The organism is Achromobacter sp. GbtcB20, assembly GCF_019091095.1.
GTDB classification, from domain to species: domain Bacteria; phylum Pseudomonadota; class Gammaproteobacteria; order Burkholderiales; family Burkholderiaceae_B; genus Achromobacter; species Achromobacter mucicolens.
The window spans coordinates 284,876-342,189 of the sequence record NZ_JAGXJZ010000002.1; the positions used below are offsets into that span (position 1 = coordinate 284,876).

The 57,314-nt window shown below is 66.1% G+C and carries 51 protein-coding genes (2 of these 51 running past the window's edge); 27 read left to right on the top strand and 24 right to left on the bottom strand.

From position 1 onward, the window contains the following. From KVT32_RS04095 to argE, 6 genes are all read right to left on the bottom strand, one after another. A protein-coding gene (locus KVT32_RS04095) for a tripartite tricarboxylate transporter substrate binding protein (protein ID WP_056321868.1) crosses the window boundary here: on the bottom strand, positions 1-348 show its 5' portion. It extends 660 nt beyond the left edge of the window; the window shows 348 of its 1,008 coding nt (coding positions 1-348); it begins with the start codon at positions 346-348; its stop codon lies off the left edge, out of view. A 304-nt stretch (positions 349-652) separates the two neighbouring features. After that, positions 653-1,201: an acyloxyacyl hydrolase gene (locus tag KVT32_RS04100; RefSeq protein ID WP_152383690.1), complete on the bottom strand. Its 549-nt coding sequence runs from the start codon at positions 1,199-1,201 to the stop codon at positions 653-655. 284 nt (positions 1,202-1,485) lie between these two features. Then, positions 1,486-2,361: an acetyl-CoA carboxylase, carboxyltransferase subunit beta gene (gene accD / locus KVT32_RS04105; RefSeq protein WP_056321862.1), complete on the bottom strand. Its 876-nt coding sequence runs from the start codon at positions 2,359-2,361 to the stop codon at positions 1,486-1,488. A 37-nt stretch (positions 2,362-2,398) separates the two neighbouring features. Then, on the bottom strand, positions 2,399-3,262 hold the full coding sequence (gene trpA / locus KVT32_RS04110) for a tryptophan synthase subunit alpha (protein WP_217617733.1): 864 nt from the start codon (positions 3,260-3,262) through the stop codon (positions 2,399-2,401). Between the two features lie 2 nt (positions 3,263-3,264). Next, entirely contained in the window at positions 3,265-4,464 is a 1,200-nt protein-coding gene (gene trpB / locus KVT32_RS04115; RefSeq protein ID WP_056322725.1) for a tryptophan synthase subunit beta, read from the bottom strand. Positions 4,465-4,584: 120 nt separating this feature from the next. Further along, positions 4,585-5,736: an acetylornithine deacetylase gene (gene argE / locus KVT32_RS04120; protein ID WP_062840548.1), complete on the bottom strand. Its 1,152-nt coding sequence runs from the start codon at positions 5,734-5,736 to the stop codon at positions 4,585-4,587. Positions 5,737-5,879: 143 nt separating this feature from the next. Between argE and KVT32_RS04125 the strand changes: the two genes are divergently transcribed. Next, entirely contained in the window at positions 5,880-7,193 is a 1,314-nt protein-coding gene (locus KVT32_RS04125) for an MFS transporter (protein WP_056321854.1), read from the top strand. 77 nt (positions 7,194-7,270) lie between these two features. On the opposite strand, the gene KVT32_RS04130 is transcribed toward KVT32_RS04125, so the two are convergent. Then, positions 7,271-9,550 (bottom strand): bifunctional (p)ppGpp synthetase/guanosine-3',5'-bis(diphosphate) 3'-pyrophosphohydrolase, encoded by a 2,280-nt coding sequence (locus KVT32_RS04130; RefSeq protein WP_217617734.1) that lies wholly within the window; start codon positions 9,548-9,550, stop codon positions 7,271-7,273. Between the two features lie 107 nt (positions 9,551-9,657). Between KVT32_RS04130 and KVT32_RS04135 the strand changes: the two genes are divergently transcribed. Together KVT32_RS04135 and KVT32_RS04140 are read left to right on the top strand one after the other, a co-directional pair. Further along, a complete protein-coding gene (locus tag KVT32_RS04135) occupies positions 9,658-10,491 on the top strand; it encodes a zinc-dependent peptidase (protein WP_217617735.1) in 834 nt (277 codons plus the stop codon). Next, positions 10,488-10,997 carry a flavodoxin family protein gene (locus KVT32_RS04140; protein WP_152383687.1) on the top strand — a complete coding sequence of 170 codons (510 nt, stop codon included), beginning with the start codon at positions 10,488-10,490 and terminating at the stop codon, positions 10,995-10,997. Before KVT32_RS04135 ends, KVT32_RS04140 begins: the two co-directional genes overlap by 4 nt. A 101-nt stretch (positions 10,998-11,098) precedes the next feature. On the opposite strand, the gene KVT32_RS04145 is transcribed toward KVT32_RS04140, so the two are convergent. Both KVT32_RS04145 and pncB read right to left on the bottom strand, forming a co-directional pair. Further along, positions 11,099-11,449: a RidA family protein gene (locus KVT32_RS04145; protein ID WP_056321843.1), complete on the bottom strand. Its 351-nt coding sequence runs from the start codon at positions 11,447-11,449 to the stop codon at positions 11,099-11,101. 72 nt (positions 11,450-11,521) lie between these two features. Continuing rightward, positions 11,522-12,697, bottom strand: a complete 1,176-nt coding sequence (pncB, locus tag KVT32_RS04150; protein ID WP_062840544.1) for a nicotinate phosphoribosyltransferase — start codon at positions 12,695-12,697, stop codon at positions 11,522-11,524. A gap of 157 nt (positions 12,698-12,854) precedes the next feature. Here pncB and fdxA point away from each other — a divergent pair, with 157 nt between their 5' ends. From fdxA to KVT32_RS04215, 13 genes are all read left to right on the top strand, one after another. Beyond that, a complete protein-coding gene (gene fdxA / locus KVT32_RS04155) occupies positions 12,855-13,178 on the top strand; it encodes a ferredoxin FdxA (RefSeq protein ID WP_006389264.1) in 324 nt (107 codons plus the stop codon). 51 nt (positions 13,179-13,229) lie between these two features. Then, positions 13,230-14,030: a ferredoxin--NADP reductase gene (locus KVT32_RS04160; protein WP_142050327.1), complete on the top strand. Its 801-nt coding sequence runs from the start codon at positions 13,230-13,232 to the stop codon at positions 14,028-14,030. A 212-nt stretch (positions 14,031-14,242) separates the two neighbouring features. Further along, positions 14,243-15,469 (top strand): polyhydroxyalkanoate depolymerase, encoded by a 1,227-nt coding sequence (locus KVT32_RS04165; protein WP_152383686.1) that lies wholly within the window; start codon positions 14,243-14,245, stop codon positions 15,467-15,469. A gap of 111 nt (positions 15,470-15,580) precedes the next feature. Continuing rightward, positions 15,581-16,225, top strand: coding sequence for an electron transport complex subunit RsxB (gene rsxB / locus KVT32_RS04170; RefSeq protein WP_152383685.1), 645 nt, complete (start codon positions 15,581-15,583; stop codon positions 16,223-16,225). After that, entirely contained in the window at positions 16,222-16,857 is a 636-nt protein-coding gene (gene nth, locus KVT32_RS04175) for an endonuclease III (RefSeq protein WP_152383684.1), read from the top strand. The genes rsxB and nth overlap by 4 nt, the downstream gene beginning before the upstream one ends. A 350-nt stretch (positions 16,858-17,207) precedes the next feature. Then, complete coding sequence (locus tag KVT32_RS04180; protein ID WP_062840539.1) at positions 17,208-17,981, top strand: ABC transporter ATP-binding protein; 774 nt, start codon at positions 17,208-17,210, stop codon at positions 17,979-17,981. Then, positions 17,978-18,688, top strand: a complete 711-nt coding sequence (locus KVT32_RS04185) for an ABC transporter ATP-binding protein (RefSeq protein WP_062840538.1) — start codon at positions 17,978-17,980, stop codon at positions 18,686-18,688. Before KVT32_RS04180 ends, KVT32_RS04185 begins: the two co-directional genes overlap by 4 nt. Positions 18,689-18,752: 64 nt before the next feature. Then, positions 18,753-19,967 (top strand): ABC transporter substrate-binding protein, encoded by a 1,215-nt coding sequence (locus KVT32_RS04190; RefSeq protein ID WP_062840537.1) that lies wholly within the window; start codon positions 18,753-18,755, stop codon positions 19,965-19,967. A 99-nt stretch (positions 19,968-20,066) separates the two neighbouring features. Next, on the top strand, positions 20,067-20,954 hold the full coding sequence (locus KVT32_RS04195) for a branched-chain amino acid ABC transporter permease (RefSeq protein ID WP_217617736.1): 888 nt from the start codon (positions 20,067-20,069) through the stop codon (positions 20,952-20,954). Continuing rightward, a complete protein-coding gene (locus KVT32_RS04200) occupies positions 20,951-21,934 on the top strand; it encodes a branched-chain amino acid ABC transporter permease (RefSeq protein ID WP_056321818.1) in 984 nt (327 codons plus the stop codon). The genes KVT32_RS04195 and KVT32_RS04200 overlap by 4 nt, the downstream gene beginning before the upstream one ends. A gap of 111 nt (positions 21,935-22,045) precedes the next feature. Further along, the gene (locus KVT32_RS04205) at positions 22,046-23,068 is read left to right on the top strand and encodes an ABC transporter substrate-binding protein (RefSeq protein ID WP_152383683.1); all 1,023 of its coding nucleotides are present in this window, start codon (positions 22,046-22,048) and stop codon (positions 23,066-23,068) included. 88 nt (positions 23,069-23,156) lie between these two features. Further along, positions 23,157-23,999: a branched-chain amino acid aminotransferase gene (locus tag KVT32_RS04210; RefSeq protein WP_152383682.1), complete on the top strand. Its 843-nt coding sequence runs from the start codon at positions 23,157-23,159 to the stop codon at positions 23,997-23,999. Between the two features lie 97 nt (positions 24,000-24,096). Further along, positions 24,097-26,238: a phosphocholine-specific phospholipase C gene (locus KVT32_RS04215; RefSeq protein ID WP_217617737.1), complete on the top strand. Its 2,142-nt coding sequence runs from the start codon at positions 24,097-24,099 to the stop codon at positions 26,236-26,238. Between the two features lie 109 nt (positions 26,239-26,347). Here KVT32_RS04215 and KVT32_RS04220 read toward each other — a convergent pair whose 3' ends face one another. From KVT32_RS04220 to KVT32_RS04250, 7 genes are all read right to left on the bottom strand, one after another. After that, a complete protein-coding gene (locus KVT32_RS04220; protein WP_056321805.1) occupies positions 26,348-27,109 on the bottom strand; it encodes an ABC transporter ATP-binding protein in 762 nt (253 codons plus the stop codon). Next, positions 27,109-28,944: an ATP-binding cassette domain-containing protein gene (locus KVT32_RS04225; RefSeq protein ID WP_175156298.1), complete on the bottom strand. Its 1,836-nt coding sequence runs from the start codon at positions 28,942-28,944 to the stop codon at positions 27,109-27,111. Before KVT32_RS04225 ends, KVT32_RS04220 begins: the two co-directional genes overlap by 1 nt. A 3-nt stretch (positions 28,945-28,947) precedes the next feature. Continuing rightward, the gene (locus KVT32_RS04230; protein ID WP_056321800.1) at positions 28,948-29,985 is read right to left on the bottom strand and encodes a branched-chain amino acid ABC transporter permease; all 1,038 of its coding nucleotides are present in this window, start codon (positions 29,983-29,985) and stop codon (positions 28,948-28,950) included. Between the two features lie 175 nt (positions 29,986-30,160). Next, on the bottom strand, positions 30,161-31,324 hold the full coding sequence (locus tag KVT32_RS04235) for an ABC transporter substrate-binding protein (protein WP_056321798.1): 1,164 nt from the start codon (positions 31,322-31,324) through the stop codon (positions 30,161-30,163). 253 nt (positions 31,325-31,577) lie between these two features. Further along, positions 31,578-32,135 (bottom strand): biotin transporter BioY, encoded by a 558-nt coding sequence (locus tag KVT32_RS04240; protein ID WP_142050341.1) that lies wholly within the window; start codon positions 32,133-32,135, stop codon positions 31,578-31,580. 37 nt (positions 32,136-32,172) lie between these two features. Continuing rightward, a complete protein-coding gene (locus tag KVT32_RS04245) occupies positions 32,173-32,769 on the bottom strand; it encodes an energy-coupling factor transporter transmembrane protein EcfT (RefSeq protein ID WP_217617738.1) in 597 nt (198 codons plus the stop codon). After that, complete coding sequence (locus KVT32_RS04250) at positions 32,766-33,443, bottom strand: energy-coupling factor ABC transporter ATP-binding protein (protein ID WP_217617739.1); 678 nt, start codon at positions 33,441-33,443, stop codon at positions 32,766-32,768. The genes KVT32_RS04245 and KVT32_RS04250 overlap by 4 nt, the downstream gene beginning before the upstream one ends. Before the next feature lie 52 nt (positions 33,444-33,495). Between KVT32_RS04250 and msrB the strand changes: the two genes are divergently transcribed. Genes msrB through KVT32_RS04270 form a run of 4 tightly spaced genes read left to right on the top strand, consistent with a single transcriptional unit; the run spans position 33,496 to position 35,549 of the window. Next, positions 33,496-33,894, top strand: a complete 399-nt coding sequence (msrB, locus tag KVT32_RS04255; RefSeq protein ID WP_056321785.1) for a peptide-methionine (R)-S-oxide reductase MsrB — start codon at positions 33,496-33,498, stop codon at positions 33,892-33,894. Then, positions 33,894-34,478 (top strand): septation protein A, encoded by a 585-nt coding sequence (locus KVT32_RS04260; RefSeq protein ID WP_056321782.1) that lies wholly within the window; start codon positions 33,894-33,896, stop codon positions 34,476-34,478. Before msrB ends, KVT32_RS04260 begins: the two co-directional genes overlap by 1 nt. Before the next feature lie 7 nt (positions 34,479-34,485). Next, entirely contained in the window at positions 34,486-34,755 is a 270-nt protein-coding gene (locus KVT32_RS04265) for a BolA family transcriptional regulator (protein WP_062840527.1), read from the top strand. A 17-nt stretch (positions 34,756-34,772) separates the two neighbouring features. Next, on the top strand, positions 34,773-35,549 hold the full coding sequence (locus tag KVT32_RS04270; protein WP_056321777.1) for a peptidylprolyl isomerase: 777 nt from the start codon (positions 34,773-34,775) through the stop codon (positions 35,547-35,549). Positions 35,550-35,850: 301 nt separating this feature from the next. Here KVT32_RS04270 and ligA read toward each other — a convergent pair whose 3' ends face one another. Genes ligA through smc form a run of 3 tightly spaced genes read right to left on the bottom strand, consistent with a single transcriptional unit; the run spans position 35,851 to position 42,597 of the window. Next, complete coding sequence (ligA, locus tag KVT32_RS04275) at positions 35,851-37,950, bottom strand: NAD-dependent DNA ligase LigA (RefSeq protein ID WP_217617740.1); 2,100 nt, start codon at positions 37,948-37,950, stop codon at positions 35,851-35,853. Beyond that, on the bottom strand, positions 37,950-39,017 hold the full coding sequence (locus KVT32_RS04280; RefSeq protein ID WP_217617741.1) for a cell division protein ZipA C-terminal FtsZ-binding domain-containing protein: 1,068 nt from the start codon (positions 39,015-39,017) through the stop codon (positions 37,950-37,952). Before KVT32_RS04280 ends, ligA begins: the two co-directional genes overlap by 1 nt. A gap of 46 nt (positions 39,018-39,063) precedes the next feature. Further along, positions 39,064-42,597, bottom strand: coding sequence for a chromosome segregation protein SMC (gene smc / locus KVT32_RS04285; protein WP_056321768.1), 3,534 nt, complete (start codon positions 42,595-42,597; stop codon positions 39,064-39,066). A gap of 264 nt (positions 42,598-42,861) precedes the next feature. Between smc and lplT the strand changes: the two genes are divergently transcribed. Beyond that, a complete protein-coding gene (gene lplT / locus KVT32_RS04290) occupies positions 42,862-44,175 on the top strand; it encodes a lysophospholipid transporter LplT (RefSeq protein WP_056321765.1) in 1,314 nt (437 codons plus the stop codon). A gap of 76 nt (positions 44,176-44,251) precedes the next feature. Here lplT and KVT32_RS04295 read toward each other — a convergent pair whose 3' ends face one another. Together KVT32_RS04295 and tsaB are read right to left on the bottom strand one after the other, a co-directional pair. Beyond that, complete coding sequence (locus KVT32_RS04295; RefSeq protein WP_152383676.1) at positions 44,252-45,277, bottom strand: uracil-DNA glycosylase; 1,026 nt, start codon at positions 45,275-45,277, stop codon at positions 44,252-44,254. Continuing rightward, positions 45,274-46,530: a tRNA (adenosine(37)-N6)-threonylcarbamoyltransferase complex dimerization subunit type 1 TsaB gene (tsaB, locus tag KVT32_RS04300; protein ID WP_175156305.1), complete on the bottom strand. Its 1,257-nt coding sequence runs from the start codon at positions 46,528-46,530 to the stop codon at positions 45,274-45,276. Before tsaB ends, KVT32_RS04295 begins: the two co-directional genes overlap by 4 nt. Positions 46,531-46,661: 131 nt before the next feature. Between tsaB and ompR the strand changes: the two genes are divergently transcribed. The 4 genes from ompR to KVT32_RS04320 all read left to right on the top strand — a co-directional run bounded on the left by ompR (position 46,662) and on the right by KVT32_RS04320 (position 50,029). Next, positions 46,662-47,396: a two-component system response regulator OmpR gene (gene ompR / locus KVT32_RS04305; RefSeq protein WP_003813882.1), complete on the top strand. Its 735-nt coding sequence runs from the start codon at positions 46,662-46,664 to the stop codon at positions 47,394-47,396. A gap of 4 nt (positions 47,397-47,400) precedes the next feature. Continuing rightward, positions 47,401-48,828 (top strand): ATP-binding protein, encoded by a 1,428-nt coding sequence (locus tag KVT32_RS04310; RefSeq protein WP_108005088.1) that lies wholly within the window; start codon positions 47,401-47,403, stop codon positions 48,826-48,828. Between the two features lie 59 nt (positions 48,829-48,887). Beyond that, a complete protein-coding gene (locus KVT32_RS04315) occupies positions 48,888-49,436 on the top strand; it encodes a peroxiredoxin (protein WP_006217982.1) in 549 nt (182 codons plus the stop codon). Between the two features lie 74 nt (positions 49,437-49,510). Beyond that, the gene (locus tag KVT32_RS04320; RefSeq protein ID WP_042796792.1) at positions 49,511-50,029 is read left to right on the top strand and encodes a carboxymuconolactone decarboxylase family protein; all 519 of its coding nucleotides are present in this window, start codon (positions 49,511-49,513) and stop codon (positions 50,027-50,029) included. A gap of 75 nt (positions 50,030-50,104) precedes the next feature. Here the strand turns inward: KVT32_RS04320 and KVT32_RS04325 are convergent, their stop codons facing one another. The 3 genes from KVT32_RS04325 to ispD all read right to left on the bottom strand — a co-directional run bounded on the left by KVT32_RS04325 (position 50,105) and on the right by ispD (position 53,563). Continuing rightward, positions 50,105-52,216, bottom strand: coding sequence for a DUF4344 domain-containing metallopeptidase (locus KVT32_RS04325; protein ID WP_217617742.1), 2,112 nt, complete (start codon positions 52,214-52,216; stop codon positions 50,105-50,107). Positions 52,217-52,391: 175 nt separating this feature from the next. Continuing rightward, entirely contained in the window at positions 52,392-52,883 is a 492-nt protein-coding gene (gene ispF / locus KVT32_RS04330) for a 2-C-methyl-D-erythritol 2,4-cyclodiphosphate synthase (RefSeq protein ID WP_152383672.1), read from the bottom strand. Next, positions 52,880-53,563 (bottom strand): 2-C-methyl-D-erythritol 4-phosphate cytidylyltransferase, encoded by a 684-nt coding sequence (gene ispD, locus KVT32_RS04335; RefSeq protein ID WP_217617743.1) that lies wholly within the window; start codon positions 53,561-53,563, stop codon positions 52,880-52,882. The genes ispF and ispD overlap by 4 nt, the downstream gene beginning before the upstream one ends. A gap of 29 nt (positions 53,564-53,592) precedes the next feature. On the opposite strand from ispD, the gene mfd reads away from it, so the two are divergent. After that, entirely contained in the window at positions 53,593-57,075 is a 3,483-nt protein-coding gene (mfd, locus tag KVT32_RS04340; protein WP_217617744.1) for a transcription-repair coupling factor, read from the top strand. 24 nt (positions 57,076-57,099) lie between these two features. After that, positions 57,100-57,314, top strand: partial view of a phosphoserine phosphatase SerB gene (serB, locus tag KVT32_RS04345; protein ID WP_217617745.1) — the start only. 643 nt of this gene lie beyond the right edge of the window; 215 of the gene's 858 nt are visible here — the first part of the coding sequence; it begins with the start codon at positions 57,100-57,102; its stop codon lies off the right edge, out of view.

The following is a 57,314-nucleotide window of genomic DNA, read 5'->3' on the forward strand; positions in this document are numbered from 1 at the left end:
CGTGGGGAACAGGGACGGAGCCACGACCATGGTGGATTGCGATCCCAGGAACAGCGAGTAGCCATCGGCGGGCGAGCGGGCCACGTTGTCGGCCGCGATCGTGCCCGTGGCGCCGGCGCGGTTTTCCACCACCACCTGCTGACCCAGGCTGTCGGCCATCTTGGCGCCCACCAGCCGCGCCACGATATCCGCGCCGCCGCCCGGCGCGAAGCCCACGACCATGCGCAGGGGCTTGGCGGGAAATTCGTCGGCCAGCACGGCGCCCGGGGCGGCGGCCAGCGACAGGACAAGACCGGCGGCGCCGGCAATGCGCGCCAAGCGGCGCGCCTTCGTACAGGGGTATTTCATCTGCGTCTCCGTGTGCCGCCTGCCGGGCCCTGCCCCGATCACGCATGCGGCGGCGGATCGAAGCCTCCCACGACGGCTCGTTGTGGTTTTGGGTGTTGCCAGGGCATTCTGGCCATTGCACTCAACACCAACAAGTACGTGAACACACAGTCAAACGATAATTTTTTTGTGGTTTTAGCGGTGGCCCCGGGATGACCGGCGGCCCAGGCGACGCACAAAAAAAACCACCCGTGAACGGGTGGTTTTTAAGATCTGCGCCCGGAACGTTCCGGCAGGCGGGAACGCTCAGGACGTCACGATTCGATCAGAACTGGTACGTGTAGGTGAGTTGCACCACGTCCAGGCCCGGGTTCGGGCGCTTGATGCTGGCATTCGAGAAGTGCGAATAGCGCACGCCGATGCGGTTATTCGGCGTGAGCAGGAAGCCAACGCCGACGTGGTCGCCGAACTGGAAGGCCGTGCTGATATTTTCGTCGGCAAAGCGCGTGCTGGAGAACAGCGTGGCGCCGATACCCGCTTCGATGTAGAAGCGTTCGCCGGTCCACCAGCGGAACATCGGGATGGCGCTGAACTGCCACACATGGCCGGGCGAACGCGAACCGTCAGCCTGCCAGTACGAGGCGCCGAATTCCGGCGTCAGGTCCAGCCGGCCCCAGTTGCCGCCGAATTGATAGGTCCAGAGCGAAGCAGTTTCGTAGTTCAGGGTCAGGCGCTTGTAGTGATCGCCGATGCCGTAGTGCAGGCTGACGCCGCCCTGCGTGCCCTCGGACGACTGGGCGCTGGCAAAGGTGGCAACGCTTGCCAGGGCCAGGCCGGCAAGGCGCGTCAGCATTTTCTTCTTCGTCGACTGCATGGGATTAACTCCATCTATTTCTGGACTAACGGGGAACATTAGCAAAATCCGGACCAACCCGCCTTACGCATGTCGCAATATGGCAACAAACGGATATGAAAAAGACTGTTCCGGACCACGCGTAATTCAAGCTTGCGATTTTGCGCTAGGCCGCCTTAGCAAGTGGCGTGCCCAGGCTTTGACCCGGAACGCAAAAACAAAAATGCCGCCCGAAGCACGAAGCTGCTGGCGGCATTTTCCGAAGCCGGCGGCCGTCATGCGGCAGCCCGGCGCCGGCAGCATTGTCAGGCAGTCACCACGTCGGCCGGCTGATTGGTCAGCAGCGCCAGCAGGCGGGCGATTTCTTCGCGAAGCTGGCGGCGATCCACGACCATGTCGATGGCGCCCTTTTGCAGCAGGAATTCCGCGCGCTGGAAGCCTTCCGGCAGCTTTTCCCGCACGGTCTGTTCGATCACGCGCGGGCCGGCAAAGCCGATCAGGGCCTTGGGTTCGGCAATGACGACGTCACCCATGAACGCAAAGCTGGCCGACACACCGCCCATCGTGGGATCGGTCAGGACGCTGATGAACGGCAGGCCGGCGGCCGACAGACGGGTCAGCATGGCGTTCGTCTTGGCCATCTGCATGAGCGACAGCAGGCTTTCCTGCATGCGCGCGCCACCCGAAGCGGCCACGCAGATGAACGGCGTCTTGTTGTCCAGGGCTGCCTGCGCGCCGCGCGCAAAGCGCTCGCCCACCACCGAGCCCATCGAGCCGCCCATGAATTCGAATTCAAAGCAGGCCAGCGTGGCAGGCACGCCGCGGATCGAGCCGCTCATGACCACCAGCGCGTCGGATTCGCCCGTGGCCTTGACGGCCTCTTGCAGGCGCTCGGGATACTTGCGCGTGTCCTTGAACTTCAGGGTGTCGACCGAACGCGTGGTCTGGCCGATTTCGACGCGGCCTTCCATGTCGAGCAGCGAATCGATCCGGGCGCGAGCCCCGATCCGCATGTGGTGGTCGCACTTGGGGCAGACGTGAAGGTTGGCTGCCAGGTCTTCGCTATACAGCACCGATTCGCACGACGGGCATTTCACCCAAAGGCCTTCGGGAACGCGGCGGGCGCCGCTGTCGCTGGTTTTGTTGATGCGAGGCGGCAGGAGTTTATCGATCCAGCTCATTGAGTATTCATCCCGTTTGAGATCGCGACCCGGCCGCTCAGGCCGACGCGTTCTCTCGTTTTACTTGATCCAGCGCCTGCCGGATGGTGCGCAGCCAGCCGCTGGCGGCGGCGACTGCGGCGTCGGTTTGCTGGGCAGCCGGCGCGTTGGCGACCGCCTGCTCCATGGTTTCAATCAGTTTGCTGCCAATGACCACGGCATCCGCCGATCGGGCCACGCGCTGGGCGCTTTCGGCATCGCGGATGCCGAATCCCACGCCGACCGGAATGTCGCGCACGTGGCGGCGAATCAGGGCCACGCGGTCGGCGACGTCGTCGGTGTTCAGCGAACCCGCGCCCGTCACACCCTTGAGCGACACGTAATACACGTAGCCGCGCGCCACCGTGGCGACGGCCTTGATGCGTTCTTCGGTGGACGTGGGTGCCAAAAGGAAGATGGGCGCAATGCCGTGCTCACCCAGGGTGGCGGCGAACTCGATGACTTCCTCGGGCGGATAGTCCACGACCAGCACGCCGTCCACGCCGGCCTCGGCGGCGCGGCTGGCGAATTCTGCCTGCCCCATGCGTTCGATGGGATTGGCGTAGCCCATCAGCACCACCGGCGTCGCGGTGTCGCGCTGGCGGAAATCTGCCACCAGTTCGAGCACGCGGGCCAGGCCCACGCCCTGCGCGATGGCGCGGTCGGCGGCGCGTTGGATGACGGGGCCATCGGCCATGGGATCCGAGAACGGCACGCCCAGTTCGATGACGTCGGCGCCGGCATCCACCAGCGCGTGCATCAGCGGCACGGTGGCGCCGGGGGAAGGATCGCCGGCGGCGATGTAGGGAATCAGGGCCGCGGCGCGGCCGGACTCTGCGGTGCGCGCGAAAGCCGCGGCAATGCGATCAGTGCGGGTTGTCATGTTCAGAGCTCGATGCCGGCGCGTTCGGCGACGGTGTGCATGTCCTTGTCGCCGCGGCCCGACAGATTGACCAGGATCACGGCGTCGCGCGGCAGCGTGGCGGCCATTTTGACGGCCTGCGCGATGGCGTGCGAGGACTCCAGCGCGGGCATGATGCCTTCGATGCGGCAGCAATCGTGAAAAGCCTTCAGGGCTTCCTCGTCGGTGATGCCGACGTATTCGGCGCGGCCAGAATCCTTGAGCCACGCGTGTTCCGGGCCGACGCCCGGGTAGTCCAGGCCGGCGGAGACGGAATGCGTTTCCTGGACCTGGCCGTCCGCGTTCTGCATGACGTAGGTACGGTTGCCGTGCAGCACGCCCACCTGGCCCGCGGCCAGCGATGCGGCGTGCTTGCCGCTGTCCATGCCCTCGCCCGCCGCTTCGACGCCGATCAGGCGCACTTCTTCGTGGGGGATGTAGGGATGGAAGATGCCCATGGCGTTGGAGCCGCCGCCCACCGACGCCACGACGTAGTCGGGCTGGCGGCCGATGGCCTCGGGCATCTGCGTCAGGCATTCGTTGCCGATGACGGTCTGGAAATCGCGCACCATGCGGGGATAGGGGTCGGGACCCGCCACCGTGCCGATGATGTAGAACGTGTTTTCGATGTTGGTGACCCAGTCGCGCATGGCTTCGTTCAGCGCGTCCTTCAGGGTGCGCGAACCGGAAGTCACGGGCACCACGGTCGCGCCCAAGAGCTTCATGCGGTAGACGTTGGAGGCCTGGCGGCGGACGTCTTCGCTGCCCATGTACACCACGCATTCCATGCCGTAGCGGGCCGCGACGGTGGCGGTGGCCACGCCGTGCTGGCCCGCGCCGGTTTCGGCGATGACGCGCGGCTTGCCCATGCGCTTGGCCAGCAGGGCCTGGCCGATGCAGTTGTTGATCTTGTGCGCGCCGGTGTGGTTCAGGTCTTCGCGCTTGAACCAGATCTGGGCGCCGCCGACCAGCTCGGACCAGCGCCGGGCGTGGTAGACGGGGCTGGGCCGGCCCACGAAATGCTTGAGTTCGTAGTTGAACTCTTCCAGGAAGGCGGGATCGACCCGATAACGGTCATAGGACGCGCGCAGTTCATCGAGCGCGTGCATCAGCGTTTCCGCCACGAAAACACCGCCATAAGGCCCGAAATGGCCCTTGGCATCCGGAAAGTCGTAAGGTTTCACCAAAGCATCTCCCCCGGCATCGCGGCAGGCCACTGCCGGCCGCAAATCCGGTTTGCAACCCGTCATTTTACCTGACGCGGACGGCACCGGCGTGCCGCCCGCCCCCAGGAGGTCCGCTCGTCAGAGCGACTGCCCCATGCGGCGCAGGAAGGTTTCGCAGGCGGCAAGCTGGTCCAGCGCCACGTATTCGTTGGGCTTGTGGGCCTGTTCGATGTGGCCGGGGCCGCAGACCACCGTGGGAATGCCGATCCCCTGGAAAAGCCCCGCCTCGGTGCCGTAGGCCACCTTGCGCGTGGCGCGGTCTTCGGTCAGGGCGCGCACGAGCTGGGTGATGGCGGCTTCTTCCGAGGCTTCCAGGGCGGGCGCGGCGGCGCCGGTCTCGATTTCGATGCTGGCGCCGTCGAATTCGGCCTTCATCTTCGGCAGCAGCTCTTCGCGCACGTATTTTTCGACTTCGGCCTGGATGTCGTCGGGACGCATGCCCGGCAGATTGCGGAATTCGTAGGTGAATTCGCACAGTTCGGGAATGGTGTTGACCGCGATGCCGCCCCGGATCTGGTTGGTGGTCATAGTGGAGAACGGCACGTCGTAGAACTGATCGTAGGGGCCGTTGGCCTTGAAGCTGTCCGCGAGGTCGCGGATGCGGCAGATCAGGCGGGCGGCGTATTCGATGGCGTTGCAGCCGCGCGGCGTGAGCGAGGAATGCGCCGCCTTGCCGTGGACCTTGCAACGGAAGAGATTGATCCCCTTGTGGGCCACCACGACCTGCATGCCGGTGGGTTCGCCCACGACGCAGCCCTCGGGGCGGATGCCGCGTTCGTGCAGGTCGGCCAGCATGTACGGCGCGCCCGCGCAGCCGACTTCCTCGTCGTAGGAGAACGCCAGGTGGATGGGCTTCTTGCGCGGCATGGCCATGAATTCCGGCACGAGGGCCAGGGATCCGGCAATGAAGCCCTTCATGTCGCAGCTGCCGCGGCCATAGAGCAGACCGTCTTTTTCGACGAGTTTGAACGGGTCCGTGCTCCAGTCCTGGCCATCCACGGGCACCACGTCGGTGTGGCCCGACAGGACGATACCGCCCTGCTGGTTGCCGTCTTGCGCCGGCAGCGTGGCAAAGAGGTTGGCCTTGGTGCGCTCGGGGTTGTGCGCCAGCCATGCCTCGACGCCCTGGCCCTTGAGCCAGTCACGGACGGTTTCGATCAGGGCAAGATTGGAATTGCGGCTGGTGGTGTCAAAGCCAACCAGCGTTTCCAGCCAGGTGCGCGCGTTCATGTCACTACTCTCGTGGGGAAAAGACGCAGTGTAAAGCCAGGCAGCGGCCGCGTCTCGGCCCCCATCCGGACGATTGCCGGGACGGCCGGGGCGGCACCGCCTAGAATGTCGGCCGGATTTTAAAAAGCCCCCAAGGAGATCCCGTGCAGCACAAAGCAGTTCCCACACGCAACATCGTGGCAGCGGTAATCGGCAACGCCCTCGAATGGTATGACTTCCTGGTGTTCGCGTTCATGACGCCGATCATCGCCAAATTGTTCTTTCCCACGGACCCCAGCGTCCCCGGCAGCGAACTGAACGCCATCCTCATGACCACCGCCATCTTCGGCGTCGGGTTCTTCATGCGCCCGGTGGGCGGCATCATCCTGGGCCTGTATGGCGACCGCAAGGGCCGCAAGGCCGCCATGGTGCTGGTGACCTCGCTGATGGCCGTGTCCATCGCGCTGATCACGGTGGCGCCCACCTACCACGCGGCCGGCATCCTGGCGCCGATCTTCATCCTCATCGCTCGCCTGCTGCAAGGCTTCTCGGCCGGCGGCGAGTTCGGCACGTCGACGGCGCTGCTGATCGAAATGGCGCCCAACGGCAAGCGCGGCTTCTATGGCTCGTGGCAGATGGCGGGCCAGATGCTGGCGCTGCTGATTGGCGCGGCCTGCGGCACGCTGATCACCGAGTTCTTCACCGAGCAGCAGATCGCCGACTGGGCGTGGCGCCTGCCGTTCGCCTTCGGCCTGGTGATCGTGCCGATCGCCATCTATATCCGCCGCAACGTCGACGAAACGGACGCCTTCAAGCAGATGAAGGAAGCCGACCGCCAGGCCGCCGAGCGCGGCGAGGTCAAGCGTCTGTCGCTGGGTCAGATGCTGCGCACCCACACGCGCGAGACGCTGATCGGCGTGGGCCTGGTGGTGACGGCCACGGTGTCCATCTACATCACCTTCACGTATCTGGTCACCTATTCGACCAAGGTGCTGATGCTGCCGCTGAACCAGACCTTCCTGGTGCAGATGGCGGGCGCGGCGCTGATGGTGGTGCTGACCCCGTTCATGGGCGCCTGGTCCGACCGCATCGGCCGCCGTCCGCTCGTGATCGGCTCGCTGATCGGCTACCTGATCGTGCTGTACCCGCTGTACTTCTGGCTGTCGGACGCGCCGTCGATCGGCCGCCTGCTGACCGTGCAGGTCGTGGTCTGCATTTTCGTGTCGGCGTTCTTTGGCGTGTTCAGCACGGTGATGGCCGAGCTGTTCCCGGCGCGCGTGCGTTCGGTGGGCCTGTCGCTGGCCTATAACGTGGCCGTGATGATCTTTGGCGGGTTCGCGCAGTTCATCGTGACCTGGCTCATCAAGACCACCGGCTCGCCCATGGCGCCCGCCTACTACGTGATGTTTGGCGTGGCCCTGGGTCTGGTTGCCGCGTTCTACATGCGTGATCGCGCGCATGAAGACCTGGAGCACTGAGGCCTGAACCGCCCCCGCCCCGCGTTGTTCAGCGCGCGGGGCGATCTCCGGCAGCGGCGCCGCTGCCGGACACCCCGCTAGCGGCGCGTCGCCGACGACACGCCTGGCACTTCGGCCAGCGCATCGAGCGCGCGCGACAGCGATTCGCCGCCGCGCACTTCCACCGTGAACACCATGTGAGCCAGCGACTGCTTGCTCTGCGTGTTCACGCCCACCACGTTCAGACGCAGGCGCGCAAACACTTCCGACAGGTCGCGCAAGAGGCCCGACCGGTCGTGCGCGCGCACGCTGATGTCGACCGGATAGAAGGTATCGGCGGTTTCGCCCCACGCCACCTCGATGACGCGTTCGGGCTCGCGCGCCGAAAGCGCCAGGTAGCTGTGGCAGTCGCGGCGGTGGATGGACACGCCACGGCCGCGCGTCACGAACCCGGAGATCGCATCCGGCGGCGCGGGACGGCAGCAGCGGGCAAGCTGCGTCAATAGCGACCCCACCCCGACCACCAGCACACCGCTCTTGCCGCTTTTCTCGGCGCTGCCCGCGCTGGCGTGGCGCAGCGCGGCCGGCGTGGGCTCGGCCGCGGGCGCCGGCTGCTGGAACACCGCATCGATCTGGCGCAGGCTGAATTCTTCCTTGGCCGCGGCAACATACAGGTCGTCGGCGCGGGCAAAACCCAGGTTTTGGGCCAGCTGTTCCAGGTTGATGGCCGTCTTGCCCAGGCGCTGCAATTCCTTCTCGACGAGCGCCTGGCCCTGCGTGATGCGCTGCTGCAGTTCAATGGCGTTGAACCACATGCGCACCTTGGCGCGTGCGCGGGGGCTGGCCAGAAAGCCCAGCTGCGGATTGAGCCAGTCGCGCGACGGGCCGCCGGACTTGGCGGAGATGATCTCCACGGTCTGTCCGGTGGACAGATGCGTCTGCAGCGGCACCATCTGCCCGTCGACGCGCGCGCCCCGGCAGCGGTGGCCCAGGTCGGTATGCAGGTGGTAGGCAAAATCCACCGGCGTGGCGCCGGCGGGCAGCTCGATCACGCGCGCCTGGGGCGTCAGCACATAGATGCGCTCGTCGGTGTGCGCGGGCGCCGCCACCGCGCCGCGGTTCTTGCCCGCGGCGGCCCTGCCCGAGGCGGGCTTGGCCGGTTCGGGCGGCGTGTCCGCGCCGCCCTCGACTTCGCTGTTCCAGGCCAGCAACTGGCGCATCCACGCAAGTTGCCGGTCGTATTCGCTGGAGGCGGCCACCTGGCCGCCCTTGGCGCCCGCTTCCTTGTAGCGCCAGTGCGCGGCCATCCCGTATTCGGCGAACTGATGCATCTCGCGCGTGCGGATCTGCACTTCGAAGGGGCGGCCATCGTCATCGGTGACCACCGTGTGCAGGGACCGGTAGCCGTTGGGCTTGGGCCGCGAGATGTAGTCGTCGAATTCCTCGGACAGCGGCGTCCACATCTCGTGCACCATGCCCAACGCCGTGTAGCACGCGCGCACGTCGTCGACGATGACGCGCAGCGCCCGCAGGTCGTACATCTGCGAGAAGTCCAGGCGCTTGACGCGCATCTTGTTCCAGATGCTGTAGATGTGCTTGGGCCGGCCGCTGACCTCGGCCTGGATGCCGCTTTTGGCAAGAGCTTGTTCCAGGCGAGCGATAGCGCCGGCGATGAAGGCCTCGCGCTCGACCCGCTTTTCTTCCAGCAGGCGGGCGATGTGCTTGTACTTTTCGGGCTCAAGAAACCGGAAGGACAGGTCTTCCATTTCCCATTTGATCTGCCAGATGCCCAGCCGGTTGGCCAGCGGCGCGTACAGGTCCAGGGTCTCGCGGGCAAAGTCGGGCGAGCACGGGGCCTTGCTTTCGGCGTGCCAGCGCAGCGTGCGCAACCGCGAGGCCAACCGCATCAGTACGATGCGCAGATCGGCGGCCATGGCCAGCAGCATCTTGCGCTGCATTTCCTTTTGCGAGCCGCTTACCGCGGCGGCGTCGCTGGCCTGGCGGGCGACCACGCCCAGGCGCAGCAGGGCATAGGCGCCCTGCACCAACCGCGCGACCTCCGTGCCAAAGGCAGCGGCGAGGGGGTCGTTTCGCAGGGACGGCGCGGGGGCCATCAGGTCGGTGGGCAGCGCGGCCAGGAGCGCGGCGGTGCGCGTGGCCGCGTCGGTGTGCATGGCGGCCAGGATACGGACCACGCCGGCGCCGTGGCCGGCCAGGGGCTCGCCCGTGAGCGCATTCTGGCCGTGGAAACGCGGCTCGGCCCAGGCGACGGCCCGGTCCAGCAACGTCAGGCCATCGGCATCCAGGCCCGCCCCGGCTTCCTGCCGCCAGGAAGCGTCGAATGGCGAAGGCGCATCGGGAACAGGCGGGGCGGACATGACGGGCGTAGCACAGGTATCTGGTTGAATATCCCGACACTCTACACTAGGGTTCAATCACCCTGAACACCCTGCCGCATCCCGGCATATGGAAGGAACCAAAGCTTATGTTGCGCTGGCTGAAGGGGCGCGGCGCCCGCCCGTCCGAGGTCGCCGAAATGCAGGCCCGCATCCCGCCCGAACTGTGGCGGCAGGTGCTGGACACCTATCCGTTTCTGGCCGTGCTGACGCAGGGCGAAGCCGCCCAGCTGCAGTCGCGCGCCGCGTGGCTGCTCGCCAGCAAGATCATCAACGGCGCGCAGGGGCTAGAGGTCTCGGACTTCATGCGGCTGTCCATCGCCGCGCAGGCCTGCATGCCCATCCTGAACCTCACGCCCGAGCTGTACGAAGGCTGGGACGAGATCATCGTGTATCCCGCCAGCTTCCGCATTCCGCGCTCGCGTCAGGACGAGGACGGCGTGGTCCACGAGTACATCGAGGACGCCGCGGGCGAAGCCTGGGAAGGCGGGCCGCTTGTCCTGTCCTGGGAGGACACGCAATTGTCCGAAGGCGGCTTTAACGTGGTCATCCACGAATTTGCCCACAAGCTGGACCTGCGCTCGGGATTTGCGGACGGCATGCCGTCCCTGTCGGCGCATCCCGAGATCCAGCCGCGCGCGTGGCGCCAGGTGCTGGACGACAGCCTGGACCGCTTCATTGCGGCGGTCGACGCCGTGGAGGCGGCGATCCCGCGCGACGTGGATCCCGAGAGCGAGGAAGCGGACGCCTGGTACGGGCAGCTGCCGATGGATCCCTACGCGGCCACGGACGAAGGCGAGTTCTTTGCCGTCAGTTCGGAGCACTTCTTCGTGGATCCCCATCCCATGCAGCAGGCCCTGCCCGAGTGGTATGCGATGCTGCGGGCGTATTACCGGCAGGACCCGGCGGAGCGCTACGCATGAAGGAATTGCTGATCGTCTGGCATTCGCGCACGGGCGCGGCACAGCAGATGGCGCGCGCCGCCGCGCGCGGGGCCACTGAAGCCGCGGCCGCGCTGGAGCAACCGGACGATCTGCGCGTTACGTTGATGCGCGCGCAGGATGCCGGCGACGACGCTTTGCTGGCCAGCCACGGGTTCCTTTTCTGCGCTCCCGAAAACCTCGCCAGCCTGAGCGGCGAGATGAAGGAGTTCTTTGATCGCAACTACTACGCGGTGCTGGACCGCCTGCAGGGACTGCCCTACGCGGCCATGATCAGCGCGGGCAGCGACGGCGCGGGCGCCGCCCGGCAGGTCGAACGCATCTGCACCGGCTGGCGGCTGACCCCGGTCGCGCCCGCCGTCATCGTGAACCTGGGCGCCCAGACCGCCGCGCAGATCCTGGCGCCCAAGACCGTGCCGGCGGCGGATCTGGCGCGTTGCGAGGAACTGGGCGGTCTGCTGACGGGCATCATGCTGATGGGCGCGTAACGCGGCGTGGGTAGCTGACATCCGCGCAAAGAAAAAGCCCTCGGCGTAAGCCAGAGGGCTTTTCAGGTTGCCGGACGAGGCCGGCATTCAGCGTGCGTGCATCACAGTGCAGCCGTCACCACGATCTCGACCTTGTAGTCGGGGTTGGCGAGGCGGGCCTCGACGGTGGCGCGGGGGGGCGAGTTGCCGTCGGCAACCCATGCGTCCCAGGCCTTGTTCATGCCGTCGAATTCCTTCATGTTGGCCACGTAGATCTGGGCCATCAGGATCTTGGTCTTGTCGGTGCCGGCTTCGGCCAGCAGACGGTCGATCGTGGCGAGCACTTGCTCGGTCTGGCCCGTGATGTCCAGCGTGGCATCGTCCGGCACCTGGCCCGCCAGGTAGGCAACGCCGTTGTACACGGCCATGTCCGACAGGCGCTTGGTCACGTGAAAGCGCTTGATGCTGCTCATGAGAATTCCCCTAGAGTCGAGTGGTTTGGTTGGAACTGGGTAAGGCTGCCCGCGCGCGACGCCCGGGCGTCGTCAGGCAGGCGGCAACTGGAAAACCTGGCGCAGATAGGCCAGGTAGGCGGGATCGTCGCACATCGTCTTTTCGGGCGCATCCGACACCTTGGCCACCGGCTGGCCATTGCAGCGGACCATCTTCATGACGATCTGCAGCGGCTCGTGGCCCAGGTCGTTGGTGAGATTGGTGCCGATGCCGAACGACACCTTGCAGCGGCCCGAGAACTGGCGCGCCAGCTCGATGGCGCGCGGGAAGGTCAGCGCATCCGAGAACACCAGCGTCTTGGCGCGCGGATCGACGCGGTTCTTGCGGTAGTGCTCGAGCAGACGCTCGCCCCAGATGAAGGGATCGCCGGAATCGTGGCGCGCGCCGTCAAAAAGCTTGCAGAAATACATGTCGAAGTCGCGCAGGAACGCATCCATGCCGTAGACGTCCGACAGCGCGATGCCGAGGTCGCCGCGGTATTCCTTGGCCCAGACTTCCAGCGCGAACACCTGTGAATCGCGCAGCCGCGGACCGAGCGCCTGGCAGGCCTGCAGATATTCGTGGCCCATGGTGCCCAGCGGAAGCACGTCGTGTTCCTTGGCCAGCAGCACGTTGCTGGTGCCCGCGAAATGCGGACCCATCTCGGCTTTCATGGTGGAGACGATTTCTTCGTGCCAGGCCTTGGAGAAGCGGCGCCGCGTGCCGTATTCGGCCACGCGGAAATCCGCCAGCGCGGGATCGTCCAGCACCAGATGCATCTTGGACTGCAGGCGCTTGCGGCCCTCTTCCCAGTCCGGATGCTTGCGGGTGTTTCGGAAATAGACCTCGTTGACGATGGCCAGCACGGGGATCTCGAACAGGATCGTGTGCAGCCACGGCCCCTTGACCTCGATGCTGATTTCGCCGGGGCCTTCGCCTTCGCTGATGTGAATGCAGCGCTCCGGCATGTGGAACAAACCCAGGAAATCAACGAAGTCGCTTTTGATAAAGCGCAAGCCGCCGAGATATTTAAGCTCGTCTTCCGTGAAGCGCAACTGACATAGCTGATGCACTTCGTCGCGGATTTCGTCCAGATAGGGGCGCAAATCCACGCCTTGCGTCCGGCATTTGTACCGGTACTCGACCTGGGCAGCCGGGAAGTGATGCAGCACCACTTGCATCATGCTGAATTTATACAGGTCGGTGTCGAGCAGCGAAGTAATAATCATGATTGCGCGTTTCGTTTCGCGACACCATAGCATGAAGCAGCGGGCCTTCGACACGATGGGCCACGCTGTCAATACGGGTATTGCCGGCACATCCGCGCGGCATTGGGTAAAATCCGCCCATTAAGACACATCTGCCGCCGATCCCCGGAGTTCCTGAATGACCCACGTAGTCACCGAAAACTGTATCAAGTGCAAGTACACCGATTGCGTCGACGTGTGCCCGGTGGACTGTTTTCGTGAGGGTCCGAACTTCCTCGTGATCGACCCCGACGAATGCATCGATTGCGCGGTCTGCATCCCCGAATGCCCGGCCAACGCGATCTACGCCGAAGAAGACGTGCCGCAGGACCAACTCAATTTCATCGCGCTGAACGCCGAACTCTCCCCGGAATTCGCCAGCATCAGCCGCGCCAAGAAGCCCCTGCCCGACGCCGACGAATGGAACGGCAAGCAGGACAAGCTGCAATACCTGGAAAAGTAATCCACGGGCGCCGGCCGCAAGCCGGACCGGCGCTTTCCGTGCGATGTCCCGATGACCGACGACTCCAAATACACGCGCCAGACCATCACCAGCGTCCACACCTGGGTGCCGGACAAACTGTTCTCCGTGCGCGTGACGCGGGACGAGGCCTTCACGTTCGTGCCCGGCCAGTTCGCCCGGGTGGGTCTGCCCGGCGCTGAAGACCCGGACGGCGCGCCCACGATCTGGCGCGCCTATTCCATGGTCTCGGCCCCGCATGAGCCCTGGCTGGAGTTCTATTCCATCGTTGTCCCGGACGGTCTGTTCAGTCCGCGCATGGCGCGTCTGCAGCCTGGCGATGCGCTTTACGTCGAAAAGGCCCCCTACGGCTTTCTCACGCTGGAGCGCTTTGCGCCCGGCGGCGACCTGTGGCTGCTGGCCTCGGGCACCGGTCTGTCGGCCTACCTGTCCATCCTGCGCGACCCGGCCGTCTGGCGCGCTTACCGCCGCATCGTCCTGGTGCACGGCGTGCGCACCGCAGCCGAACTGGCCTATCGCGACGAAATCGAGTCCTGGCGCCGCGATCCGGCCCTGGCCGAGATGTTTGCCGCCGACCCCGGCAAGCTCGTCTACCTGCCCATCGCCACGCGCGAAGCCATGCCCGGCATGCCGCAAGCGCGCATCACCACGCTGATCGCCGATGGCCGCCTGGAGCAGCTGGCCGGCCAGCCGCTGGATCCCGAGACCGCCAAGGTCATGCTGTGCGGCAACCCCGCCATGCTGGCGGAGGCACGAAAATTGCTGGGTGATCGGGGATTCAAGCCGGGACGCCGCGGCATTCCGGGCAACCTGGCAGTCGAAAACTACTGGTGATCCCGCACTGCATGGCGTAGTGCATAAATCCACCTTTTGGCGTCACCGCAAGGCATGAACGCGGCCCTAAACTGGTGCGAAACACATGACGGGTCGCTTTTTAGCAACAAAATCAGGCACTTTGCCTGACATTCTTCAGTCTGATTGGAAATATCGTTACGCCTCGGAGCAATAATCGGGGCACACGCTCGACCCAGAAGGACTTCCCCGAAATGCTGTACCAATTGCACGAAATGCAGCGCGCCTTCCTGACTCCGTTCGCTGCATTCACGGACGCCGGTTCTCAGCTGTTCTCCAGCCCCTACAGCCCGCTCGCCTATACCCCGATTTCGCGCCAGATGGCCGCCGGGTATGAGCTGATGACCCGTATCGGCAAGGAATACCAGAAGCCCGCCTGGAATCTTCCCACCACCCAGATCGGCGGCAAGTCCGTGCGCGTGATCGAAGCCGTGGCCATGGACAAGCCGTTCTGCCGACTGGTGCACTTCCAGCGCGACGTGCGCCTGGCAGGCAAGAACGATCCCAAGGTGCTGCTGGTGGCACCACTTTCCGGGCACCACGCCACCCTGCTGCGCGACACCGTGCGCGCCCTGCTGCCCAACCACGACCTCTATGTGACCGACTGGGTCGACGCGCGCATGGTGCCGCTGTCGGCCGGGCCGTTCCATCTGAACGACTACGTGCGCTACGTGCAGGACTTCATCCGCCACCTGGGCCCCGACGTGCACGTCATTTCCGTGTGCCAGCCCACGGTGCCGGTGCTGGCCGCCGTGTCCCTGATGGCCTCTGCCAACGATCCCTGCCAGCCGCGCAGCATGGTGATGATGGGCGGTCCCATCGACCCGCGCCAGTCGCCGACGCAGGTCAACCGCCTGGCCACGACCAAGCCCTACGCCTGGTTCGAGAACCAGGTGATCCACCCCGTTCCGCCCCGTTATCCGGGGGCCGGCCGCCGGGTTTATCCGGGCTTCCTGCAACATGCGGGATTCATGGCCATGAATCCGGACCGCCACATGAAGTCGCATTACGACTTCTACCTGGACCTGCTGCGCGGCGACGACAGCGACGCCGAAGCGCATCGCCGTTTCTACGACGAATACAACGCGGTGCTGGACATGCCGGCCGAGTTCTACCTGGACACGATCCGCATGGTTTTCCAGGAGTTCGCGCTGCCCAGCGGCACCTGGGAAGTGGACGGCAAGCTGGTGCGCCCGGCCGACATCAAGGACGTGGCCCTGTTCACCATCGAAGGCGAGCTGGACGACATTTCCGGCCAGGGACAGACGCGCGCGGCGATCAAGCTGTGCAAGAACATCCCCGCCGACCGCAAGGCGCACTACACCGCGCCGAACTGCGGCCATTACGGCATTTTCTCGGGCCGCCGGTGGCGCGAAATGATCTGTCCTAAAATTGCCGAGTTCATCCGGCAATCGGCTTGAGGAAGGCGCCGCGCCGTCCATCCGGCGGGGCACGGGCGTAAGCCCGGCGCCGCCAGCAGCCTGATCCGTATCCCCGGGGCCCAAGCGGCCCCTTTTCATTACTGGCTTTACATGTCCTGTCGCTCATTAGCCGACCGCGTTGATGCCTTGCTGCCTCAGACGCAATGCACCAAATGCGGTTACGACGGCTGCCGGCCCTATGCCGAGGCCATCGCCCAGGGCGCCGCCCCGATCAACCGCTGTCCGCCCGGCGGCGAGGACGGCGTCGCCGCGTTGTCCGCGCTGCTCGGCACGCCCCTGCTGCCGCTCGATCTGTCACGCGGGGAACCCGGCCCGCTGCTCGTCGCGCGCATCGACGAATCGCATTGCATCGGCTGTACGCTGTGCATCCAGGCCTGTCCGGTCGACGCCATCGTCGGGGCCAACAAGCACATGCACACCGTGCTGGACGACTGGTGCACCGGCTGCGACCTGTGCGTGGCGCCCTGTCCCGTCGACTGCATCGAGATGGTGCCGGCCGGGCGCGCATGGACCAGCGAGGACGCCGCCGTCAGCCGCGAGCGTCATCGCCGTCATCAGGCGCGCGCCGAGCGCCTGGCTGCCGACAACGCGCGCCTGATGGCACCGGACGTGCCCGAAGCGCCCGCGCCCGTGGCGCCCGCCGCCGAGGATGCGCAAAAGGAAGACCGCAAGCGCTCCGCCATCGAATCCGCGCTGGCCCGCGCCCGGGCCCGCCGCAATCCCACGCAGTCATGAACGCCGCCAAACGTCGAGAGATCTTCGCCCGCCTGAAGGCGGCCAATCCCACTCCCACCACCGAACTGGAATACGCCACGCCGTTCCAGTTGCTGATCGCCGTGCTGCTGTCGGCACAGGCGACCGACAAGTCGGTCAACATCGCCACGCGCAAGTTCTTCCCGCAGTACGGCACGCCCGAGACCCTCTTGGCGCTGGGCGAGGAAGGGCTTGCCGACTACATCAAGACCATCGGCCTGTTTCGCACCAAGGCCAAGAACGCGATCGCCACCTGCAAGATCCTGATCGAGCAGCACGGCGGCCAGGTGCCGCAAACACGCGAGTCCCTGGAGGCCCTGCCCGGCGTCGGCCGCAAGACGGCCAACGTGGTGCTCAACACCGCGTTCGGACAAGCGGCCATGGCGGTGGACACGCATATATTCCGCGTCTCGAATCGCACCGGCATCGCGCCGGGAAAAAATGTGCTGGAAGTCGAGCAAAAGCTCATGAAGTTCGTGCCCAGCGAATATCTGCTGGATGCGCATCACTGGCTTATCCTGCACGGCCGCTACGTTTGCGTGGCGCGCAAGCCGAAGTGCCCGCAATGCGGCATTTCCGACCTCTGCGAATTCAAGCAGAAAACGCCTGCCTGACATCACCGCGCGGGTATTCACCTGCGATTATGCGAGCGGAAAACCGGGTTTTCCCTCGCCTTTTGCCGCGTGACATCTTGATGACGCTCAACGCGTAATTGCTGCAACGCATTTGCATATCGGGCGACCTTTCTCCCCATATGCGCACTGCATTGTCGGCATGCCGACAATTGGCCTTTCCGCAGTGCAAAACCTATGACAAACCCTCATGGAATTTTGATTGCGACGTCCGCATACTCGCCGGCAACTCATAAGAAAACTGCGCACGCAAACAGTTTTCCAACCCTGCGGGGGCCCGACGCAATAACGTCAGGCAGAGACCATATAAATACAACGCTGGTGCAGCGAACATGGATGACACAATCCTGGAGACAAAAGGCCTCACCAAGGAGTTCCGCGGCTTTGTCGCGGTCAACGGGGTCGATTTGCGTATCAAGCGGGGCGAGATTCATGCCTTGATCGGGCCTAACGGCGCGGGCAAGACCACATGCTTCAACCTGCTTACGAAATTCCTCGCTCCCACGTCGGGCAGCATCAGGTTCAATGGCATCGACATCACCGGCGAGCGGCCCGCGCAGATCGCGCGGCGCGGCATCATCCGGTCGTTCCAGATCTCGGCGGTGTTCCCGCACCTGACCGTGCTCGAGAACGTGCGGATCGGCCTGCAGCGCAAGACCGGCCTGTCCTATCACTTCTGGCAAAGCGACAAGCGGCTCGCCTCCTTGAACGAGCCGGCGCGCGCGCTGCTTGAACAGGTGGACCTGGGCGACTTTGCCGATGAAACCACCGTCAACCTGCCGTACGGCCGCAAGCGCGCGCTCGAGATTGCCACCACGCTGGCGATGGAGCCCGAGCTGATGCTGCTGGACGAACCCACCCAGGGCATGGGCCACGAAGACGTGGACCGCGTCACGCAATTGATCAAGCGCGTGAGCGCCGGGCGCACCATCCTCATGGTGGAACACAACATGAACGTCGTGTCCTCCATCGCCAACACCATCACCGTGCTGGCGCGCGGATCGGTGCTGGCCGAAGGTTCCTACGCCGAAGTCTCCCGCCATCCGGCCGTGATGCAGGCTTACATGGGCACGACCGACGGCGAACTTCAAGGAGCGCACGCATGAGCACCCCCGCACTCGAAATCTCGGGCTTGAACGCCTGGTACGGGGAATCGCATATCCTGCACGGCGTGGACATGCGCGTTGGACAAGGCGAGGTCGTCACGCTGCTGGGCCGCAATGGCGCCGGCCGCACCACGACGCTGCGCGCCATCCTGGGCCTGACCGGTTCGCGCAAGGGCTCGGTCCGCATCCATGGCACCGAGGCCATCGACCTGCCCACTTACAAGATTGCCCACCTGGGCGTGGGCTATTGCCCCGAGGAACGCGGCATCTTCGCTAGCCTGTCTTGCGAAGAGAACCTGCTGCTTCCGCCGGTCGTGGGCTCGCTTGGCGGCGGCATGTCGCTGGCCGAGATCTACGACATGTTCCCCAATCTGCAGGAACGCCGCAATTCCCCGGGCACGCGCCTGTCGGGCGGCGAACAGCAGATGCTGGCCGTGGCGCGCATCCTGCGCACCGGCGCAAACCTGCTGCTGCTCGACGAGATCTCCGAAGGCCTCGCGCCCGTCATCGTGCAGGCGCTGGCCCGCATGATCACGGCGCTCAAGCAGCGGGGCTACACCATCGTCATGGTGGAACAGAATTTCCGCTTCGCCGCACCGCTGGCCGACCGCTTCTACGTCATGGAGCACGGCCAGATCGTCGAGCACTTCGAAGCTGCCGAACTTTCAGAAAAACAGGACACGCTCAACGAACTGTTGGGCGTCTAAAGCAACCTGTGTCATCCGCCGGAACCCCGGCAAACACCACACCGTAGGGAAGAGGAGTCATCCCATGAAGCTGCACACCATCACTGCTGCACTGGCCATGGCGGGCCTGGGATTCGCGGGGGCAACCGCCCACGCTCAAGGTATCTCCGACGATGTCATCCGCATCGGATTCATCACCGACATGTCGGGCGTTTACTCCGACATCGACGGCAAGGCGGGCCTGGAAGCCGTGCGCATGGCGGTCGAGGACTTCGGCGGCACGGTCAACGGCAAGAAGATCGAAATCGTCTCCGCCGACCACCAGAACAAGGCCGACGTCGCTTCGGCCCGCGCCCGCGAATGGTTCGACCAGCAGAAGGTCGACGTCATCATCGCCGGCACCAACTCGGCCACCAGCCTGGCCATGGCGGCGGTGGCCGCTGAAAAGAAGAAGCCCTTCATCGCAGTGGGCGCCGGCTCGTCCGACCTGACCAACGCCCAATGTTCGCCTTACACCGTGCACTACGCCTACGACACCGTGGCGCTGGCGCGCGGCACCGGCTCGGCAGTCGTGAAGGACGGCGGCAAGAGCTGGTTCTTCCTGACCGCGGACTACGCGTTCGGCCACGCGCTGGAACGTGACACGATGGCGGTCGTCAAGGCCGCGGGCGGCGAAGTGAAGGGCCAGGTGCGCGCACCGCTGGGCGCTTCGGACTTCTCGTCGTTCCTGCTGCAGGCGCAAGCCTCCAAGGCGCAGATCCTGGGCATGGCCAACGCCGGCGGCGACACCATCAACACGGTCAAGGCCGCCAACGAATTCGGCGTCACCAAGAGCATGAAGCTGGCCGGCCTGCTGGTGTTCATCAACGACGTGCACTCGCTCGGCCTGGACGCAACCAAGGGCATGTACCTGACCGACGGCTGGTACTGGGATCAATCCGACGCCTCGCGCGCCTGGTCCAAGAAGTTCGAGTCCAAGGTCGGCCGCAAGCCGTCCATGCTGCAGGCGGGCGATTACTCGTCGGCGATGTTCTACCTGAACGCCGTCAAGGCCACCGGCTCGGATAACGGCGACGACGTGATGAAGTGGATGAAGTCGAACAAGGTGAACGACTTCTTCGCCCAGGGCGGCGTCGTGCGCGAGGACGGCCGCATGGTCCACGATATGTACCTGATGCAAGTGAAGACCCCGGCCGAATCCAAGGGCCCGTGGGACTACTACAAGGTGGTGGCGACGCTGCCTGGCGACGAGGTCTACACCAAGTTGTCCGAGTCCACCTGCAAGCTGGTCAAGAAATAAACCGGCGCATGTGATCCCGGATGCGGTCCGGGCCGACAGCCCGGCCGCATCCTTCCTGACTAGCTCGCTTCCTTCCGTACCGCGCAGGACTTTCACACGATGACTGACATTTTCGGCATCCCCGTACAGGCCTTGTTCGGCCAGCTGTTATTGGGCCTGGTCAACGGTTCCTTCTATGCAATGCTGTCGCTCGGACTCGCCGTCATCTTCGGGCTGCTCAACGTCATCAACTTCGCCCACGGCGCTCTCTACATGCTGGGCGCCTTCGTCGCATGGATGGGGCTGTCGTACTTTGGCCTGAATTACTGGATCATGCTGATCCTGGCGCCGCTGATCGTGGGCCTGTTCGGCATCATCATCGAAAAGCTGCTGCTCAAGCACCTTTACAAGCTCGACCACCTGTACGGGCTGCTGCTCACCTTCGGGCTGACGCTGCTGATCGAAGGGCTGTTCCGCAGCTTCTACGGCGTATCGGGCCAGCCCTATCCCACGCCCGAGGCCCTGCGCGGCGCGACCAACCTGGGTTTCATGATCCTGCCGAACTACCGTGGCTGGGTCGTGGCGGCATCGATCATCGTCTGCTTTGCCACGTGGTACGTCATTGAACGCACCCGCCTGGGCGCCCTGCTGCGCGCCGGCACCGAGAATCCTCGCCTTGTCGAATCCTTCGGCGTGAACGTGCCCCGCATGATCACGCTGACCTATGGGTTCGGCGTGGCGCTGGCGGGCTTTGCCGGGGTGCTGGCCGCGCCGGTGCTGCAGATCTCGCCGCTGATGGGATCGAACCTCATCATCGTCGTGTTCGCGGTGGTCGTGATCGGCGGCATGGGCTCCATTCTTGGCGCCATCGTCACCGGGTTGGGCCTGGGCGTGATCGAAGGCCTGACCAAGGTGTTCTGGCCCGAAGCGTCCAGCACGGTCGTCTTCATCATCATGGCCATTGTTCTGTTGATCCGCCCGGCCGGGCTGTTCGGAAAAGAAAAATGAATCGTCAATTCCTGGGCTATGCGGTCTTGGCCATCGTGGTGGCCTTGCTTCCCTTCGCAGGCGTGTATCCGATCTTCGCCATGAAGGTCATGTGCTACGCCCTCTTCGCGTGCGCCTTCAACCTGCTGCTGGGCTTCACGGGGCTCTTGTCCTTCGGCCACGCCGCCTTTTTGGGCAGCGCGGCCTATGCGGCCGGGCACAGCATGAAGGTCTGGGGCCTGCCCACCGAGCTGGGCCTGCTGTTCGGCGTGGCCGTGGCGGCGCTGCTGGGCCTGGCCATGGGCGCGCTGGCCATCCGCCGCAGCGGCATCTACTTCGCCATGATCACGCTGGCGCTGTCGCAGATGGTGTTCTTCTTCTTCCTGCAGGCCAAGTTCACGGGTGGCGAGGACGGCCTGCAAAGCGTGCCGCGCGGCACGCTGTTCGGGCTGGTCGACCTGTCCAAGGACATCAACCTGTACTACCTGGTGATGGCCATCTTCATCATCGGCTACTTCATCATCTGGCGCACGGTGAACTCGCCCTTCGGGCAGGTGCTGCAGGCGCTGCGCGAAAACGAGCCGCGCGCCATCTCGCTGGGTTACGACGTCGACCGCTTCAAGCTGGTGGCCTTCGTGCTGTCGGCCGCCCTGGCGGGCCTGGCCGGCGCCACCAAGACGCTGGTGTTCGTGTCGGCCACGCTGTCGGACGCCACCTGGCAGATGTCCGGGCTGGTGATCCTGATGACGCTGATCGGCGGCCTGGGCACATTGACCGGTCCGGTGCTGGGCGCGTTCATCGTGGTGCTGCTGGAGAACAAGGTGGGCGACTTCGGCCAGATGATGGCCAACCTGACCGGCGTCGAATGGTTCCTGCGCCTGGGCGAGTCCGTCACCATCGTGAGCGGCCTGATCTTCGTGGTCTGCGTGCTGGCGTTCCGGCGCGGCATCGTGGGCGAACTGGGCGCGCTCTTCAACCGCCGGCGCGCTGCCCGCGCTTGATCCGATTTATCGGTTGATTGACCCCGGGGCCGCGCAAAGCGGCCCCGTTGCATTGGGGCGCGCGGCAGCGCCCCGTACAATGGCAGGCACCCTACTACACAGGTGCCGACCATGCGCATCACGCATCTCGTTCCCGGCCTCGGCGCGCTCGCGCTGGCCGCCGCCCTGCTGTCCCCCGCCGCGGCCCAGGCCGCGCCCGCCGCCCCCGTTTGCGAAGTCGACCGGCCCGTCCGTTTCAGCGGACTGAACTGGGAATCCAATCTTGTCCTGGCCGGCATCGAGCGCTTCGTGCTGGAACACGGCTACGGCTGCAAGACGTCTGTTGAAATCGGCGAAACCCTGCCCATGCTGGCCGCGCTGCAACGCGGCGACGTCGATGTCACGCCCGAGGTCTGGCCCGGCCAGATCGAAGGCGCCTGGAAGAAGGCGCTGGCCAGCGGCAAGGTGCTGGGCGTGGGCCACGTCTATGACGCCGGTGAAGGCTGGTACGTGCCGCGCTACACCGTCGAGCGGCACCCGGAGCTCAAGTCCGCCGCCGACCTGGCGCGCTTCAAGGAGGTGTTCGCCGACCCCGAAGACCCGGGCCGCGGCCGCATCTACGGATGCCCGGCCGGCTGGGCCTGCGGCACGCTGAACGACAACCTGCTGCGCGCGCTGAAACTGGACAAGGACTATTCGCTGTTCGCGCCCGGCTCCGGCGCCGCGCAGAAGGCCGCCATCGTGTCGGCCTACAAGCGCAAACGCGACATCGTCTTCTACTACTGGACGCCCACGTCGCTGGTTGGCGCGCTGGACCTGGTCAAGCTGGAACTGCCCGCGTTCGACCAGGCGGCCTATACCTGCATGACCGATCCCAAGTGCGCGGACCCCGTGCCCACGCAGTTCAAGCCCAATCCGGTCGTTACCGGCGTGAACGCCGATTTTGCCAAGCAGGCGCCGCGCGTGACCGAGTTCCTGTCCAAGCTGACGGTGCCCGACGAAGCTATCGACGTGACGCTGGGATGGCTGGAAAACGAGGGCAAGGAACCGGAGGACGCCGCGCGCTATTTCCTCAAGCAGTACGCGCCCGTCTGGCGGCAATGGATGCCCGCGGACGTCGCCGATCGCGTGCAGGCGGCGCTGGCCAAGGAATAGCAGTCCGGCTCATGTATTCTGGCGATTCGGCGTTCTGGACCCGCTTCGCGCCCGATCGCCAACCCGATTCAAGCTAAGGATGACAATCATGGATGCCTTGTTCTGGCACAACGGTCACTGGACCACTGAAAACCCCAAACTGCTCGGCCCGGCCGACCACGCCTTCTGGATGGCCAGCATGGTCTTTGACGGCGCGCGCGCCTTCCGCGGCCTGACGCCCGACCTGGACCTGCACTGCCAGCGCGTCGTGCGCTCGGCCGAAAAGATGCTGATGAAGCCGCAGATGGCCTGGGAAGAAATCCAGGACCTGTGCCTGCAGGCCGTGGCGCGTTTCCCCGAAGGCGCCGAGCTCTACATCAAGCCCATGTTCTTCTGCGCCGACGGCTTCCTGCTGCCCGACGCCGACAAGACCCAGTTCGTGCTGCATGTCTTCAAGGTGCCGATGCCGGGCGACCAGGGCTTTTCCGCCTGCTTCTCCAGCTTCGCGCGCTCGTGGCCCAACATGGCGCCCACCGACGCCAAGGCCTCGTGCCTGTACCCCAACGGCCAGCGCGCCATCCGCGAAGCCGCCGAGAAGGGGTTCGACAACGCCATCATGCTGGACGGCGCGGGCAATCTGGCCGAGTTCGCCACCAGCAACCTGTGGCTGGCCAAGGACGGCGTCGTATCCACCCCGGTGGACAACGGCACGTTCCTGAACGGCATCACGCGCCGCCGCGTGCTGGCGCTGCTGAAGGCCGATGGCATCGAGGTCCAGGAACGCAGCCTGACGCGCGCCGACGTCGAAGCCGCCGACGAAGTGTTTTCGTCGGGCAACTACGGCAAGGTGGTGCACGTAAACCGCGTCGAGGACCGTGCGCTGGAATACGGCCCGATCGCACGCCGTGCGCACCAGCTATACATGGAATACGCGGAAAGCACGCGCCGCTGACAACGCAGCCGCAAGCCCGCGCGCACCCCGCGCGGGCCGTCAGGCAAATAACAGCAAGGCGGCGTACGCTGTGGGCTTCCGACCGTGAGGCCCGATCATGCAAAGCAGACGCGAATTCCTGCGCCACAGCGCCACCCTGACCGGCGCCGCCGCCGCCCTGTCGCTGTTTCCCCCCGCGATCCGCCGCGCGCTGGCCATTCCGGCCGACCGCCGCACCGGCACGATCCGCGATGTCGAGCACATCGTGGTCTTCATGCAGGAAAACCGCTCGTTCGATCACTACTTCGGCGGTCTGGCGGGCGTGCGCGGCTTTGGCGACCGCTTTCCCATCCCGGTGCCGGACAGTCCCGATGCGCGGCATCGCACCGTCTGGGCCCAGTACAACGACAAGCCGGATGAAGGCGCGCCGCGCACCGTCCTGCCGTACCGGCTAGATACGCGCGAAGCCTACGAGGCCATGCGCGTGGCGAGCACGCCGCACACCTGGTCCAACGCGCAGGACGCCTGGGACGCCGGCCGCATGGGCAACTGGCCCGCCGCCAAGAAGAATCATTCGATGGCCTACTACACGGAAGGCGACCTGCCCTTCCAGTACGCCATGGCCCGCGCCTTCACCGTCTGCGACGCCTACCATTGCTCGTTCACCGGCGGCACCAACACCAACCGCCTGTTCCTGTGGACCGGCACCAATGACGGCCTGGCGCGCGGCAATGGCCCGGCGATGGGCAATGTCTACAACAAGCTCACCGGCGGCGACCCGGCCGGCGCCTACACCTGGACGACCTATCCCGAACGGCTGGAGCGGGCCGGCGTGAGCTGGCGCATCTACCAGAACATGGCGGACAACTATTCCCTCAATCCCACGGCGGGCTTCAAGGCCTATCGCGATGCGTACCAGGAACTGCCGGGCGCGCTGGCGGCGCTCAAGCACAAGGCGCTGGCCACGCGCGACCTGGACCTGCTGCGCCAGGACGTGCTGGACGGCACGCTGCCGCAGGTGTCCTGGATTTGCGCGACCAAGGCGGGCTCGGAACATCCCAGCCCGTCCAGCCCCGCGCAGGGCGCCGACTACACGGCGCGTGTGCTCGACGCACTGACCGCGAATCCCGCCGTGTGGAGCAAGACGGTGCTGCTGCTGATGTTCGACGAGAACGACGGCTTTTTCGACCACATGCCGCCCCCGGCGCCGCCATCGCGTCTTCCCTCCGGCGAGCTGGCCGGCGCCTCCACGGCCGACACCGCGGGCGAGTATCACGAACATCTATCCGGCGTTGAAAAGGACGACACGCCGGCGCATCTGCATGGCGCCTACGGGCTGGGGCCGCGCGTGCCCATGTATGTGTTGTCGCCGTGGACCAAGGGCGGCTGGGTCAATTCGCAGGTGTTCGATCACACGTCGGTGTTGCGCTTCATCGAGCGGCGCTTCGGCGTGGCCGAGCCAAACATCTCGCCATGGCGGCTGGCGGTCTGCGGCGATCTGACCAGCGTGTTCGATTTCGCGGTGCCCGACGACGGCGACCTGTTGCGCGGCCTTCCCGCCACGGCCGAACGCGCGGCCCGCGCCGCCGCGTTGGACGGCACGGTCAAGCCGCCCGCCCCGCTCGACCCCGCGCCCGCCCGCCAACACGCCGGCACACGTCCGTCGCGCACCCTTCCCTATGCGCTGCAGGTACACGCCCGCGTCCAGGACGATGGCGTCACCCTGCGGTTCGAAAACGTGGGCACGGCGGGCGCGGTGTTTCACGTCTACGACCGGCTGGACCTGGAGCGCGGGCCGCGCCGGTACACCGTGGAGGCCGGCAAGACGCTCGACGGCAGGTGGCCCGCCGCGCCAGACGGGCGCTATGACCTGTGGGTGCTGGGCCCCAACGGCTTTCACCGGCACTGCGCCGGGCGTATCGGGCAGCCGTCGCTGGCGGTCGTGGCGGCTTGCGACGGCGCGGGCGCGCGGCTGCGCGTGTCATTGCATAATCCGGGCACCCAGCCGCGCGTCTACCGCATCGACGCCAATGCCTATGGATACCCCGGCGACACCGAAGCCGAGCTGGCTGCCGGCGAATCCCGCGAACTTGCCTGGGAAATGTCACGCAGCGGCGGCTGGTACGACATCAGCGTGCGCGACAGGCAGGATCCGTCCTTTCTGCGCCGCTTTGCGGGGCGCATCGAAACCGGCGCCGACTCGACATCGGATCCCGCAATGGGAGAGGAATTGATCGTGCGATGGACGCCTGTGCCTTGACGCCGCCCTCTGAAAAAACGGCGCCGCCGCGCCATTCGTCGGCAAGCCGCGCCGTAAAAGAAAACGCCGGCCCCTCGCGGCAGCCGGCGTTCTGGTCTGGCGCGTGGCGTCAGGCCGCTTCGGCGCCCTTGCCCAGCCCCAGGTAGCTTTCGATGACCTTGGGGTCACCAGCCAGCTCGCGCGCCGGGCCGTGCAGGATGACCTCGCCGGTTTCCAGCACGTAGCCGTAGTCGGCCACCTGCAGCGCCGCGCGGGCGTTCTGCTCGACCAGCAAGATCGCCACGCCGGTCTCGCGCAGGCGCGCAATGATGTGGAAGATCTCGCGCACGATGCGCGGCGCGAGGCCCAGGCTGGGTTCGTCCAGCATCAGGAGGGTGGGCTTGGCCATGAGCGCGCGGCCCACGGCCAGCATCTGGCGTTCGCCGCCCGACAAGGTGCCGGCCTGCTGGGCGCGGCGCTCGCGCAACCGCGGAAACAGGTCGAAGACTTCGTTCAGCGTGTCGCGCCAGCCGCTTTCGCGGGCGCGATACCGGCGAAAGCCGCCGAGCAGCAGGTTGTCTTCCACGGACATGGTGCCGAAGAGTTCGCGGCGCTCGGGCACCAGCGACATGCCGGCCGCCACGCGGCGCTCGACCATCCAGCCCGACACGTCCGCGCCGGCGTAATGCACGGCGCCGGCGGCGTGGCCGGTCTGCGGTAGCGAGCCCATGATGGCGTTGAGCATCGTGGACTTGCCGGCGCCGTTGGCGCCGATCACCGTGACGATGCTGCCGGCCGGCACGCTGAGCGAGGCGCCTGCCAGCGCGCCAACCTTGCCGTAGCGGGCCGACAGGTTGCTGACTTCCAGGACGGGGGAATTGGTTGCGCTCATCACACACCTCCCGCGGGCACGGCCTTGGCCTGGTCGGCCTCGGGCAGGTCGTCATCGATCCCGCCCAGGTAAGCCTCCAGCACCGCCGGGTTCTTTTGCACGTCGGCCGGCACGCCTTCGGCCAGCTTCGTGCCGAAATCCATCACCACGAGGTGGTTGGTCAGGCGCATCACAAAATCCATGTCATGTTCCACGAGCAGAATGCTCATGCCTTCCGCGCGCAGCTGTTCCAGCACGCGCGCCAGGTCCTGCTTTTCCTTGTAGCGCAGGCCGGCGGCCGGCTCATCGAGCAGCAGCAGCAAGGGATCGCAGGCCAGCGCTCGGGCGATTTCCAGGATGCGCTGCTGGCCCAGCGCAAGGTTGCCGGCCTGTTCGTACAGATATTCACCCAGGCCCACGCGCTTGAGCTGCTCGGCCGCCTCATGCAGCAGCTGTGCTTCGCGCGCACGGTCCGAATGCAACGCGCCCGACAGCACGCCCACGTCCGAACGCAGGTGCGCGCCCAGCGCCACGTTTTCCAGCACGGTCATGCCCGGCAGCAGCTGCACGTGCTGGAACGTGCGCCCCACGCCCATCTTGGCGATTTCACGCGCCGAACGGCTGTCGATGCGCTGGTCCATGAACGTGACCTGGCCACGCGTCACCGGCAGCACGCCGCTGATGAGGTTGAAGGTGGTGCTCTTGCCGGCGCCGTTCGGGCCGATGAGACCCATGATCTCGCCCGAACGCACCTTGAAGGTGATGTCGTTCACGGCCACCAGGCCGCCGAATTCCTTGCGGATGGCATCGACTTCCAGCACGACCTGGCCGGGCTGCGGGCGCTCGCGCGTCGGCAGGGCCGGGGCCGCCGCGGGCGGCGCCAGGTTGCGGCGCGAGCCATCGGCGCCGGTGATGCTGCCCCACCAGCCCGACAGGATCGGCCACAGGCCGTTGCGCGCGTACTGCAGCATCAGGATCAGCAACACGCCGAAGACGATCATCTCGAAGTTGGCGTTGGTGTCCAGCAGCTTGGGCAGGAGGTTCTGCAACTGGTCCTTCAGCACCAGGATGACGCTGGAACCCAAGAGGGCGCCCCAGACGTAGCCCGCGCCCCCGACCACCGCCATGAACAGGTATTCGATGCCGTAGTTCAGGCCGAAGGGGCTGGGGCTGACCGCGCGCTGCATGTGCGCATAGAGCCAGCCCGACAGGCAAGCCAGCAGCGCCGCCCAGACGAAGATCACGATCTTGTACGCGGCGGTGTTCACGCCCATGGACTCGGCCATGCCCGCCCCGCTCTTCAACGCGCGGATGGCACGGCCAGGACGCGAGTTGAGCAGGTTGCGCGTGGCCCACAGCGCCAAGAGGACGCAGACCCAGATCAGGTAGTAGATGTGGCGGCCGCTGGCCAGCGACATGCCGAAGATGCTGATGGGCTCGATGCCGGCAATGCCGTCATGCTTGCCCAGCCAGTCGATGTTGCCGAACAGGTAATACAGCGACAGGCCCCAGGCGATGGTGCCCAGCGGCAGGTAGTGACCCGACAGGCGCAGCGTGATCGCGCCCAGCAGGTAAGCCACGGCGGCGGTCAGGATAAGGCCCGCGGGCAGCGCCAGCCAGGGCGACACGTCGTATTGCGTCGTCAGGTAGGCCGTCGTGTAGGCGCCCAGCCCCACGAACGCGGCCTGGCCGAAGGACGTCAGGCCGCCGACGCCGGTCAGCAGCACCAGGCCCAGCACGACCAGGCTGGCCAGACCGATGTAGTTCAGTTGCGTCACCCAGAATTCGGGCGTGGCCGACACCATCGGCAGGCCCGCCAGGACGACGAGAAAAACAGCAAGCAGAATGCGGTTCATGGCTTATTCCTCTTCGTCCGCGTGATGGGTGCTGAACGAACGCCAGACCAGAACCGGGATGATCAGGGTGAAGACGATCACTTCCTTGTATGCGCTGGCCCAGAACGACGAGAAGGATTCGAGCACGCCGACGAGCAGCGAGCCGGCCGCCGCGATGGGATAGCTGGCCAGACCGCCAATGATGGCGCCGACGAAGCCCTTCAGGCCGATCAAAAAGCCCGTGTCGTAATAGACCGTGGTGATGGGCGCGATCAGCATGCCGGACATGGCGCCGATGCCCACGGCCAGCGTGAACGTCAGCGAACCCGACATGTTGGTGCTGATGCCGACCAGGCGCGCGCCGCGGCGGTTGACGGCGGTGGCGCGCAGCGCGCGGCCGTACAGCGTCTTGCCGAAGAAGATCCACAAGGCCAGGATGAGCAGCGCGCACGTGGCGACCACGAACAGGCTCTGCGCGGACCACGTCATGAAGCCCAGGTCGACCTGCCCGCTCACGAATGCGGGCGTGCGCCAGCCTTCGGCGCCAAAGAACACGAGCGCCAGGCCCATCAGCGCGAAGTGCACGGCGACGGAAACGATCAGCAGCACCAGCACGGTGGCTTCGGCGAGCGGCTGGTAGACGATGCGGTAGACCATCGGGCCCATCGGAATCACCAGCAACAGCGTCAGCAGCATGTTCAGCCACAGCGAGTTCTCCGGACCGGTATAGCTACGGGTCAGCCAGAACAGCGCCAGCGGCAGCACGACGCAGGTCGCAATGGTCTTGGGCAGGCCGGCGGCGCTACGGGTGCGCACGGCGCGCATCAGCTCGAGCGCCAGGCACACCAGGCCCAGCAACGGCAGCAGGTAGGCGGTGCCCGGCACCTTGCCGTCGACCAGCATGGCCAGGGTCAGGGCGCCAAACGCCACGAACTCGCCCTGGGGAATGAAAATGACGCGCGTGACGGCGAAAACCAGTACCAGAGCCATGCCCAGGAGGGCATAGATGGCGCCGTTGACGACACCGTCTTGCAGCAGGATCAGCGCAATTGATGAATCCATCTAACAACTACCTTGTGGTTTCTTGGTGTTCCGGCCCCACCCGGAACACTGATACGACACACCGGCCGGAAAGGCCGGTGCGAAGTCCTGCCGGGCGCGGCGCGGCGGGCGGTGTGCCGCCCCCGCGCCTCGGGCGCCCGCTATGGGCAGCCCGCGCTCGGGCGATCCTGGGGCATTACAGGCCGGGCTGGTAGACCCACTTGCCGTTTTCCACCTTGACCATGACGCGCGAGCGCTCGTCAAAGCCGGCGTGGTCCGTGGGCGACATGTTGAACACGCCTTGCGACACGGCCAGGTCCTTCACGCCTTCCAGCGCGTCGCGCATCGCGGCACGGAATTCGGGCGTGCCGGGCTTGGCGCCCGTCTTGAGCGCCACGGGCAGCGCGGCGACGACCAGTTGGCCGGCATCCCACATGTGGCCGCCGAACGTGTTGGTCGAACCGGCGCCATTGGCCTTTTCGTAGGTTTCCACGTAGGCCAGGGCCGACTTCTTGACCGGGTTGCTGTCAGGCAGTTGCGCGGCGACCAGCAGCGGGCCGGCCGGCAGGTACATGCCGTCGCAGTCCTTGCCGCAGACGCGCAGCACGTCGTTGTTGGCGGCGCCGTGGGTCTGGTAGATGGTGCCGCCGTAGTTGCGGGCCTTCAATTCCTTTTGCGGCAGCGCCGACGGGGTGCCGGCGCCGGCGATCAGGATGGCGTCGGGCTTGGCGCCGACCAGCTTGAGCACCTGGCCCGTCACGCTGGTGTCGGTGCGGCCGTATTTTTCGATGGCGACGATCTCGATGCCCTTGGCCTTGGCGGCCTTCTGCATCACGTCCAGCCAGCCGTCGCCGTAGGCGTCGGCAAAACCGATGAACCCCAGCGTCTTGACCTTGGACTTGGCCATGGCGTCAGCCAGGGCGCCGGCCATCAGCGCGTCGTTCTGCGGGGTCTTGAAGACCCAGCGGCGCTTGTCGTCCACGGGTTCGACGATCTTGGCGCTGGCGGCCACGCTGATCATCGGCACCTTGGCTTCGGCGGCCACATCGACCATCGCGAGCGAGCCCGGGGTGATGGACGTGCCGATCAGCACGTCGACCTTGTCGTCGGAAGCCAGCTTGCGCGAGTTCTTGACGGCCTGCGTGGTGTCGGTGGCATCGTCCAGCACGATCCATTCGATCTTCTGGCCGGCGACTTCCTTGGGCAGCAGGGCCACGGTGTTGCGCTCGGGGATGCCCAGCGAGGCGGCGGGGCCGGTGCTGGCAACCGTGACGCCAACCTTGACCTGTGCGCTCGCCAGAAGCGGCAGAGTCAGGGCTACAGCGGCGGCGGCCGCGGACAAGCCGAAGTGCTTGCGCATGTTTTTGTCTCCTGTGGTTGGCTCTTATGTGCCTCGAACGAGGCGAAGCGAGCCTGTTTAAAGTTATACAGAAAAAAATATTATATGGTTAAAACAGTATCAGATGACGTAGCGCAACTACGGTAATTCCCTGATGTGCTACGGAAATCGTGATTTGGCAAACGCATTTGTTAATGGCGAACTTGTACTTGAAAGGGTCGCAGGCGTCATGTTGGGGGATTCCCTTGGGGCGACTGGGGTTTTCAAGGGGGGCTCAACGGCCCAGCATCGGCCACACCCGTTCGACGCGCGACGCAACCCAGGCGGCCACCACGGCCTTGACCAGATCGCCCGGCAGGAACACCGCGACCGCACCGGCGGCCTTGGCCATGTCCATCTTCGCCACCGCCGCCAGCCACGGCACGCCAAACGCGTACACCACCGCAATGCCGCCGACGACGCAGGCGGCCACGTAGCCCGCCAGCCCCATCCACGTGCCGGATGCGCGCGCGGCCAGGCGGCGCGTCAGCCAGCCCGTCACGAATGCGCCGGCCACCATGCCGACCAGGAACCCGCCCGTCGGACCGAAGAACGCGCCCAGTCCGCCGCGGCCGCCGGGCAGCACGGGCAGGCCGACCGCCGCCAGCGCCAGATACAGCAGGCACGCCAGCGCGCCACGCACGGGGCCGAGCATGGCGCCGGCCAGCATCGCGCCAAGCGTCTGCAAGGTGATGGGCACGGGAATGCCGGGCATGGGAATGGGCGGCATCAGGCTCAGGACGACGATCAGCGCCGCAAACAACGCGACCAGCACCGTATTGTTCGATTTCATGGGGTTCCCCTCGGATATGAATGTTGGGCGCGTGCGGTCAGAAGCTGCGCGCGTCGATCGCTTCGGACACTTCCTGGGCCCGCTTCAAGGTCAACACGATCAGCGGCACGATCAGCGCGACCGGGTTTGCGCCCAGACCGCGCGCGGCCTGCGCCTCGCGGATCTCCTGGAAATTGCGCCAGATCTCCGGCACGAAGCGCAGCGCCAGCGCAAGGGCCAGCGCCACCTTCTCGGCATCGACCAGCCCCGTGCGCTCCAGCGGCCGCAAGGTCCGCTCGCAGACGGCAATCAGGTCGGACGTGCGGGTGGACAGGGTCACGGCAAGGGCCAGTCCGACCATTGCCGCCACACGCAGCACGACGGCCAGGGCCTCGATCGGCCCCTGGAACCAGCCGGTGAACAGCGCCACGGCCAGCAGCACCCAGAGCAGCCCGCGCACCTGGCGCCACACGGCCGCAGCCGCGACGCCCGTGGACCAGACCATCGCCACCGAGACGCCGAAGGCAAACGCCAGCCAGAGCGGATCGCGCAGCAGGAACAGGCCCGCGCCCGCCGCCATCAACGCCAGCAGCTTCACCCATGCCGGCAGCCGGTGCAGCGGTGTGTCGCCCGTGACGTACAGCGGCTCCATCATGCGCAGTGCTCCCGGTACCAGCGCAGCGCGGCGGCAGGCGTGTCGTCGGCGGCGATCGCGCCGTCACGCACTACCAGCACGCGATCGAAATCCTCAAGCAGCTCCAGGTCATGGGTCACGACGATGGCGTCGTGGGGCAGCCCGTCGATGGCGGCGCGCACCCGGTTGCGGTTGCGCAGGTCGAGCTGCGTGGTGGGTTCGTCAAAGACGATGAGCGCGGGCTCCATGACCAGTACGGCGGCCAGCGCCACCAATTGGCGTTCGCCGCCGGACAGCGTGTGGCTGCTGCGGTCGGCCAGATGGCCCACGCCCAGCCGGTTCAACTGGCTGTCGATGCGGGCCTCGCGCTCGTGGCGGTCGGGCGCCAGGCGCTTCAGGCCGAACGCCAGGTCTTCGCGCACGATGGGAAAGACGATCTGGTTTTCCGGGTTCTGGAAGACGAAGCCGACGCGCGCACGCACGGCCTTCAGCTCCCGCCGCGTATCCAGCCCGTCCACGCGCACGCTGCCCGACGTGGGCGCCACCAGGCCATTGACCAGCCGCGCCAGCGTGCTCTTGCCGGCGCCGTTGGGACCGACGATGCCGACGCGGCGTTCGGCCAGGGTGACGCTCACCCCGCGCAACACTTCCGCCTGGGGCGTCGACACTACCGCCTGGTCAAACTCGATTAACATGGGGCGGGATTATGCCCGAACCATTTCGGGCATCGCGACTCCAAGAGCTCATATGGAAAAAGTACGCAAAACCGACGCCGAATGGCGCGCCCAGCTTTCCCCCGAAGAATACGTGGTCACCCGCCAAAAGGGTACCGAACGCGCATTCACCGGGCGCTACTGGGATACTTTCACCCCTGGTATCTACCGCTGCGTCGGCTGTGGCACCGCGCTGTTCGCATCCGACACCAAATTCGACGCCGGCTGCGGCTGGCCCAGCTACTTTCAGGCGCTGGACCCCGAACTGGTGCGCGAAGAGCGCGACATCAGCCACGGCATGGTTCGCACCGAAGTGCTGTGCAACGTCTGCGACGCCCACCTCGGCCACGTCTTTCCCGACGGTCCCGAACCCACCGGCCTGCGCTACTGCATCAATTCCCTGTCGATGACGTTTGAGCCCCTAGAAGACTGATGAAGAAGTTCCTGTTCGACCTCTTTCCGCTGCTCCTGTTCTTCATCGCCTACAGGTATACGGACATCTTCACCGCCACGGGCGTCGCCATGGCGGCCGCGGTGGCGCAGATCGTCTGGCTCAAGGCCACCGGGCGCCCCACCGAGGCCATGCACTGGATCAACCTGACGGTCATCCTGGTGTTCGGCGGCGCCACCATCTGGCTGCACAGCGACGTCTTCATCAAATGGAAGCCCACGGTGCTGTACTGGATGTTCGGCGGCGCGCTGGTCTTTGCCCGCCTGTTGTTCAAGCGCAATCTGATCCGCCGCCTGATGGAAAAGCAGATTCAGCTGCCGGACGCCGCGTGGGACAAGCTGAACATGATCTGGGCCGCCTTCTTCCTGATTGCCGGCGCGCTCAATCTGTATGTCGCGTTCTCGGGTCACTTCACCGAATCCCAATGGGTCAGTTTCAAGGCCTTCGGCCTCATGGGACTGATGATCGTCTTCGTGATTGGCCAGTCGCTGTGGCTGGGCAAGCATATCCAGACCGAGGAAAACACGCCGGCCAACCCGGGCGCCACACCGCCCGGCAAGCCCTGAGCTTCCCATGCCAGAAACTACCGACCGTATTGCCCTGATCCGGGAGCGCCTTGCCGCCCTGGAACCCGTCAGCCTGGACATCCTGGACGACTCCCATTTGCATGCCGGCCACGAAGGCAGTAAAAACGGCGCCGGCCATTACCGCGTCATCATCGTAGCGCCTTGCTTTACGGGGCTCTCCGCCGTTGCGCGGCACCGGCTGGTGTATCATCATTTGCAAGATTTGATCCCCTATCCGATTCATGCGCTTGCGCTTGACGCTCAGGCTCCCAAATAGAAAGTAAAAGGATATTCATGAAACGCATCGTCATGCTGGCTGCGGCCTGCGTCATCGCCGTGCCGGCTTTTGCGCAAAACGTGGCAACCGTCAACGGCAAGGCCATCCCGCAAAAGAGCCTGGATCAATTCGTCAAGCTCCTGGTCGGCCAAGGCGCCACCGATTCGCCCCAACTGCGCGAACAGGTCAAGCAGGAAATGATCAATCGCCAGATCTTCGTGCAAGCCGCCGAATCCAGCGGCATCGCCAAGCAGGCCGACGTCCAGACCGAAATCGAACTGGCCCGCCAAGGCATCCTGGTCCGCGCGCTGATGGCCGACTACCTGGCCAAGCACCCGGTCACCGACGCCCAGGTCACCGCCGAATACGAGAAGATCAAGAAGGAACAGGCCGGCAAGATGGAATACAAGGTCCGCCACATCCTCGTCGAAGACGAGAAGAAGGCGAACGACCTGCTGGCCCAGTTGCAGAAAAACAAGGGCAAGTTCGACGACCTGGCCAAGAAGAACTCGAAGGACCCGGGCAGCGCCGAAAAGGGTGGCGATCTGGGTTGGGCGCCTCCGACCAACTACGTGCAGCCGTTCGCGCAAGCCGTGACGCAGCTCAAGAAGGGCCAACTGGTCGACAAGCCGGTCCAGACCCAGTTCGGCTGGCACATCATCATGGTTGACGACACCCGTCCGGTCGAATTCCCGCCGATGGATCAGGTCCGCCCGCAGCTGGAAGAAATGCTGCGCCAGCAAACCCTGGCCGACTACCAGAAGCAACTGCGCGAAAAGGCCAAGATCCAGTAAGGTCTGCGCTGCTCAAAAAACTGCCCGCCGATCGCGGGCAGTTTTTTTGCGCTCGGCAATGTGCTCAGGTGTCAGACACCCTATGAGACGCCGCCGCAAGCTGCCGATCCTCTCTGCAGGGGGTCTGACACCGTCCCAAGACCATCTCGACCCAGGTGTCAGACACCCCCTGAAACGCTGCCTCAAACTGAAGACCATCTCTGCGGGGTGTCTGACACCGCCCCCCCCCCAGCAAGCAACAAAAAGGGCTGCACGCCGGTGGCGTGCAGCCCTTCTTCATTCGATGTCGGAAGCGTCCTGGCTAGGAAATGCCCAGCAGCGCCTTCAGTCCGTCTTCATCCAGCACCGGCACGCCCAGTTCCTGGGCCTTGGTCAGCTTGCTGCCGGAATCTTCGCCCGCAACCAGATAGGCCGTCTTCTTGGACACCGAGCCGCTGACCTTGCCGCCCGCGGCCTGGATGTGCATCGAGGCCTCTTCGCGCGTCCAGTTGGGCAGCGTGCCGGTCAGCACGAAGGTCTTGCCAGCCAGCGTGGTGTCTTGCGGCGCGGCTTCGGCCACCGGGTTCACGCCCTGCGACTTCAGTTGCTCGATGACGTCGCGGTTGTGCTGCTCGGCAAAGAAATGCCGGATCGACGCGGCCACCACGGGCCCCACGTCCGGCACCGACGACAAGGCGTCTTCGTCCGCGTCCATGATGGCGTCGATGCTGCCGAAATGCCGTGCGACGTCCCGCGCCGTGGTTTCGCCCACGTGGCGGATACCCAGCGCGAAGAGCAGCCGGGACAGGTTGGGCGAGCGCGCCTTCTCGATGGCGGCCACCAAATTGTCCGCGGACTTCTGGCCCATACGGTCCAGGCCCACGAGTTCCAGTGGACGCAGGCTGTACAGGTCTGCCAGCGTCTTGACGCGGCCGCTGTCCACCAACTGGTCCACCAGCTTTTCGCCCAGGCCTTCAATGTCCAACGCCTTGCGGCTGGCCGCGTGCCACAGCGTCTGCTTGCGCTGGGCGCCACAGAAAAGGCCCCCGGTGCAGCGCGCGATGGTCTCGCCTTCCAGGCGCTCGATGGCCGATTCGCAGACCGGGCATTGCGTGGGCATGACGAATCCCCGCGCATCGTCCGGCCGCTTTTCCAACACCGGGCCCAGCACTTCGGGAATCACATCGCCCGCGCGCCGCACGATGACGGTGTCGCCAATGCGCACGTCCTTGCGGCGGATCTCGTCTTCGTTGTGCAGCGTGGCGTTGGTGACGGTAACGCCGCCCACGAACACGGGCTTGAGCCGCGCGACCGGGGTGATGGCGCCGGTGCGGCCCACCTGCACTTCGATGTCCACCAGCGTCGTGGTGGCTTCTTCGGCCGCGAACTTGTGCGCCAGCGCAAAGCGCGGCGCGCGCGCCACGAAGCCCAGCACCTTCTGCGCGGGTAGCGAATCAACCTTGTAGACCACGCCGTCGATGTCGTACGGCAGGGTGGCGCGCAAGGCGCCCACCTTGGCGTAGAAGTCCATCAGGCCTTGCGCGCCGGTTGCGCGATGGTTGTGCACCACATTGACCGGCAGTCCCAGCGAGGACAGCCACGCCAGCATGGCGCCGTGAGATTTCTCGGGCAGTTGCGACGCCTGCGCCGCGCCCGCGGAGGCTTCGTCAAACAAGCCGCTCTGCGAGCCGGGCAAGCCCTGGACCTCGCCCCAGCCGTAGGCAAAGAAACGCAGCGGCCGCTTGGCCGTGATGCGCGGATCGAGCTGGCGCAGGCTGCCTGCCGCCGCATTGCGCGGGTTGACGAAGACCTTTTCGTCGCGCTTGGCCTGCGCGGCGTTCAGCTTTTCGAAGTCGGCGCGGTTCATCAGCACCTCACCGCGCACCTCCAGCACCTTTGGGGCCGCGCCCTTCAACTGCAGGGGAATCGCCTTGATCGTGCGGATGTTGGACGTGACGTCCTCGCCGGTCTGGCCGTCGCCGCGGGTGGCGGCCTGCACCAGGCGGCCGTCCTCGTAGCGCAGGCTGATCGCCAGGCCGTCGAGCTTCAGTTCACAGAAGTAGTCCGGCTGCTGCGCGGGTCCCAGCATGCCGGCGCCGCGCAGCGTCTCGGTGACGCGGCGGTCGAAGGCGGCCACCTCTTCCTCGGAAAACGCATTGTTCAGCGACAGCATCGGCACCACGTGGTGCACGCTGCCAAACGCGGAGACTGGCGCCGCGCCCACGCGCTGCGTGGGCGATTCCGGCGTCACCAGTTCCGGGTGCTCGGCCTCCAGGGCCTGCAATTCGCGCATCAGCCCGTCGTACTCGGCGTCCGAGACGGAAGGCTCGTCGTAGACGTAGTAGCGGACGTTGTGCTGTTCGATTTCGGCGCGCAGGCGCGCCGCGGCTTGCGCCGGGTTCTCGCCGGACCTGCTTGCCATCAGGCAAACACCCGCTGGGCGCGCTCGCTGCCGGCGGGCAGACCCGCTTGTTCGAGTTGGCCGAAGAGAACCTGCAGGCGCTCGTCGATGACGGCTTCAGAGCCATCGGCCAGGGGCTTGCCCTGATCGTCGACCAGCTCGGCGCGCAGGCGCGACGCCAGGTCGCGGCCCACGTCGACCATGCGGCCAAAGGCTCGGGTGTCGGCCGGGCTGCACGGCACGTCCAGCAGCAGGTACAGGCGTTCGATGCCGCCCATGCCCGCGTCGAACGCCGCGCCGTCTGCGCGGGCCAGCGTGAAGCGGGCCACGCCGTTTTCGTTGGGCCACGCAAGGCGGTTGCCGTCGGCGACGAAACCGACGTCGCGCGCCACGGCCAGGACTTCGGCTGCCGGTTGGGCCGAGCCCAACAGCAGCGTCAGGCCAACCTGGGTGTCCAGTGCGGCGCAGGTGTCGTCCAGTCGGGCGCCCTGCTCCAGCACGGCCTGCTGGTCGGGGCCTTCGATCGTGGCGTCGAAGCGCTCGGCCATGTCCTGGGCACGCGCCCAGGCTTGCGACCATTCGATGGCGGTCAACGGGCCGCTGCGGTTGGCCAGCAGCACGGCCAGCTGCATGGAGGCATAGGATTCGCCGGGATGGACGCGCGCGCGGTGGCGGCGCTGGTCGGTTTCGGCGAACACGCGCATGGGCTTGCGGCCCACGTTGCGCAGGCTCTGCATGTAAGGCAGCAGATCCGCGCCGCGCACCGCGTCGGCAAAGTTGATCTCGATGACCACTTCGCACGCGGGATCGGGTTCTTCCGCGTCGTCGGCATCGCTGCCGGGATCGACGGGGGCCGGTTGGCCGGGCTGCGCGCGCGCGGGCTCACCGCCCATGCCGGGCTCGCGCCGGGCCACATTGGCCGTGGCGGCGCCCGCCGCCCCCGCGCCCAGCAACGGATCCTGTTCGGACGTGGGGAAGTGGCTCTGCATCTTGCGGCGCACGCGCCGGTCCTGCCACCAGTTGAATCCCAACACCAGCAGTATCAGCAAGACGCCCAGGGCTATCAGCCCGATCTGCAAATCACTCATGTATAAATCCCGCGCCTGGAAGGCGGCGCCTTTCTCAATATTGGGTTTATGCCGCTTCGGAGGCCATCATCTGGACGGCCGAATCTATGTCTACCGCAACGATACGCGAAACCCCTTGCTCTTGCATGGTTACACCGATCAATTGCTTTGCCATTTGCATCGCGATCTTGTTGTGCGAGATGAAGAGGAACTGTGTCTGCTCGCTCATGTTGGCGACCAGATTCGCATAGCGTTCGGTGTTGGCGTCGTCCAGCGGCGCGTCCACCTCGTCGAGCAGGCAGAACGGCGCGGGGTTCAGCTTGAACAACGCGAACACCAGCGCCGTCGCGGTCAGCGCCTTTTCGCCGCCCGACAGCAGATGGATCGTGCTGTTGCGCTTGCCCGGCGGCTGCGCCATCACCTGCACGCCGGCGTCGAGAATTTCTTCGCCGGTCATGCTGAGCTTGGCCTCGCCCCCGCCGAAGAGCTTGGGGAAGAGATCGCCGAAGTGGCCGTTGACGATGTTGAAGGTCTCTTGCAGCAGTTCGCGCGTCTCGCGGTCGATCTTGCGGATGGCGTCTTCGAGGGTCTCGATGGCGGTCATCAGGTCCTGGTGCTGGGAATCCAGGAAGCCCTTGCGTTCGCGCGAGGTGTTCAGCTCGTCGAGCGCGGCCAGGTTGACCGAGCCCAGCGCTTCGATCTGGCGCGAGATGCGGCCGACTTCCTGTTGCAGCCAGCTGGCGCGGCGCCATTCGTCGGGTTGGTTGGCCAGGAACTGGGCCAGCTCCTCGCGGTCGACTTCGCGCGCGTTGAGCTGCTCCGTGAACTGTTCTTCAGCCAGTCGCGCGGCCTGCTCCTGCAGTTGCAATTCCATGATGCGCGCGCGGCGCGGTTCCAGCGTCTGCTCCTGTTGCTGGCGGTCCTCGTCGGCGCCGCGCAGCAGGGCTGCCAGGTTTTCGAGTTCCTGGCGGGCGCGCGACAGCGCTTCCTCGCGCTCGGCGCGCATTTCCAGGGCATCCTGCAAGCCGGCCTGCGACGCGGACGCGTCAAGCTCCGCCAGGTCGCCCATCAACTGTTCCAGCTCGACCGCGCCGCGCTGGCTCTGGTCTGCGGCCAGCTGCTGGTTGCGCTGCAGGTCGGTGATGCGGACCTGGATGCCGCGTTCGGCGAATTCGGCTTCCTGGGCAGCGCGCTCCAGTTCGCGCAGACGGGTGCGGGCCGCCTCGGCTTGCGCCGCCAGCGTCTCGCCGTCCATCTCGGCATCGGCGAACTTGGACTGGTGCTCGGCGAGTTCTTCGTCCAACGCTTCGAAGCGGGCCTCGGCCTCTTCGCGCGTGGCGCGCAGGTCTTCTTCGTGCGCCTTGATTTCTTCCAGGTCCTGACGCAGGCGCGAGGCGCGTTCGCCGGACTGTTCGGCCTGCTGCTGCAGCCGCGAATGTTCCAGCTGAATGTCGTGCACGCGGCGCGTGACTTCGGCCACACGCGTGCGCGCCGGCGAGATGGCCTGGGACACCTGCTGCCAGGCGGCTTCGGCGCGGGCAACCGCGGCGCGGGCCTGGTCGGCGATCAGTTGCTGGGCCTTGATCTCGCGCTGCAGGTTTTCGATTTCCTGCTGGCGCGCCAGGAGGCCAGCCTGTTCCGAGTCGGGCGCATAGAAACGCACGCTGTGCGCGTCGATCAGGTGACCGGCCTTCACCACGCAGGCAGCGCCGGCGGGCAAGGTGGCGCGCAGGGCCAGGGCCTGGGTCAGGTCATTGGCCGTGTAGACGCCCGCCAGCCATTCGTTCAGCAGCGTGCGCAGGTCGGGATCGGTGATGCGCAGCAGGCTGGCCAGCGGCGTGAAACCTGCCGGCGCCGGCGGCGTGGGCGCGGCGGCGGGCAGTTGATAGAACGCCAGCCGGGCGGGCGGCGCATCGTCGGCAAAGGCGCGCGCCCAATCCAGATTGCGCACTTCCATGGAAGCCATGCGTTCGCGCAGCGCCGATTCCAGGGCGGTTTCCCAGCCCGGTTCAACGTGCAGCTTCTGCCACAGGCGCGACAATCCGGCGAGTTCGTGCTTGGCCAGCCAGGGTTCGAGCGCGCCCTGCTTCTGCACGTCGTCCTGCAGCTTGACCAGCGCGGACAGGCGGGCTTCCAGGCGGGCCAGGTTCTGGGCTTCGGTCTGGGCGGCGGCCTGGGCGCGGCTGCGCTCGGCGTCGGCCTCGGGCACGCGGCCCTCCAGGACGGCCAGTTCTTCCTGGGCGGCTTCGAGCTGGTCTTCGCCCGCGGCGCGGTCGCCGGCCAGTTGTTCCAGGCGCTCGGGGTCGGGGCTGTGCAGTTCGCGCAGTTCCTGTTGCAGGCGCTCGCGCCGCTGGTCCAGGGTCTGCATCTGGCGGTCGGCGTCGCGCTGGGTCTGCGCGACCAGCGCAAGGTTCTGCTCGACACGGGCCAGAGCCGCGCGCATCTCGTCGCGGCCGGCGGCGGCTTCGCGCACGCGCTGCTCGACCGAGGGCAGGCCCGCCTGCGCGTCTTCCGCGGTGGCGCGCGCCTCTTCGGTGCGCGCGGCGGCCGCGGCCAGGTCGTCTTCGGCCTGGGCGATCTGTTCGGTGCAGTGCTCGCGCTGGCTGGTCCATTCGGCGATCTGCTGCTGAAGCTGATCACGACGGGCCTGCAGGCGGTTGCGGGAATCGACGACGTGGCGGATCTCGGCTTCCAGGCGGCTGACCTGGGCGTTGGCCTCGTACAGGGCGCCCTGCGCGGTATGGACGGCGTCGCTGGCGGCGTAGTGGGCCTGGCGCCGGGATTCCAGCGCGGCCTCGCCCGCACGCAGCCCGGCAATGGCCGCTTCCAGTTCGTTCTGGGCCTGCGCCATTTCCTGCGCCTTCTTGGCGCGTTCCTCGCGGGCCCCGGTTTCCTTCAGCAGCCACAGCGAATGCTGCTTCTTTTCGCCGTCGGCCTGGAGCTCGCGGTAGCGGGTGGCCACTTCGGCCTGGGCTTCCAGCTTTTCGAGCTGGCTGTTCAATTCACGCAGGATGTCTTCGACGCGGGTCAGGTTCTCGCGCGTGTCGGACAGGCGGTTTTCGGTCTCGCGGCGGCGTTCCTTGTAGCGCGACACGCCGGCCGCTTCTTCCAGGAAGACCCGCAGTTCTTCGGGGCGGGCTTCGATCAGGCGGTTGATCATGCCCTGCCCGATGATGGCGTAGCCACGGGCGCCCAGGCCCGTGCCCAGGAAGATGTCGTGGATGTCGCGGCGGCGGACCTGCTGGTTGTTGACGAAATAGCTGCTGGTGCCGTCCCGGGTCAACACCCGGCGCACCGCAATTTCGGCGTAGCTGCTCCATTGGCCGGCAGCGCGCCCCTCGCTGTTGTCGAACACCATTTCGACCGAAGCCCGGGCGGCGGGCTTGCGGTTGCCCGAGCCATTGAAGATGACGTCCTGCATGGACTCGCCACGCAGTTCCGATGCCTTGGCTTCGCCCAGCACCCAGCGCACGGCGTCGATGATGTTCGACTTGCCGCAGCCATTGGGTCCCACCACGCCGACCAGCTGGCTGGGCACGGGGATGACGGTGGGGTCGACGAAGGACTTGAAGCCGGCGAGTTTGAGCTGAGTAAGGCGCACAGTACGATGACGACGGGGTGGGTTGAACGAAAGGCGTTAACGGACCTGCCGCACAGATTGCAAACCGGCCCAAGAAGGGCCGGCTCTCATATGGGTCGTATGATACCGCAGGCGGTCTCCACCCTGACCTTGGCGCCGGGCAACCCGCGGGCAAACGCGCAATGGCTCGGGGCAAGGGTCCGGCTATACTCCCTGACACTTTTTGGCACGACACATAATTTTCACGCGGACTGGCCAGCCTCTGGCCAAAGATCGGGGACATTCTTGAAACGTGGTTTCTATCTGGTCATGGCGGCGCAGGCCTTCTCGTCATTGGCGGACAACGCGCTGTTCATCGCAGCGATCGCGCTGATACAGGAGCTGCACGGTCCTGACTGGCTGGCCCCGATGATGAAATGGTCGTTCGCGCTGGCCTATGTCGTGCTGGCCGCGTTCGTCGGCGCCATCGCGGACTCCTACCCCAAGGGCCGCGTGATGTTCTCCACCAATGCCCTGAAGGTGGCCGGCTGTCTGCTGATGTTCTCGTACGCCAGCATCGGCGTCGCCCCCCAGTACCAGACCTGGCTGGTCTGCGCCGCCTACGGCGTGGTGGGCATCGGCGCGGCGGCCTATTCCCCCGCCAAGTACGGCATCGTGACGGAAATGCTGCCGCCCACCATGCTGGTCAAGGGCAACAGCTGGATCGAGGGCCTGACGGTCTTCTCCATCATCCTGGGTACCGTGCTGGGCGGCCTGCTGATCTCCTCGTCCGTTTCCACCGCCCTGCTCAGCCACTCCTTCATCGGCAAGCTGGTCCACACGCCGGCCGAGGCCGCCATCCTCGTCATCGCCTTCGTGTACCTGCTGGCGGCGCTGTGCAACCTGATGATTCCCCGCACCCACGTGCGTTATCCGCCGCAGCAGAAGAACCCCGTGCGCCTCGTGCGCACGTTCTGGGGCTATGTCTGCGTGCTGTGGAAGGACAAGCTGGGGCAGATCTCGCTGGCCGTCACCACCCTGTTCTGGGGCGCCGGCGCCACGCTGCAGCTCATCGTCATCGAATGGGGCCGCAGCCACCTGGGCTACCAGCTCGACAAGGCCTCGATGCTGATGGGCGTGGCCGCGCTGGGCACGGTGGTCGGGTCGATCCTGGCCGGCCGCATCCCGCTGCGCCGCGCGCTCGCCGTGCTGCCGGTCGGCGCCATGATGGGCCTGGTCGTGCTGCTGATGCCGCTGGTCTACCAGCCCTGGAGCGTCTATCTGCTGCTGTTGCTGACGGGCGGCCTGGCCGGTTTCTTCGTGGTGCCCATGAACGCCCTGCTCCAGCACCGCGGCCACGTGCTGCTGTCGGCGGGCCATTCGATCGCCGTGCAGAACTTCAACGAACAGCTCAACATCCTGCTCATGGTGGCCATGTACACGCTGCTGCTGTGGCTGGAACTGCCGATCAACGTGATCATCGTGATCTTCGGCTCTGTCGTGGCCGTGCTGATGGTGGTCTTCATGCGCTGGAGCAAGCGCAACATGCAGGCCAACCCCGACCTGCACGACCAGATCGGACAGGAAGGCCACGGCCGCGCACTGGATACCACCCACTAGGCCGCGCGCGCCAACCACTTGATCTTCCAGCAAAAAACCGGGCTCTCGCCCGGTTTTTTCATTTGCCGCCGGTCCGCTACAGTTCGCGGGCGGCCAGCTTCAGGTCCTGCCAGGCACGCGCCTTTTCTGACGGGCTGCGCAGCAGGTAGGCCGGGTGGTAGCTCACGACGACCGGAATCTGCGCGCCCTCGTCCGTCTTCAAGTGATGGACGCGGCCCCGCAGGCTGCCGATGGTGGCGTCCGTGCCCAACAGCGTCTGCGCGGCAAACCGCCCCAGCACCAGGATGCGCTCGGGTTTGAGCAACGCGATCTGCCGCATCAGATACGGGCTGCAGGCGGCGATTTCCTCGGGCTTGGGATTGCGGTTGCCCGGGGGACGGCACTTGATGACATTGGTGATGAAGACGTCCCGCTCGCGGCTCATGCCCACCGCCGCCAGCATGGCGTCCAGCAACTGGCCCGACCGGCCCACGAAGGGCTGGCCCTGGCGGTCTTCCTGTTCGCCGGGCGCTTCGCCCACCACCAGCCAACGGGTCGGCTGAGCGCCCTGGCCGACCACCGCATGACGGCGGCCCTGGCACAGGCCGCAGGCCGAACACGCCACGACCTGCGCGGCCAGCTGTTCAAGATTGGCGTCCTTGACGGCCTCGGCCACCGGAATGGGCGGTGGCGCTTCCTCCTGGACTTCGACCTTCGGCGCCGGCCGCGGCGGCGGGCCGGTGCGGTTCAGGATCGAGGCCGGAATGGCCGATGATGCGCGCCCGGATGGCGGCTCTGCCGGCGTGGCGGCGGGCTCGGAAACCTGGGCAGCCTGCGCGGGCGGCGCAATCGTTGGAACCGCAGAGGGCGATTCGGCCGGGGCCGGCGCGACGACGGCGGATTGGGGTGCCGCAGCGGGCGCGCCGCCGGACAGGGCCGAGGGCGCCGCCACGGGGGCCGGCGCCGATGCGCCGACAGCGGGCGCAACGGGCGTCTTGATGGCCGGCGCGGCAGGCGGCGTACGCAGCCACAGCCGCTCCATGCCGAGCTCGCGCAGCCAGATGCGCTGCAACGGGTTGATGCGGGGCGGCGCAGGGCGCGCCGCGGCGTCCACCGGGTTCATGCTTGGGCTCCGTCGGCGTGGCCAAAGCGCTTTTGCATGACGATGGCATCCTCGCGGCCGCCCTTGTCAGCCGGGTAATAACCACGGCGCACACCGATCTGCAGGTAGCCGTGGCCCTTATAGAAACTGATGGCCGAGGCGTTGGACGGCCGCACTTCCAGCAACAGCCCTTCCAGCCCCCGTTCGCGCGCCTGCTGTTCACACCAATCGAGCAGCACGCCGCCGAGCCCCTGGCGGTGCAGGTCCCGCGCCACCGCAATCACCAGCAGGTGCGCCACGTCGGGCGCATACATCAGCACGCAGAATCCGGCCAGTTTGCCCTCGCGCCGCAACGTCCAGGCGCCGTAGCCCGACGCCAGGGCGTCAGCGAAATTGCCGCGCGTCCAGGGAAACGCCTGAACTTGCGCCTCCAGCGCCACGACTTCCTCCAGGTCCGCCTGCGTCATGGGCTGCGGCACCGGCGTGGCGAGCGATGGCTGGGCTTTGGGATTGCCGCCCTCGCCACGCAGGCGCTCGGCGGTGGTGAACGCCACCTTGTCCCGCACATACAGGGGCGCGGCCAGCTCGGGCGCCAGGGTTTCGCCCCGCAGCCAGCCCTGGCGGGCAAGGCGCGCCACGCTGGCTGCCTGCGGCCGCTGGGCATCGACGGCACGGCGCCATTCGGCGGGCGCCGCCATATCGGCGGCGTACGCGTCCCAGGCATCGCCTGCCAGCAGCGGCGCGATCGGCTGCCCGGCCCGCGCCGACCAGATCGGCAAATGGTGCGCCGTCCAGGGCACGACCTCGGCGGCGGCGATCAGCATCGGCGCCTGCAGGGTTTCCCAGACGGATTCATCACCCGCCGCAGCGCTGCGGCGGTAGACTGCGAGATAGACCTCGTTCATGCGGGCGTCCAGCGCCACGACCACGGCCTCACCAGGGGTGCCATCGACGTCCGCGGCCACGGCCTGGTGCGAAACAATAGGCAACACCGGGATGCCCAGCCCCAACGCCATTCCCTGGGCGACGCCGCAGGCCACGCGCAGGCCGGTGAAGCCGCCGGGCCCCTGCCCGAACGCCACGGCGTGCAGCCCCGATGCGGCGATGCCGGCCTCGGCAAGCAGCGCATCGGCCATAGGCAGTAGGCGCTCGGCGTGTTCCTGGGAACCTTCGTGTTCGCGGACGCTGATCTCCAGGCGGCCGTCGACCGCCCGCAAAAGGGCCACGCCACATCGTGACGACGAAGTTTCCAGTGCCAGCAGGTTTAGTTCCATAGATGCAGATTGTACGAAATAAGGCGCTGTTACCCCCGGGTGTAAGGGGGATTTCAACCAGGGATCGCAATGTGTAATATCTTGTGAACGCCCTCTAGCCCCCGGTTCTTGTCACTGTTACATTTCCGGCCATGAATACGCAAAACACCACCCCCACCCGAAAAATCCTCGTCGTTGACGACGATCCGCGCTTGCGCGATCTGCTGCGCCGGTACTTGTCCGAACAGGGATTCAACGTTTTCGTCGCCGAAGACGCCAAAGAGATGGGCAAACTCTGGCAACGTGAGCACTTCGACCTGCTCGTGCTGGACCTGATGCTGCCCGGGGAGGATGGCCTGTCCATCTGTCGCCGGCTGCGCGGTGGTCACGACAACACCCCCATCATCATGCTGACGGCCAAGGCGGAAGAAATCGACCGCATCGTCGGCCTGGAGATGGGCGCGGACGACTACCTGTCCAAACCCTTCAACCCCCGCGAACTGCTGGCCCGGATCAATGCGATTCTGCGCCGCCGCGGCACCGAAGAACATCCCGGCGCCCCCAGCCAGGAAAACGAATCCATCGCCTTCGGCCCCTACGTGCTGAATCTGTCCACCCGCACGCTCACGCGCAACGGCGAACAGGTGCCCATCACCACGGGTGAATTCTCGGTGCTCAAGGTCTTTGCGCGCCATCCGAAGATTCCCCTGTCGCGCGACAAGCTCATGGAACTGGCTCGCGGCCGCGAATACGAAGCCTTCGATCGCAGCCTGGACGTCCAGATCTCGCGTCTGCGCAAACTGATCGAGCCAAACCCGTCCAAGCCCGTATTCATCCAGACCGTTTGGGGTCTAGGATACGTGTTCGTCCCGGACGGTGGTAGCTGATCGGCTGGCCCGCCCCGGGCAGGAGCGCAGCGTCGTGCCGCGCCTGCGCAGAACATTCAGGAACCTGACATCACGTTTGCGGCTGGGCTTGTTCGGCCGCACGTTCCTTTTGCTCGCCGCGCTGATGCTCGTCAGCCTGGGCGCGTGGCTTCAAGTATTTTTCAGCATGGAGCTGGGACCGCGCGCCAATCAAATGGCGCAGCGGGTGATCACGGCCGTCAATATCACGCGCACCGCGCTGATCTATTCCCATAACGGCGAACGCAGCAAGCTCCTGCTCGACCTGGCCACCAACGAAGGCATTCAGGTCTATCCGCGCGAGGTCACCGACTTCGCCGAAGCCCTCCCCGACGACGACTACTGGCAGCGCGTGGCCCAGCACATCCGCACGCGCTTCGGCCCGGAAACGCAGATTGCCTGGGGCGTGAACCAGGTACCCGGCTTCTGGGTCAGTTTCCAGATCGAAAAGGACCTGTACTGGCTGGTATTCGAGCGCGAGCAGATTGGCCTGACAGGCGGCATTGAATGGCTGGGATGGGGCGCCACCGCGCTATTGCTGTCTCTGGTCGGCGCCGCGGTCAGTGTGGGATTCGTCAACCGGCCGCTCTCCCGTCTGGCGCGTGCGGCCCAGGTGCTGTCGCGTGGTGAAACACCCGCGCCGCTGCCCGAGCAGGGCCCGCTCGAGATCCGCGACCTGAATGCGTCGTTCAATCGCATGGCCAAGGATTTGCGGCAGGCCGAGGCCGATCGCGAACTCATGCTGGCCGGGATCTCGCACGATCTGCGCACCCCGCTTGCGCGCATGCGGCTGGAAATCGAACTGAGCGGCGTGTCCGAGGACGCGCGGCAGGCCATCGACGAAGACCTCGGCCAGATCGACCACAGCATCGGCCAGCTCATGGAATACGCGCGCCCGGCGGGCACGCTGCCGCAACTGGCCACCGACATTTCCGCCGTGCTTGCCGAACTGTATGAACGCGAGCGCAGCCATACCGCCTCGCTCGGCGGCGAACTGGAAGCCTCGCTCGAACCTGGCCTGCGCGCCCGCATCACCGCGCTGGACTTGAAGCGCATCGTCAGCAACCTGATCGAAAATGCGCGCCGCTATGGCCGCTCGCCCGACGATGGGATGGCGCACCTGAACATGACGCTGCAGGCCGAAGGCAGCATGATCGTCATCGAAGTGTCCGACCGCGGCCCCGGCATCGCGCCCGAAGACGTGGACCGCCTGCTGCGCCCGTTCTCGCGCGGCGAGGCCGCCCGCACCGGCGTCAGCGGCGCAGGCCTGGGTCTGGCCATCGTCGAGCGCCTGCTCAAGCACGTCGGCGGGTCGCTGCGCATGCTGCCGCGCGAGGGCGGCGGACTCACCGCACGGATAGAGCTGCCCAAAGCCAAGTTTAGGAATTATCAATTAGACAACGATAATCCATAGCGTAAAATTTGGGGTTTGAGGCGCTGCCTTATCTCCACCCAACAACTACGGGAGTAAACATGAAAACTGTTGGCGACAAACTCGAACCCTTCAAGGTCACCGGCGTCAAGCCCGGCTTCAACCAACACGAAGAAAACGGCGTGTCGGCGTTCGAAGACATCACCGAAAGCTCGTTCCCCGGCAAGTGGAAGGTGATCTACTTCTACCCGAAAGACTTCACGTTTGTGTGCCCGACCGAAATCGTCGGCTTCAACAAGCTGGCCAAGGATTTCGAAGACCGCGACGCCGTCCTGCTGGGCGGTTCGACCGACAACGAATTCGTCAAGCTGGCCTGGCGCCGTGAGCACCCGGACCTGAACAAGCTGGGTCACTACCAATTCGGCGACACCACCGGCGCCCTGATCGACCAACTGGGCGTGCGTGAAAAGGGTGCTGGCGTTGCCCTGCGCGCCACGTTCATCGTCGACCCGGACAACACGATCCAGCACGTTTCGGTGAACAACCTGAACGTCGGCCGTAACCCGGAAGAAGTGCTGCGTCTGCTCGACGGTCTGCAAACCGACGAACTGTGCCCGTGCAACCGTACGGTTGGCGGCGCCACGCTGTAATTTCCAGCCCGGTCCGGGGCCTGTCCGCAGGCCCTGCGCCGGGCATTAATTGCGCTAGATTATAGGTAAAAACTATGGAATTTCTTACGACCATTAAGGAACAGCTGCCGGATTGGGCCAAGGACATCCGCCTGAATCTGGACGCCGTGATTGCCCGCTCGACGCTGGCTCCCGAAGACGCCGTGGGCGCCGCCCTGTCCGCCGCGTACGCCGCGCGCAGCCCGGTGCTGGTCGAGGCCTTCAAGAGCGGCCTGTCGGAAGGCGACGCCAATGCCGCGCTGACCGCCTCCGCCCTCATGGGCATGAACAACACCTGGTATCCCTACGTGGAGATGACCGGCGACGCCCAGTTGAAGAGCCTGCCGGCCCAGTTGCGCATGAACGCCTACGCCACCCACGGCGGCGTGGAAAAGAAGCGCTTCGAGCTCTTCGCCCTGGTGGCTTCCATCATCGGCAAGTGCCATTTCTGCGTGGCTTCGCACTATGAGAACCTGAAGAACGACGGCCTGTCGACCGAACAGCTGCGCGACGCCGGCCGGATTGCCGCCGTCGTCAACGCCGCCGCGCTGGCGCTGGCCGCCCAAGGCAAGTAAGCGCCCCTCGCTGGCAAAAAAAAGCCCGCCTGCATGATGCAGGCGGGCTTTTCCTTTTGGCTGTCGTGTAGCGCGCTATTTGCCGGCGGCGGGCTTGACCGGCGCGGTCGGCAGGCCGTTGGCGGTCCACGCCTCCATGCCGCCCCGATACCAGTAGGCGCGCCAACCCAGGGTCCCCGCGCGCAGCGCCGCGTTGTAGGAGGATCGGTCGTTCATGCCCGCGCCCATGAACACGATGGGCGTGTCGCGCCGGTCTCCGGTGTTCTTCTTCAGCCAGGCGTCCAGCGCGCCTTGCAGGTGGTCCGCGACGCTGCCGTCCGACCCGGCGTCGGACAGCGGATAGGCGATGGGCAGCGTCTCCCGTAGCCCGCTGGTGTCGATGATGAGAATGTTCTTATCGTTGTTGATCAACCGCACCAGCTCCGGCGTCGTGATGATGTCGGCGCGCGTGTGCTTGTTGGGCGTTGGCCCCCGATACGGCGACGAGAACAGCAGGTTCGTCGGCGGCACGCCGTAGTCCTTCAGCTCGTCGAAGGCGCCGGCGGGCAGCGCCGGCATGCCCTGCCCCGCCGCGGGCGGTTGCCGCGGCGCAGTCGGCGCGCCGCCATCCTTGGCGACGACCTCGCCGCCCACCGTGCCCATCTCAATGTCCGAAACCATCACCGCGATGTTCTCGATGAGGTCATAGCACATCGTGATCGACCCCTCGCGCGGGTTGTACCAGGCGTTCAACTGGCCGCAATCCTTGAACACCACGTTCACCGGCCTCGGCAGCACGTAGGTCTGGCCGAGCAGCTTGATGTTGTTGGTGATGGCCTCGGACAGGTTGTTCGCGAACAGGTTGCCGATCTTGCGCTTGGATGGCTCGAACACCACGTTGACCGGCGCGCCGGGCGCGTTGGCCGGCTGCAGGCCGTCGGGCGTCCAGGCGCCGACCCGCGTGTGCGGTGCCAGCAGCCGGCGCCACGCGCGGTTCTGCTTGTTGAATTCGTCCGTGCACCGCGCTTTGGTCCGGTCCTCGAAGCCAACGTGCTTGGCCACCGGTTCGAACACCGCGGGATTGCCGCCGTACATGATGCACAGCATGTTGCGAAAGCGCTTCAAGTCGCCCGTGTGCTCGTCCTGCCAGGCCGAATTTGCCGAGGCGCCGCGCTTTTCCGCCAGCTTGCCGCTGTAGTACCACTGCAGCGCGGCATAGGTCGCGGCCTCGCGGGCCATGGTGTTCAGGTCCTCGTCCTTGGTCGGATACATGGTGGGCTCGACGATCTGCAACGCCGAGTACATGTCGACCGCGTCTTCCTCGGCGCCCGTCGCCGGCAACTCCAGCTCGCCGATCAGCGCGTGGCCAAACTCGTGCAGGAAGATGCTGCGCATGATCCCGACGTAGACCCCGACGATGCGCAACGTATCGCCGCCAAATCGCGGATAGGGGCCCGCGCCCGGCAAGCCGGGGGCGTTGTTGGCGGGCGTGCGGGTGGCGGGCGTGTTGTTGGCTGTCGTGTTATTGGCGGGCGCGGGAGGCGGCGCCGCCGACGGCACGCGCGGCGCACCCGCCCCCGCGCCGCCTTGCGCGCCGGACCCGGCGGGCTTGGCAGCCACGTCCGACACGATCATGAAATCGGCAATGCCGAACGTGCCTTCGTCGTACGCCATGATGCCGATCTCGCTGCCCAGCGCGGGCTCGTTCTCGATATCGGCAATTTTCTGGCCATTGACCAGGAAACGCGCGGCGCCGGGCACTTCCACCACTCTGATGCGGTCGGTGCCGTCCAGCTTGGCCACGTTGGGCACGGAGGCGATGTCGCGGCGCGTCTGGCCCTCCAGACAGAACAGCATCGTGTTGCGGTCCGCCCGGATCTCCAGGAGGCACAGGCTCTTGCGCGCGTTGTTGTTCAGCGCAATGCCGATGGACGCCTTGGGACTCTTCGAGTTGACCATCACGTTGACATCGGTGATGCGGCCCGTCTCGGGCGCGGGCCCCGGATTGATGTAGAACGTCTGCTCGCCGCCGGGCACATCGCTATTGCGCAACGTGAACCAGCCGTCCTGCTCTCCGACGTGCCAGCCCTGCAAAAGCTGCTGTTTGACGGTGCCTGCCAGTGGGCCGAGCTGCTTCTCATACGCCGCGTGCGCGGTGGTAGCAAAAGCGGCCAGCACGAAAAATAGCCCCGCGCCACGGAATCGCATCTGAATGTCCCTGATTAGTCAGATTTCAAGTCGCGCAGCGTATGTCAGATCAAACCGGTCCGCTTATTCATTTGTTAAAGATGTATTCCAACGTAAAAGCCGCCCGGGCTGGCGGCACGGACGGCTTTCGATTTGGGGGCAGGCGTGGCGTTCGCGCCACGGAACCGGTGGCGCGTCAGGAATCCGCGCGCGCCAGCAGCGCGACCACCGTCGCCGCGATGCCTTCCTTGCGGCCCAGAAAGCCCAGCCCTTCGTTGGTCTTGGCCTTGATGTTGACTTCGGTCTCTGCCAGCCCCGTATCGGCGGCAATGTTCCTCACCATGGCCGGCGCGTGCGGGCCGATCTTGGGCGCCTGCGCATGCAGCGTGGCGTCGATATTGACCGGCGCCCAGCCCGCCTGGCGCACGCGCGCCATGGCTTCGCGCAGCAGGACGCGGCTGTCGGCCCCCTTGAAGGCCGGATCGGTGTCGGGAAAGTGCCGGCCGATGTCGCCCAGCCCCGCCGCGCCCAGCAGCGCGTCGGTGATCGCGTGCAGCAGCACGTCCGCATCGGAATGCCCCAAAAGGCCGTGCGTATGCGGAATCGTGACCCCGCCGATGATCAGCGGCCGGCCTTCGACCAGCGCGTGCACGTCAAAGCCCTGCCCGACGCGAAAAGGAATGCTCATAGCCATTTTTCCATCAGTTCAAAATCGTCCGGCCAAGTCACCTTGAAATTGCGCATCGACCCCGTGACCAGCAGCGGCGCATAGCCGGCGGCCTCGATGGCCGAGGCCTCGTCGGTGACGATGACGCCATTCACGGATGCCGCGGTCAGCGCATCGCGCAGCACGCCTGCCCGGAACATCTGCGGGGTCTGCGCCAGCCACAGGCCATTGCGGTCCAGTGTGCGCTCGACCCGCTGGTGCCCGCCCTTGACCGTGTCGGCCACCGGCAGGGCCAGCAAACCGCCCACCGGATCGGCCAGGCAGGCATCGATCAGCCGCGACAGCGCCTCGGCAGGCAAGCCGGGGCGAGCCGCGTCGTGTACCAGCACCCAGGTGTCGTCAGCGACCTCGCTGTCGGCAAGCGCGCCGGCGACCGTATCGGCGCGCGTCGCGCCGCCGCAGGCACGCCAGACAGTGCGCGGCAGGCCAGCAAGCGCGGCATTGACCCAGCCGTCGCCCGGGCTGACCGCCACCCGAACCTCGGACACGCGCGCGTCGGCCAGCAACGCGCTGACCGCATGCCGCAGCATGGGCTGTCCGGCCAATGGACGGTATTGCTTCGGAACGGCCTCGTGTCCGGGCCGGCTGGCGCGGGCGCCGACACCGGCGGCGGGCACGATTGCGATGATTGCGTCAGACATGGTGCGGAGATTTTATAATCGTTCGCTTGATGTCCGCTTCCAGCCTGATGCCCGCCCCTTCCTCCTCCGCCACGGCCGCCCCTCCCGTCCCCGCCACGGTTCCCACCCTGTCCGCGCTGAAGCCCGGCACGCGCTACGCGCAGCCCAGGCCGCCGGGTTCCGGCGACGCCTGGCTGCTGGCGGATCTGGCCCGCCAGGCCGGCGGCCCGCTGGTCATCCTGACGGCCGAGCCCCTGGAAGCGCAGCGCCTGGCCGAGGAAATCCAGCTGTTCGCGCCCGGTCTGCGCGTGCGGCAGCTGCCCGACTGGGAAACGCTGCCCTACGACGCGTTCTCGCCGCACCAGGACCTGATTTCGGAGCGCCTGCACACGCTGCATTCGCTGATGATGAAGACGGTGGACGTGCTGACCGTGCCCATCACCACGGCGCTGTACCGGCTGGCGCCGCCCTCGTTCCTGGCCGCTTACACGTTCTCGTTCAAGCAGAAGGACCGCCTGAACGAAGCGGCGCTGCGCGCGCAGCTCACGCTGGCCAATTACAACCACGTCACCCAGGTGACCGCGCCCGGCGAATTCTGCCTGCGCGGCGGCCTGATCGACCTGTTCCCGATGGGCTCGGTGGTGCCGTACCGCCTGGACCTGTTCGACGACGAAATCGAGACCATCCGCAGTTTCGACGTGGACACCCAGCGCAGCCTGTACCCCGTGCGCGAGGTCCAGCTGCTGCCAGGCCGCGAATTCCCGATGGACGAGGACGCGCGCAACCGGTTCCGCGCGCGCTTTCGGGAAATTTTCGAAGGCGATCCCTCGCGCGCCCTGCCCTACAAGGACATCGGCAACGGCATCCCCTTTGCCGGCGTCGAGTACTACCTGCCGCTGTTCTTCGAAGAGACCGCCACGCTGTTCGACTACGTGGCCGAAGGCACGGTCATGGTCACGGTCGGCGACATCGACGACGCGATCCAGCGCTTCAACCAGGACACGGCCAGCCGCTACGGCTTCTTGAAGAGCGATCGCGAGCGTCCCGTGCTGCCGCCCTCGGCTTTGTTCCTGGATAACGAATCGCTGTATGGCCGGCTGAAGGCCTTTCGCCGCCTGTCGCTGACTGCCGGCCAGCCGCACCCCGACTTCCGGGCCGCGCCCGATGTCAGCGTGGCGCGCCGCGCCGAGGATCCGATCGCCAAGCTGCGCACGCTGGTGCAGACGGGCCAGACCCGCGTGCTGCTGTGCGCCGATTCCGCGGGGCGCCGCGAAACCTTGGTGCAGATGCTGCACGAGTTCGGCGTCACGCCTGACGCGCAGCCCGAGACCATCGAGGCCTTCCTGGCGTCGGACGCGCATTTCGGCATCGTCGCCTCGCCGCTGGGCGTGGGCTTCCAGCTGCCGGACGCGAACCTCGCCTTCCTGACCGAAAACGACCTCTACCCCGGATTGGCAACGCCGGGACGTCGCGGCAAGCGCGACCAGGAGCGCGCCAGCAACGTCGAAGCCATGGTGCGCGACCTGTCCGAGCTGCGCGAGGGCGATCCCGTCGTCCACGCCCAGCACGGCATCGGGCGCTACCACGGCCTGGTCAACATGGACATGGGCGAAGGCGAGATGGAGTTTCTTCATCTTGAGTACGCCAACGGCAGCACGCTGTACGTGCCGGTGTCGCAGCTGCACGTGATCGCCCGCTACAGCGGCGCGGATCCGGAAGCCGCGCCGCTGCACCAGCTGGGCTCGGGGCAATGGGACAAGGCCCGCCGCAAGGCAGCCAAGCAGGTGCGCGACACCGCCGCGGAACTGCTGGCGCTGTATGCGCAGCGCGCCGCGCGCGAAGGCTTTGCGTTCAACCTGCCGCTGAACGACTACGAGGCCTTTGCCGAGGGCTTCGGCTTCGAAGAGACGGCAGACCAGGCCGCCGCGATCCAGGCCGTCATCAGCGACATGACCTCGGGCCGCCCGATGGACCGCCTGGTCTGTGGCGACGTCGGCTTCGGCAAGACGGAAGTCGCGCTGCGCGCCGCCTTCCTGGCCGTCGCCAATGGCAAGCAGGTGGCGCTCTTGTGCCCCACCACCCTGCTCGCCGAGCAACACGCCCAGACCTTCACCGACCGATTCGCCGACTGGCCCGTACGCGTGGTGGAACTGTCGCGCTTCCGCTCGGCCAAGGAAGTGTCGGCCGCCATCGAAGGCATCAACGACGGCCGGGTCGACATCGTCATCGGCACGCACAAGATTCTGTCGAAAGATGTGAAGTTCAAGCGGCTGGGTCTGGTCATCATCGACGAGGAGCACCGTTTCGGCGTGCGCCAGAAGGAAGCGCTCAAGTCGCTGCGGGCCGAGGTCGACGTCCTGACGCTCACCGCCACGCCCATTCCCCGCACGCTCGGCATGTCGCTGGAAGGCATCCGCGACTTCTCCGTCATTGCGACGGCGCCGCAGAAGCGCCTGGCCATCAAGACCTTCGTGCGGCGCGAAGATGGCAGCACGCTGCGCGAGGCCCTGCTGCGCGAACTCAAGCGCGGCGGCCAGTGCTACTTCCTGCACAACGAGGTCGAGACCATCCACAACCGCCGGGCGCGCCTGGAAGAACTGGTGCCCGAAGCCCGGATCGCCGTCGCACACGGCCAGATGCCCGAGCGCGAACTCGAACAGGTGATGAAGGGCTTCTACCAGCAGCGCTACAACGTGCTGCTGTGCACCACCATCATCGAAACCGGCATCGACGTGCCCAGCGCCAACACCATCGTGATCCATCGCGCCGACCGCTTCGGCCTGGCGCAGCTTCACCAGTTGCGCGGACGCGTCGGGCGCTCGCACCATCAGGCCTACGCCTACCTGCTGACGCCGGGCGAGGACGCCATCACCAGCAACGCCAAGAAGCGGCTGGAAGCCATCCAGGCCATGGAAGAGCTCGGCTCGGGCTTTTACCTGGCGATGCACGACCTCGAAATCCGGGGCACCGGCGAAGTGCTGGGCGACTCGCAGTCGGGCAACATCCAGGAAGTGGGCTTCTCGATGTACAACGAGATGCTCAACGAGGCCGTGCGCGCACTGCGCGCTGGCGAAGAGCCCGACCTGGACGCGCCCTTCAACCTGGCGTGCGAGGTCAACCTGCACGCCCCGGCGCTGCTGCCTTCCGATTATTGCGCCGACGTGCATGCGCGCCTGGCCATCTACAAGCGGCTGGCGCACGCCGCCGACGAAGACGACCTGATCCACATCCAGGAAGAACTGATCGACCGCTTCGGCAAGCTGCCGGAAGCGGCCCAGACCCTGCTGGCCACGCACCGCCTGCGCCTTGCGGCCCAGCCGCTGGGCATCGTCAAGATCGACGCCAGCGAAGCGCAGGCCCTGATCCAGTTCGGCCCCAAGACCTCGGTCGATCCGGCCCGCATCATTGACCTCGTCCAGCGGCAGCGGCACATCAAGCTGGCCGGACAGGACAAATTGCGCGCCGAGATCAAGGCCCCCCTCATTCCCGCCAGGGCCGACGCCGTGCGCGCCGTCCTGCGTGCGCTCAAGTAACCCCGACTCTCCTTCCCATCCGCCATGACTACCCACAATCTCGTCGTTCAATCCCCCGGCCTCGCCATCGAACATGCGGAGCAGCTTGCCGCGCTGGCCCAGGCCCAGGGCGTGGCGCGCATCAGCAACACCGCGGCGCGCCTGCTCGACGTACAGCACGACGACGAGACGCGCGCGGTGGTTTGCGCCTTCGCCGAGGCGCGCGGCGTGGACGCCGCCTTCGTGCCTGCCGGACTGAA

Coding starts and splice junctions, on each gene's coding strand:
- KVT32_RS04100 (WP_152383690.1), bottom strand. CDS start 1,201: ATGCAGTCGACGAAGAAGAAAATGCTGACGCGCCTTGCCGGCCTGGCC.
- accD (WP_056321862.1), bottom strand. CDS start 2,361: ATGAGCTGGATCGATAAACTCCTGCCGCCTCGCATCAACAAAACCAGC.
- trpA (WP_217617733.1), bottom strand. CDS start 3,262: ATGACAACCCGCACTGATCGCATTGCCGCGGCTTTCGCGCGCACCGCA.
- argE (WP_062840548.1), bottom strand. CDS start 5,736: ATGAACGCGCGCACCTGGCTGGAAACGCTGGTTGGCTTTGACACCACC.
- KVT32_RS04130 (WP_217617734.1), bottom strand. CDS start 9,550: ATGTCCGCCCCGCCTGTTCCCGATGCGCCTTCGCCATTCGACGCTTCC.
- KVT32_RS04135 (WP_217617735.1), top strand. CDS start 9,658: ATGTTGCGCTGGCTGAAGGGGCGCGGCGCCCGCCCGTCCGAGGTCGCC.
- KVT32_RS04140 (WP_152383687.1), top strand. CDS start 10,488: ATGAAGGAATTGCTGATCGTCTGGCATTCGCGCACGGGCGCGGCACAG.
- KVT32_RS04145 (WP_056321843.1), bottom strand. CDS start 11,449: ATGAGCAGCATCAAGCGCTTTCACGTGACCAAGCGCCTGTCGGACATG.
- pncB (WP_062840544.1), bottom strand. CDS start 12,697: ATGATTATTACTTCGCTGCTCGACACCGACCTGTATAAATTCAGCATG.
- fdxA (WP_006389264.1), top strand. CDS start 12,855: ATGACCCACGTAGTCACCGAAAACTGTATCAAGTGCAAGTACACCGAT.
- KVT32_RS04160 (WP_142050327.1), top strand. CDS start 13,230: ATGACCGACGACTCCAAATACACGCGCCAGACCATCACCAGCGTCCAC.
- KVT32_RS04165 (WP_152383686.1), top strand. CDS start 14,243: ATGCTGTACCAATTGCACGAAATGCAGCGCGCCTTCCTGACTCCGTTC.
- rsxB (WP_152383685.1), top strand. CDS start 15,581: ATGTCCTGTCGCTCATTAGCCGACCGCGTTGATGCCTTGCTGCCTCAG.
- nth (WP_152383684.1), top strand. CDS start 16,222: ATGAACGCCGCCAAACGTCGAGAGATCTTCGCCCGCCTGAAGGCGGCC.
- KVT32_RS04180 (WP_062840539.1), top strand. CDS start 17,208: ATGGATGACACAATCCTGGAGACAAAAGGCCTCACCAAGGAGTTCCGC.
- KVT32_RS04185 (WP_062840538.1), top strand. CDS start 17,978: ATGAGCACCCCCGCACTCGAAATCTCGGGCTTGAACGCCTGGTACGGG.
- KVT32_RS04190 (WP_062840537.1), top strand. CDS start 18,753: ATGAAGCTGCACACCATCACTGCTGCACTGGCCATGGCGGGCCTGGGA.
- KVT32_RS04195 (WP_217617736.1), top strand. CDS start 20,067: ATGACTGACATTTTCGGCATCCCCGTACAGGCCTTGTTCGGCCAGCTG.
- KVT32_RS04200 (WP_056321818.1), top strand. CDS start 20,951: ATGAATCGTCAATTCCTGGGCTATGCGGTCTTGGCCATCGTGGTGGCC.
- KVT32_RS04205 (WP_152383683.1), top strand. CDS start 22,046: ATGCGCATCACGCATCTCGTTCCCGGCCTCGGCGCGCTCGCGCTGGCC.
- KVT32_RS04210 (WP_152383682.1), top strand. CDS start 23,157: ATGGATGCCTTGTTCTGGCACAACGGTCACTGGACCACTGAAAACCCC.
- KVT32_RS04215 (WP_217617737.1), top strand. CDS start 24,097: ATGCAAAGCAGACGCGAATTCCTGCGCCACAGCGCCACCCTGACCGGC.
- KVT32_RS04220 (WP_056321805.1), bottom strand. CDS start 27,109: ATGAGCGCAACCAATTCCCCCGTCCTGGAAGTCAGCAACCTGTCGGCC.
- KVT32_RS04225 (WP_175156298.1), bottom strand. CDS start 28,944: ATGAACCGCATTCTGCTTGCTGTTTTTCTCGTCGTCCTGGCGGGCCTG.
- KVT32_RS04230 (WP_056321800.1), bottom strand. CDS start 29,985: ATGGATTCATCAATTGCGCTGATCCTGCTGCAAGACGGTGTCGTCAAC.
- KVT32_RS04235 (WP_056321798.1), bottom strand. CDS start 31,324: ATGCGCAAGCACTTCGGCTTGTCCGCGGCCGCCGCCGCTGTAGCCCTG.
- KVT32_RS04240 (WP_142050341.1), bottom strand. CDS start 32,135: ATGAAATCGAACAATACGGTGCTGGTCGCGTTGTTTGCGGCGCTGATC.
- KVT32_RS04245 (WP_217617738.1), bottom strand. CDS start 32,769: ATGATGGAGCCGCTGTACGTCACGGGCGACACACCGCTGCACCGGCTG.
- KVT32_RS04250 (WP_217617739.1), bottom strand. CDS start 33,443: ATGTTAATCGAGTTTGACCAGGCGGTAGTGTCGACGCCCCAGGCGGAA.
- msrB (WP_056321785.1), top strand. CDS start 33,496: ATGGAAAAAGTACGCAAAACCGACGCCGAATGGCGCGCCCAGCTTTCC.
- KVT32_RS04260 (WP_056321782.1), top strand. CDS start 33,894: ATGAAGAAGTTCCTGTTCGACCTCTTTCCGCTGCTCCTGTTCTTCATC.
- KVT32_RS04265 (WP_062840527.1), top strand. CDS start 34,486: ATGCCAGAAACTACCGACCGTATTGCCCTGATCCGGGAGCGCCTTGCC.
- KVT32_RS04270 (WP_056321777.1), top strand. CDS start 34,773: ATGAAACGCATCGTCATGCTGGCTGCGGCCTGCGTCATCGCCGTGCCG.
- ligA (WP_217617740.1), bottom strand. CDS start 37,950: ATGGCAAGCAGGTCCGGCGAGAACCCGGCGCAAGCCGCGGCGCGCCTG.
- KVT32_RS04280 (WP_217617741.1), bottom strand. CDS start 39,017: ATGAGTGATTTGCAGATCGGGCTGATAGCCCTGGGCGTCTTGCTGATA.
- KVT32_RS04295 (WP_152383676.1), bottom strand. CDS start 45,277: ATGAACCCGGTGGACGCCGCGGCGCGCCCTGCGCCGCCCCGCATCAAC.
- tsaB (WP_175156305.1), bottom strand. CDS start 46,530: ATGGAACTAAACCTGCTGGCACTGGAAACTTCGTCGTCACGATGTGGC.
- ompR (WP_003813882.1), top strand. CDS start 46,662: ATGAATACGCAAAACACCACCCCCACCCGAAAAATCCTCGTCGTTGAC.
- KVT32_RS04315 (WP_006217982.1), top strand. CDS start 48,888: ATGAAAACTGTTGGCGACAAACTCGAACCCTTCAAGGTCACCGGCGTC.
- KVT32_RS04320 (WP_042796792.1), top strand. CDS start 49,511: ATGGAATTTCTTACGACCATTAAGGAACAGCTGCCGGATTGGGCCAAG.
- KVT32_RS04325 (WP_217617742.1), bottom strand. CDS start 52,216: ATGCGATTCCGTGGCGCGGGGCTATTTTTCGTGCTGGCCGCTTTTGCT.
- ispF (WP_152383672.1), bottom strand. CDS start 52,883: ATGAGCATTCCTTTTCGCGTCGGGCAGGGCTTTGACGTGCACGCGCTG.
- ispD (WP_217617743.1), bottom strand. CDS start 53,563: ATGTCTGACGCAATCATCGCAATCGTGCCCGCCGCCGGTGTCGGCGCC.
- mfd (WP_217617744.1), top strand. CDS start 53,593: ATGTCCGCTTCCAGCCTGATGCCCGCCCCTTCCTCCTCCGCCACGGCC.